Origin of the sequence: Shewanella sp. Pdp11, assembly GCF_002838165.1 — a bacterium.
Lineage (GTDB): Bacteria > Pseudomonadota > Gammaproteobacteria > Enterobacterales > Shewanellaceae > Shewanella > Shewanella hafniensis.
This window is the reverse complement of sequence record NZ_CP015194.1, coordinates 2128620-2183797: the sequence shown is the minus strand read 5'-3', so window position 1 is coordinate 2183797 and position 55178 is coordinate 2128620. Positions and strand designations below refer to the sequence as shown.

Annotated in this window: 63 protein-coding genes, 4 tRNA genes and 1 pseudogene (2 of these 68 cut by a window edge); 33 read left to right on the top strand and 35 right to left on the bottom strand. The window is 44.8% G+C overall.

Annotated features, from left to right (window positions below; genetic code table 11):
• Positions 1 to 230: the 5' end (the start) of a low-specificity L-threonine aldolase gene (gene ltaE, locus AYJ58_RS09720; protein WP_106649940.1), read on the bottom strand. The gene continues 784 nt to the left of window position 1, outside the view; the window shows 230 of its 1014 coding nt (coding positions 1–230); the start codon lies at positions 228 to 230; its stop codon lies off the left edge, out of view.
• A gap of 157 nt (positions 231 to 387) precedes the next feature.
• Positions 388 to 510, bottom strand: coding sequence for a hypothetical protein (locus AYJ58_RS22130; protein WP_269801906.1), 123 nt, complete (start codon positions 508 to 510; stop codon positions 388 to 390).
• Between the two features lie 64 nt (positions 511 to 574).
• Between AYJ58_RS22130 and AYJ58_RS09715 the strand changes: the two genes are divergently transcribed.
• From AYJ58_RS09715 to tpx, 3 genes are all read left to right on the top strand, one after another.
• Positions 575 to 1165 carry an OmpA family protein gene (locus AYJ58_RS09715; RefSeq protein ID WP_106649939.1) on the top strand — a complete coding sequence of 197 codons (591 nt, stop codon included), beginning with the start codon at positions 575 to 577 and terminating at the stop codon, positions 1163 to 1165.
• A 32-nt stretch (positions 1166 to 1197) separates the two neighbouring features.
• Complete coding sequence (locus tag AYJ58_RS09710) at positions 1198 to 2025, top strand: mechanosensitive ion channel family protein (protein WP_006082505.1); 828 nt, start codon at positions 1198 to 1200, stop codon at positions 2023 to 2025.
• A gap of 123 nt (positions 2026 to 2148) precedes the next feature.
• Positions 2149 to 2742 (top strand): thiol peroxidase, encoded by a 594-nt coding sequence (tpx, locus tag AYJ58_RS09705; RefSeq protein ID WP_106649938.1) that lies wholly within the window; start codon positions 2149 to 2151, stop codon positions 2740 to 2742.
• A gap of 72 nt (positions 2743 to 2814) precedes the next feature.
• Here the strand turns inward: tpx and AYJ58_RS09700 are convergent, their stop codons facing one another.
• Positions 2815 to 3456 (bottom strand): trimeric intracellular cation channel family protein, encoded by a 642-nt coding sequence (locus tag AYJ58_RS09700; protein ID WP_106649937.1) that lies wholly within the window; start codon positions 3454 to 3456, stop codon positions 2815 to 2817.
• A gap of 361 nt (positions 3457 to 3817) precedes the next feature.
• Positions 3818 to 4378, bottom strand: a complete 561-nt coding sequence (locus AYJ58_RS09695) for a DUF4136 domain-containing protein (RefSeq protein WP_006082509.1) — start codon at positions 4376 to 4378, stop codon at positions 3818 to 3820.
• 179 nt (positions 4379 to 4557) lie between these two features.
• On the opposite strand from AYJ58_RS09695, the gene AYJ58_RS09690 reads away from it, so the two are divergent.
• From AYJ58_RS09690 to ruvX, 4 genes are all read left to right on the top strand, one after another.
• Entirely contained in the window at positions 4558 to 4875 is a 318-nt protein-coding gene (locus AYJ58_RS09690; RefSeq protein WP_106649936.1) for a hypothetical protein, read from the top strand.
• Between the two features lie 178 nt (positions 4876 to 5053).
• Entirely contained in the window at positions 5054 to 5383 is a 330-nt protein-coding gene (gene yciH / locus AYJ58_RS09685) for a stress response translation initiation inhibitor YciH (protein ID WP_106649935.1), read from the top strand.
• 66 nt (positions 5384 to 5449) lie between these two features.
• Positions 5450 to 6013 carry a YqgE/AlgH family protein gene (locus AYJ58_RS09680; protein ID WP_106649934.1) on the top strand — a complete coding sequence of 188 codons (564 nt, stop codon included), beginning with the start codon at positions 5450 to 5452 and terminating at the stop codon, positions 6011 to 6013.
• Between the two features lie 29 nt (positions 6014 to 6042).
• Positions 6043 to 6468, top strand: a complete 426-nt coding sequence (gene ruvX / locus AYJ58_RS09675) for a Holliday junction resolvase RuvX (protein ID WP_006082513.1) — start codon at positions 6043 to 6045, stop codon at positions 6466 to 6468.
• 86 nt (positions 6469 to 6554) lie between these two features.
• Here ruvX and hemH read toward each other — a convergent pair whose 3' ends face one another.
• The 4 genes from hemH to AYJ58_RS09655 form a co-directional block, all read right to left on the bottom strand.
• The gene (gene hemH / locus AYJ58_RS09670; RefSeq protein WP_106649933.1) at positions 6555 to 7568 is read right to left on the bottom strand and encodes a ferrochelatase; all 1014 of its coding nucleotides are present in this window, start codon (positions 7566 to 7568) and stop codon (positions 6555 to 6557) included.
• Positions 7569 to 7600: 32 nt separating this feature from the next.
• Positions 7601 to 8140 carry a glutathione peroxidase gene (locus AYJ58_RS09665; RefSeq protein ID WP_106649932.1) on the bottom strand — a complete coding sequence of 180 codons (540 nt, stop codon included), beginning with the start codon at positions 8138 to 8140 and terminating at the stop codon, positions 7601 to 7603.
• Between the two features lie 187 nt (positions 8141 to 8327).
• Complete coding sequence (locus AYJ58_RS09660; protein WP_106649931.1) at positions 8328 to 9440, bottom strand: PilT/PilU family type 4a pilus ATPase; 1113 nt, start codon at positions 9438 to 9440, stop codon at positions 8328 to 8330.
• A gap of 9 nt (positions 9441 to 9449) precedes the next feature.
• On the bottom strand, positions 9450 to 10487 hold the full coding sequence (locus AYJ58_RS09655) for a type IV pilus twitching motility protein PilT (RefSeq protein ID WP_006082517.1): 1038 nt from the start codon (positions 10485 to 10487) through the stop codon (positions 9450 to 9452).
• A 35-nt stretch (positions 10488 to 10522) separates the two neighbouring features.
• Between AYJ58_RS09655 and AYJ58_RS09650 the strand changes: the two genes are divergently transcribed.
• From AYJ58_RS09650 to AYJ58_RS09615, 8 genes are all read left to right on the top strand, one after another.
• Entirely contained in the window at positions 10523 to 11221 is a 699-nt protein-coding gene (locus AYJ58_RS09650; protein WP_106651795.1) for a YggS family pyridoxal phosphate-dependent enzyme, read from the top strand.
• 214 nt (positions 11222 to 11435) lie between these two features.
• On the top strand, positions 11436 to 12254 hold the full coding sequence (gene proC / locus AYJ58_RS09645) for a pyrroline-5-carboxylate reductase (RefSeq protein WP_106649930.1): 819 nt from the start codon (positions 11436 to 11438) through the stop codon (positions 12252 to 12254).
• Between the two features lie 53 nt (positions 12255 to 12307).
• On the top strand, positions 12308 to 12856 hold the full coding sequence (locus AYJ58_RS09640; RefSeq protein WP_106649929.1) for a YggT family protein: 549 nt from the start codon (positions 12308 to 12310) through the stop codon (positions 12854 to 12856).
• Entirely contained in the window at positions 12856 to 13155 is a 300-nt protein-coding gene (gene yggU / locus AYJ58_RS09635; protein ID WP_106649928.1) for a DUF167 family protein YggU, read from the top strand. Before AYJ58_RS09640 ends, yggU begins: the two co-directional genes overlap by 1 nt.
• Before the next feature lie 125 nt (positions 13156 to 13280).
• Positions 13281 to 13715, top strand: a complete 435-nt coding sequence (locus AYJ58_RS09630) for a DUF4426 domain-containing protein (protein ID WP_106649927.1) — start codon at positions 13281 to 13283, stop codon at positions 13713 to 13715.
• Between the two features lie 139 nt (positions 13716 to 13854).
• Complete coding sequence (gene rdgB / locus AYJ58_RS09625) at positions 13855 to 14472, top strand: RdgB/HAM1 family non-canonical purine NTP pyrophosphatase (RefSeq protein ID WP_106649926.1); 618 nt, start codon at positions 13855 to 13857, stop codon at positions 14470 to 14472.
• Complete coding sequence (hemW, locus tag AYJ58_RS09620; protein WP_106649925.1) at positions 14472 to 15638, top strand: radical SAM family heme chaperone HemW; 1167 nt, start codon at positions 14472 to 14474, stop codon at positions 15636 to 15638. The genes rdgB and hemW overlap by 1 nt, the downstream gene beginning before the upstream one ends.
• A gap of 152 nt (positions 15639 to 15790) precedes the next feature.
• Positions 15791 to 17641: a DUF885 domain-containing protein gene (locus AYJ58_RS09615; RefSeq protein ID WP_106649924.1), complete on the top strand. Its 1851-nt coding sequence runs from the start codon at positions 15791 to 15793 to the stop codon at positions 17639 to 17641.
• A 673-nt stretch (positions 17642 to 18314) separates the two neighbouring features.
• On the opposite strand, the gene AYJ58_RS09610 is transcribed toward AYJ58_RS09615, so the two are convergent.
• From AYJ58_RS09610 to trmB, 5 genes are all read right to left on the bottom strand, one after another.
• Positions 18315 to 19256: a LysR family transcriptional regulator gene (locus AYJ58_RS09610; RefSeq protein WP_006082526.1), complete on the bottom strand. Its 942-nt coding sequence runs from the start codon at positions 19254 to 19256 to the stop codon at positions 18315 to 18317.
• A 452-nt stretch (positions 19257 to 19708) separates the two neighbouring features.
• Positions 19709 to 20530 carry a YggN family protein gene (locus AYJ58_RS09605; RefSeq protein ID WP_012587163.1) on the bottom strand — a complete coding sequence of 274 codons (822 nt, stop codon included), beginning with the start codon at positions 20528 to 20530 and terminating at the stop codon, positions 19709 to 19711.
• A 193-nt stretch (positions 20531 to 20723) separates the two neighbouring features.
• Positions 20724 to 21638, bottom strand: coding sequence for a glutaminase B (gene glsB / locus AYJ58_RS09600; RefSeq protein WP_006085711.1), 915 nt, complete (start codon positions 21636 to 21638; stop codon positions 20724 to 20726).
• A complete protein-coding gene (locus AYJ58_RS09595; protein WP_006082529.1) occupies positions 21638 to 21964 on the bottom strand; it encodes a YggL family protein in 327 nt (108 codons plus the stop codon). Before AYJ58_RS09595 ends, glsB begins: the two co-directional genes overlap by 1 nt.
• 53 nt (positions 21965 to 22017) lie before the next feature.
• Complete coding sequence (gene trmB / locus AYJ58_RS09590) at positions 22018 to 22734, bottom strand: tRNA (guanosine(46)-N7)-methyltransferase TrmB (RefSeq protein ID WP_012587161.1); 717 nt, start codon at positions 22732 to 22734, stop codon at positions 22018 to 22020.
• A gap of 199 nt (positions 22735 to 22933) precedes the next feature.
• On the opposite strand from trmB, the gene mutY reads away from it, so the two are divergent.
• Together mutY and AYJ58_RS09580 are read left to right on the top strand one after the other, a co-directional pair.
• A complete protein-coding gene (mutY, locus tag AYJ58_RS09585; protein WP_106649923.1) occupies positions 22934 to 24025 on the top strand; it encodes an A/G-specific adenine glycosylase in 1092 nt (363 codons plus the stop codon).
• A 2-nt stretch (positions 24026 to 24027) separates the two neighbouring features.
• Positions 24028 to 24306, top strand: a complete 279-nt coding sequence (locus AYJ58_RS09580; protein ID WP_006082532.1) for an oxidative damage protection protein — start codon at positions 24028 to 24030, stop codon at positions 24304 to 24306.
• 87 nt (positions 24307 to 24393) lie between these two features.
• Here the strand turns inward: AYJ58_RS09580 and AYJ58_RS09575 are convergent, their stop codons facing one another.
• Both AYJ58_RS09575 and AYJ58_RS09570 read right to left on the bottom strand, forming a co-directional pair.
• Positions 24394 to 24969 carry a YceI family protein gene (locus AYJ58_RS09575; RefSeq protein WP_106649922.1) on the bottom strand — a complete coding sequence of 192 codons (576 nt, stop codon included), beginning with the start codon at positions 24967 to 24969 and terminating at the stop codon, positions 24394 to 24396.
• A 4-nt stretch (positions 24970 to 24973) separates the two neighbouring features.
• Positions 24974 to 25525: a cytochrome b gene (locus AYJ58_RS09570; RefSeq protein WP_106649921.1), complete on the bottom strand. Its 552-nt coding sequence runs from the start codon at positions 25523 to 25525 to the stop codon at positions 24974 to 24976.
• Positions 25526 to 25914: 389 nt separating this feature from the next.
• Between AYJ58_RS09570 and AYJ58_RS09565 the strand changes: the two genes are divergently transcribed.
• The 4 genes from AYJ58_RS09565 (at position 25915) to AYJ58_RS09545 (ending at position 26814) form a co-directional block, all read left to right on the top strand.
• Positions 25915 to 25990 (top strand) — tRNA-Phe (locus AYJ58_RS09565).
• 21 nt (positions 25991 to 26011) lie between these two features.
• Positions 26012 to 26087 (top strand) — tRNA-Thr (locus tag AYJ58_RS09560).
• Between the two features lie 568 nt (positions 26088 to 26655).
• A tRNA-Phe gene (locus AYJ58_RS09550) sits at positions 26656 to 26731 on the top strand.
• Between the two features lie 7 nt (positions 26732 to 26738).
• Positions 26739 to 26814 (top strand) — tRNA-Thr (locus AYJ58_RS09545).
• Between the two features lie 257 nt (positions 26815 to 27071).
• Here the strand turns inward: AYJ58_RS09545 and AYJ58_RS09540 are convergent.
• A complete protein-coding gene (locus tag AYJ58_RS09540) occupies positions 27072 to 27257 on the bottom strand; it encodes a hypothetical protein (RefSeq protein ID WP_106649920.1) in 186 nt (61 codons plus the stop codon).
• 153 nt (positions 27258 to 27410) lie between these two features.
• On the opposite strand from AYJ58_RS09540, the gene AYJ58_RS09535 reads away from it, so the two are divergent.
• Positions 27411 to 27755, top strand: a complete 345-nt coding sequence (locus AYJ58_RS09535; protein ID WP_106649919.1) for a DUF3634 family protein — start codon at positions 27411 to 27413, stop codon at positions 27753 to 27755.
• Between the two features lie 96 nt (positions 27756 to 27851).
• Here AYJ58_RS09535 and AYJ58_RS09530 read toward each other — a convergent pair whose 3' ends face one another.
• The 12 genes from AYJ58_RS09530 to AYJ58_RS09475 form a co-directional block, all read right to left on the bottom strand.
• A complete protein-coding gene (locus tag AYJ58_RS09530) occupies positions 27852 to 28082 on the bottom strand; it encodes a hypothetical protein (protein WP_106649918.1) in 231 nt (76 codons plus the stop codon).
• Between the two features lie 263 nt (positions 28083 to 28345).
• Entirely contained in the window at positions 28346 to 28891 is a 546-nt protein-coding gene (locus AYJ58_RS09525; RefSeq protein WP_106649917.1) for a DUF3833 domain-containing protein, read from the bottom strand.
• Positions 28879 to 29493 (bottom strand): chalcone isomerase family protein, encoded by a 615-nt coding sequence (locus AYJ58_RS09520; RefSeq protein WP_106649916.1) that lies wholly within the window; start codon positions 29491 to 29493, stop codon positions 28879 to 28881. Before AYJ58_RS09520 ends, AYJ58_RS09525 begins: the two co-directional genes overlap by 13 nt.
• Positions 29494 to 29577: 84 nt before the next feature.
• Complete coding sequence (locus AYJ58_RS09515; RefSeq protein WP_071938295.1) at positions 29578 to 30159, bottom strand: DUF2878 domain-containing protein; 582 nt, start codon at positions 30157 to 30159, stop codon at positions 29578 to 29580.
• A gap of 81 nt (positions 30160 to 30240) precedes the next feature.
• Positions 30241 to 31527, bottom strand: a complete 1287-nt coding sequence (locus AYJ58_RS09510; protein WP_106649915.1) for an SAM-dependent methyltransferase — start codon at positions 31525 to 31527, stop codon at positions 30241 to 30243.
• Between the two features lies 1 nt (position 31528).
• Complete coding sequence (locus AYJ58_RS09505; protein WP_198555647.1) at positions 31529 to 32353, bottom strand: DUF1365 domain-containing protein; 825 nt, start codon at positions 32351 to 32353, stop codon at positions 31529 to 31531.
• Positions 32350 to 33600 (bottom strand): NAD(P)/FAD-dependent oxidoreductase, encoded by a 1251-nt coding sequence (locus AYJ58_RS09500; RefSeq protein ID WP_106649914.1) that lies wholly within the window; start codon positions 33598 to 33600, stop codon positions 32350 to 32352. The genes AYJ58_RS09505 and AYJ58_RS09500 overlap by 4 nt, the downstream gene beginning before the upstream one ends.
• Positions 33597 to 34397 carry an SDR family NAD(P)-dependent oxidoreductase gene (locus AYJ58_RS09495; RefSeq protein WP_106649913.1) on the bottom strand — a complete coding sequence of 267 codons (801 nt, stop codon included), beginning with the start codon at positions 34395 to 34397 and terminating at the stop codon, positions 33597 to 33599. The genes AYJ58_RS09500 and AYJ58_RS09495 overlap by 4 nt, the downstream gene beginning before the upstream one ends.
• The gene (locus tag AYJ58_RS09490) at positions 34397 to 34843 is read right to left on the bottom strand and encodes a nuclear transport factor 2 family protein (RefSeq protein ID WP_106649912.1); all 447 of its coding nucleotides are present in this window, start codon (positions 34841 to 34843) and stop codon (positions 34397 to 34399) included. The genes AYJ58_RS09495 and AYJ58_RS09490 overlap by 1 nt, the downstream gene beginning before the upstream one ends.
• Positions 34844 to 34866: 23 nt before the next feature.
• The gene (phrB, locus tag AYJ58_RS09485) at positions 34867 to 36369 is read right to left on the bottom strand and encodes a deoxyribodipyrimidine photo-lyase (RefSeq protein ID WP_106649911.1); all 1503 of its coding nucleotides are present in this window, start codon (positions 36367 to 36369) and stop codon (positions 34867 to 34869) included.
• Positions 36356 to 37366 carry a MerR family transcriptional regulator gene (locus tag AYJ58_RS09480; protein WP_106649910.1) on the bottom strand — a complete coding sequence of 337 codons (1011 nt, stop codon included), beginning with the start codon at positions 37364 to 37366 and terminating at the stop codon, positions 36356 to 36358. Before AYJ58_RS09480 ends, phrB begins: the two co-directional genes overlap by 14 nt.
• 59 nt (positions 37367 to 37425) lie before the next feature.
• Positions 37426 to 38379 carry a YbgA family protein gene (locus tag AYJ58_RS09475; protein ID WP_106649909.1) on the bottom strand — a complete coding sequence of 318 codons (954 nt, stop codon included), beginning with the start codon at positions 38377 to 38379 and terminating at the stop codon, positions 37426 to 37428.
• Positions 38380 to 38680: 301 nt separating this feature from the next.
• On the opposite strand from AYJ58_RS09475, the gene AYJ58_RS09470 reads away from it, so the two are divergent.
• The gene (locus AYJ58_RS09470) at positions 38681 to 39187 is read left to right on the top strand and encodes a hypothetical protein (protein ID WP_106649908.1); all 507 of its coding nucleotides are present in this window, start codon (positions 38681 to 38683) and stop codon (positions 39185 to 39187) included.
• Between the two features lie 24 nt (positions 39188 to 39211).
• Here the strand turns inward: AYJ58_RS09470 and AYJ58_RS09465 are convergent, their stop codons facing one another.
• The 3 genes from AYJ58_RS09465 to AYJ58_RS09455 are packed head-to-tail and all read right to left on the bottom strand — an operon-like array spanning position 39212 to position 40969.
• Positions 39212 to 39496 carry a heavy-metal-associated domain-containing protein gene (locus tag AYJ58_RS09465; protein WP_106649907.1) on the bottom strand — a complete coding sequence of 95 codons (285 nt, stop codon included), beginning with the start codon at positions 39494 to 39496 and terminating at the stop codon, positions 39212 to 39214.
• Positions 39493 to 39810 carry a hypothetical protein gene (locus AYJ58_RS09460; protein ID WP_310796077.1) on the bottom strand — a complete coding sequence of 106 codons (318 nt, stop codon included), beginning with the start codon at positions 39808 to 39810 and terminating at the stop codon, positions 39493 to 39495. Before AYJ58_RS09460 ends, AYJ58_RS09465 begins: the two co-directional genes overlap by 4 nt.
• 16 nt (positions 39811 to 39826) lie before the next feature.
• A complete protein-coding gene (locus AYJ58_RS09455) occupies positions 39827 to 40969 on the bottom strand; it encodes a transglutaminase-like domain-containing protein (protein WP_106649905.1) in 1143 nt (380 codons plus the stop codon).
• Positions 40970 to 41530: 561 nt separating this feature from the next.
• Here AYJ58_RS09455 and AYJ58_RS09450 point away from each other — a divergent pair.
• From AYJ58_RS09450 to AYJ58_RS09440, 3 genes are read left to right on the top strand one after another with little or no spacing between them, the layout of a single operon-like run.
• Positions 41531 to 42607 carry a porin gene (locus AYJ58_RS09450; RefSeq protein ID WP_106649904.1) on the top strand — a complete coding sequence of 359 codons (1077 nt, stop codon included), beginning with the start codon at positions 41531 to 41533 and terminating at the stop codon, positions 42605 to 42607.
• Positions 42608 to 42614: 7 nt separating this feature from the next.
• Positions 42615 to 43025 (top strand): phosphate ABC transporter substrate-binding protein, encoded by a 411-nt coding sequence (locus AYJ58_RS09445; protein ID WP_106649903.1) that lies wholly within the window; start codon positions 42615 to 42617, stop codon positions 43023 to 43025.
• A 44-nt stretch (positions 43026 to 43069) separates the two neighbouring features.
• Complete coding sequence (locus AYJ58_RS09440) at positions 43070 to 44689, top strand: methyl-accepting chemotaxis protein (protein ID WP_106649902.1); 1620 nt, start codon at positions 43070 to 43072, stop codon at positions 44687 to 44689.
• Positions 44690 to 44853: 164 nt separating this feature from the next.
• Here the strand turns inward: AYJ58_RS09440 and AYJ58_RS09435 are convergent, their stop codons facing one another.
• The gene (locus AYJ58_RS09435) at positions 44854 to 46125 is read right to left on the bottom strand and encodes an amino acid permease (protein WP_106649901.1); all 1272 of its coding nucleotides are present in this window, start codon (positions 46123 to 46125) and stop codon (positions 44854 to 44856) included.
• A gap of 256 nt (positions 46126 to 46381) precedes the next feature.
• On the opposite strand from AYJ58_RS09435, the gene AYJ58_RS09430 reads away from it, so the two are divergent.
• Genes AYJ58_RS09430 through AYJ58_RS09420 form a run of 3 tightly spaced genes read left to right on the top strand, consistent with a single transcriptional unit; the run spans position 46382 to position 48774 of the window.
• Positions 46382 to 46765, top strand: a complete 384-nt coding sequence (locus AYJ58_RS09430) for a RidA family protein (RefSeq protein WP_106649900.1) — start codon at positions 46382 to 46384, stop codon at positions 46763 to 46765.
• Between the two features lie 24 nt (positions 46766 to 46789).
• Positions 46790 to 48064 (top strand): L-cysteine desulfidase family protein, encoded by a 1275-nt coding sequence (locus tag AYJ58_RS09425; protein ID WP_106649899.1) that lies wholly within the window; start codon positions 46790 to 46792, stop codon positions 48062 to 48064.
• A 50-nt stretch (positions 48065 to 48114) separates the two neighbouring features.
• Positions 48115 to 48774: a helix-turn-helix transcriptional regulator gene (locus tag AYJ58_RS09420; RefSeq protein ID WP_106649898.1), complete on the top strand. Its 660-nt coding sequence runs from the start codon at positions 48115 to 48117 to the stop codon at positions 48772 to 48774.
• Positions 48775 to 48825: 51 nt separating this feature from the next.
• On the opposite strand, the gene AYJ58_RS09415 is transcribed toward AYJ58_RS09420, so the two are convergent.
• Entirely contained in the window at positions 48826 to 50415 is a 1590-nt protein-coding gene (locus tag AYJ58_RS09415; protein WP_106649897.1) for a hypothetical protein, read from the bottom strand.
• Between the two features lie 203 nt (positions 50416 to 50618).
• Positions 50619 to 51533, bottom strand: a complete 915-nt coding sequence (locus tag AYJ58_RS09410; protein ID WP_106649896.1) for a DUF368 domain-containing protein — start codon at positions 51531 to 51533, stop codon at positions 50619 to 50621.
• A 224-nt stretch (positions 51534 to 51757) separates the two neighbouring features.
• Here AYJ58_RS09410 and AYJ58_RS09405 point away from each other — a divergent pair.
• The 4 genes and pseudogenes from AYJ58_RS09405 to AYJ58_RS09390 all read left to right on the top strand — a co-directional run bounded on the left by AYJ58_RS09405 (position 51758) and on the right by AYJ58_RS09390 (position 54643).
• Positions 51758 to 52257, top strand: a pseudogene (locus tag AYJ58_RS09405) (hotdog fold domain-containing protein).
• Positions 52258 to 52340: 83 nt separating this feature from the next.
• Positions 52341 to 52778, top strand: coding sequence for a nucleoside deaminase (locus AYJ58_RS09400; RefSeq protein WP_071938312.1), 438 nt, complete (start codon positions 52341 to 52343; stop codon positions 52776 to 52778).
• A gap of 168 nt (positions 52779 to 52946) precedes the next feature.
• Positions 52947 to 54152 carry a DUF418 domain-containing protein gene (locus tag AYJ58_RS09395; RefSeq protein WP_198555644.1) on the top strand — a complete coding sequence of 402 codons (1206 nt, stop codon included), beginning with the start codon at positions 52947 to 52949 and terminating at the stop codon, positions 54150 to 54152.
• 29 nt (positions 54153 to 54181) lie between these two features.
• Positions 54182 to 54643, top strand: a complete 462-nt coding sequence (locus AYJ58_RS09390; protein WP_106649895.1) for a DUF1294 domain-containing protein — start codon at positions 54182 to 54184, stop codon at positions 54641 to 54643.
• Here the strand turns inward: AYJ58_RS09390 and AYJ58_RS09385 are convergent.
• Positions 54640 to 55178 carry the 3' portion of a TetR/AcrR family transcriptional regulator gene (locus tag AYJ58_RS09385; protein WP_106649894.1) on the bottom strand. The gene runs 73 nt beyond the window's last position, so the window shows 539 of its 612 coding nt (coding positions 74–612); its start codon lies beyond the right edge, outside the window — the gene reads right to left on this strand; its stop codon occupies positions 54640 to 54642. The two genes, AYJ58_RS09390 and AYJ58_RS09385, sit on opposite strands and share 4 nt — an antisense overlap.

The following is a 55178-nucleotide window of genomic DNA, read 5'->3' as shown; positions in this document are numbered from 1 at the left end:
AGATACTCATCACCGCGCTCACAGTGAGCCATCAAAGCCAATAAATTCGCCTGCGTACCCGAACAGGTAAATAATGCGCTTTCAAAGCCAAACATCTCTGCAGCCATATCCTGCAGACTATTTACCGTGGGATCATCACCGTAAACATCGTCACCGACTTCGGCTCTGGACATGGCTAATCGCATCGCGGCTGTTGGCTGGGTAACAGTATCACTGCGTAAATCTATCATCTCGTCCTCAACTTAAGGTTTGGTTGGCGCTTAATGGGCTCAAGACTCTAGCGCCAAAGGCTTATTTTGTATAGTTTATCATCATGCTTACTAAGCATTTTACTGACTCCAAACGTGAATACATGGGCGAAGTGATGATCTGAATAGTTGCTAGAACTCATAAAAACATAAACATACTCAAGATATTGCCGATATATGTCTGTCGACGAGTCGACAAGTGAGTGCGTTTCACTTGGCGAAATACGCCTAAGTCGATAGAATACCGCACTAAGATGGTCATGCTGCAATCATGCGATCACTTTAGTAATTTTGACTAGTACTTATCGTTCAATAGGTGATTTGTAGTGAAAAACTCCCAATCTCGATGGATTCAGCTGGTAATATTACTATTAAGTTTAAGCCTAACATCGCAAGTATTCGCTTGGTCTGATACTGACCAAGATGGCGTGCCTGACATCAAAGATGCCTGCCCTAACACAGCGCCAGACACGCAAGTAATGGCCAATGGCTGTGTTGAAGAGGTCGAGGTGGAAGCGACTGCATCAGCAGATTGTAGTACGAGTAATCCCAATGCTGAGTTCAGCGCAGATTGTCATAATATTTCTACCGCTGTGGTGTATTTTGAATTTGCCATTGCCGAAGTTGACTTTTCGCAATGGAAAACTTTAGCCTTAGTGAAAGCATATTTAGCAGCGAATGATGTCGCATTAACCTTAGTGGGTCACACGGATATCGTTGGCACGCCTGAGTTTAATTATCAGTTGTCACTTCAGCGCGCTCAAAATGTGAAACGTATTTTGGTTGAAGATTATGGCTTTAATCCAAATCGCTTTACCGTAATGGGTAAAGGTATATCTGAACCTATCGCGGACAACCGTTCTAGCGAAGGGCGCAGTTTAAATCGACGAGTACAATTTATCGTCAATAATAAATAGTTTTAGTTAGCGTATATTTAGGGAGTTATTCAATGGAAAACCTTGAAGGTTTATTAAAGCAAGCACCGGATCTGATTGTGACTTATGGCTTAAAAGTTTTATTTGCCATTATCATTTTCTTTGTTGGTAAATACTTTGCCGGCGTAGCGCAAAAGCTGGTTCGTAAATTACTGAACAGCCGTAAAGTTGATCCGACCGTTGTTTCATTTGTCGCAAACCTCGCTTGGGCAATTGTGTTTGTGTTCGCAGTAATTGCCACCTTAGGCCAAATTGGCGTACAAACCGCATCATTGGTCGCCGTTATCGGTGCCGCTGGTTTAGCTGTGGGTTTAGCGCTACAGGGTTCTCTGTCTAACTTCGCATCAGGCGTGTTAATGGTGTTATTCCGCCCTTGTCGTGTTGGTGACTATATTGAAGCCGCAGGCATTGCCGGTACTGTTGATGAAATCACTATATTCTCAACCAAACTTCGCACACCAGATAACAAGGTTATTGTGGCGCCTAATTCATCCATCATGAATGGCACTATCACTAACTATTCAGCAATGGACACTCGCCGTATCGATTTAGTGATTGGCGTATCTTATTCTGCCGATATCGCACTCACGAAGAAAATCTTAACTGAGATTTTAGACAACAACCAATATGTGTTAAAAGATCCATCATATACGGTTGGACTGGCTGAATTAGCGAACTCTTCAATTAATTTCGTGGTTCGCCCTTGGGTAAAAACGGCTGATTATTGGACGGCTCGTTTCCAACTGCTTGAGCAAATCAAAAATGCATTAGATGCAGCCGATATCGGTATTCCATTCCCACAAATGGATATTCATGTCAAAGAATTGCCACTCAGCAAATAACTCTAAATGAATAACAAAGGTCGGCAATTGCCGGCCTTTTTTTATGGTTCTGCATCGCATTTTAGCGTACCTTAAAGGACAGATATTAGCGAAGGCACAGATATTCATGTGCGAGGAAATCCAATGCAAAAATACGTTTCATTTTTAGCCGCCAGCTGCATTTATGGCTTAGTGCTGATGAGTCCCAATGCGCTTGCCAGTGAGAAAACCCAGGTTCTTATGGGTGAAAAAACCGTCACCTTGGAAGGCAAGTTACCTAAGCTGTCGCAAATGGCGCCAGGATTCAAAGTGGTTGATGATCATTTTGCGCCAGTCATGCTGAGTGACTTTAAGGGTAAAACCGTGCTGATAAGTGCCGTACCAAGCTTAGATACGGGCGTGTGTGCACTACAGACTAAACGTTTCAACAGCGAAGTGAGCCATTTTTCTGATGACGTGGTCATGCTAACCATCAGTGCCGATTTACCCTTCGCACAAAAACGTTTCTGCAAAGTAGAAAACGTAGATAAAATCAAAGTGCTATCCGATTCTGTCTGGCGTGATTTTGGTGAAAAATATGGCTTGTTGATTCAAGATTACGGTTTGCTGGCGAGAGCCATTTTCATCATAGATGCCGAAGGTAAACTCCAATACCAAGAGTTAGTTCCTAATATCACCGAGCATCCTAACTATGATGCTGCACTTGAAGCGTTAAAAACCCTTCAAGCCCAGCAGTAATTTACCACTAAAAACAGGGCAGCCTTTGCTGCCCTTTTGTTTTACGATTGTCTATCTACGATTTTTTACGATCTAATGTGTGTGCTGATCGCCATTGGCCTGATAATCAAAGGTCGGCATAGACCAATGATAACGCAGCGCCAACATCCGCAAGCTAAAACCAACGCTCAGACAAATAACCAGATTAATCCACTCGGTTAATTGATAGGCTTTTAAAACGATATACAAGCCTGCCGTCAGTAGTGAAATCACCGCATAGAGTTCTTTCTTAAAAATCAAAGGCACTTGGTTACACAGGATATCGCGGATAACGCCGCCAAAGACACCCGTCACCAACCCCATCACCACAGCAATTGTTGGGCTAAATCCCAGCATTAAGGTCTTCTGCGCCCCCACGATAGAGAACACGGCTAAGCCTAAGGCATCGATAGCCAAAAACAACTTGGATAAATAACGCATCACAGGGGCGATAGCGACAGTGAGCAACGAAGCAAACGCAATCGCAATGAGGTAGTGCACATGCTCAACCCAAATTAACGGATAATTACCGAGCATCATGTCCCTTAGTGTGCCGCCGCCAATCGCCGTTGCGCAGCCAATGATCACCACACCAAACAAATCCATCTGCTTGCGGCCAGCCGCCAGAGCGCCCGTCATAGCCTCGGCAATAATACCAATCAGCCAAAGTAATCCAATAATTTGCGTCTCATGCATCTTTACTACTGCCAACTAGGTAAAGAAACAGATTCTGCCTGAGAAACCCTCAGTTCTATAATGATTTTATTTTGAATTAATCATTAGAAAAATTAATTCATCATTTAATCAATAATAGATCTTTGAGCCCCAACTCCGTAAAAACCCACAGTATAAATTGCAAACAAAATAGCCAGTTATGTACGCAACTACATCCCGCGACTATTTAGATAACCAAAATTTTTGATAAGTATTAATAACGTAAATTCAATCAGATGATAAATAACTGCAGATCATCTAATCGAGAAGACAAAAAGTCTAAAAATCAGCCACAAAAAAGCGGCTCTCAGGCCGCTTAATTTTCATTCAAACAGAATTAGCACTACTTAGTATCAGGCTTAGGCGGATAATTTGCCATCACACTGCCCACCGCTTGATTGATGATCTGTACTCTTTCTTCTGGGGTATTTTTGTCGCGAATGGTATCAGCAACAGAACCACGCCAGATAAGCTTAGTAGTTTTATTATCGACTAAATCAATAATCAGAGTACCGACTTCATATTCTCTTACTGTAGTTTGGGTCTGCATATTGCCGCCCCACCCCCATCCAGGACCATAGTATGGGTTGTAGCCAAAATTACTATTGAAGGTATCGACATTGATTTTCTTATCAACTTTGGTCAAGTAATTCACCAGTACATCAGCGTCTTTCGCATCGACTAATGTCATGCCTTTACTCGCTAACTGACTATTCACCGCTTCTCTTACTCTTTGATCCATCAAGCCATCAAGATGATATCCAGCTGAATCGGCTTTCTGAGCAACCCAAGCATAGGTTTTATATTGAGTAAAATTGGCGCTAGGATCATAGTCCCAACCTGACTTCATCGAGCTACAGGCACTTAATGCCAGCACAGCTAAAGCTACAAAAATATTTTTCATCTTAATTTCCTCAGATGTTCAAACTGAACAAAGACAAGTATCAGAGATATGAATTTAGCTTACAGAGCAATCATCTGATCTACAACTCAATTGATTAAAAAGCAGCAACTCATTCAGCTTGACTTCAGCAAAGCCAAAGATGATAATGATTATCAATTAAGATTTTAAAGGGTGATGAAATGTACTGGTTTATTAGCGCGTTTTTAGTAGCAACAGCTATTTTTTTCCTTGCGCCAGAAAAAATCTCACTCGAGGCCAATAACGCCAAGATAAAGCGTCATTTGCCTGTCAGCTTACTGATTTTACCTCTCCTTGTACTTGGCTGGTTGGTCATAGATACCGTCGCGAATGGCACTAACTATGCGACAGTCGCCGCATTCGGCTTTGTGACCACCGCTTGCTTGATTGCGTTACCTAAACTGCATAAATTTATTATGCCTAGCGCCTTAGTGACCGCAGTAGCACTGGTCGTCATGGTCTTGATGCGCATGAATTAAAACGGCTGATAACGCTCCCTTTTTCAAAAATATGCTTACTTCCCTGCAAAGAGTTAGCATTTTGTTCAGACCACTTAAGGATAATCCTCAAGTGGTCTTTTTTTACCTCCCAGAACCCCTGCAAATTTGATAAACTCGACGGGTATAAGTCATCTTTAAACACCTATAAATGAAACCTATGAAAGCAGATCCTAATGTATCCTTAGTGTATAGCACCGACAAAGGCCGTATTAATGCAGAGCCCGTCACTAAAGCGATTCCTGAATCCGACGGTATAGTCAGGATCCATAGAGACAGTAAGAGCCGCAAAGGCAAAGGCGTTTCGATTATCTCAGGCCTAGGCCTCGATGAAACCGCGTTAAAAGCAATGGCTCAAACCCTTAAAAAACAATGTGGTTGTGGTGGAACGGTTAAAGATTTTACTATTGAGGTCCAAACCGATAACCGCGAGCAATTAAAGCTATTGCTTGAGAAGCAGAACTACAAAGTTAAATTAGCTGGCGGTTAATCTCGCCCGACTTAGCAATATAGCAGCATGCTAGATCAACTTAGCCACATAGAACGGAGTAGTTTAATGGAGAGTTTGCAGAACCATTTCTTAATTGCCATGCCTTCACTGCACGATACGTTTTTTGAACGCTCAGTCATCTATATTTGTGAACATGATGCCAAAGGTGCCATGGGACTGGTGATCAATAAACCGCTCGGTATCGAAGTGAATTCGCTATTAGAACAAATGAATTTGCCAGCTGAGCAAGTCTCCACCGATTTAGCGTTCAATGCCAATGTAATGATGGGCGGACCCGTTTCCCAAGATCGCGGCTTCGTACTGCATACCTCTCAGCCCTATTGGGCCAACAGCACAGATCTGGGTTGTGGTTTAATGCTGACCACCTCCCGCGATGTGTTAACCGCTATTGGAAGCAACAGATCGCCAGAGAAGTTTCTCGTCGCCTTAGGATATGCGGGATGGAGCAAAGATCAGCTCGAACAAGAGCTTGCCGATAATTCTTGGCTAACGATTCCAGCAACGAATGCACTCTTGTTTGACATTAAACACGAAGACCGTTGGCCACAGGCCAGCCGAGCTCTTGGATTTGATGCTTGGCAAGTCTCAGCTCAAGCGGGTCACGCTTAAGCCTATTTATTAATATAAGTCAGCACACTATGAATTCGAAAACCGTATTAGGCTTTGATTTTGGCACTAAAAGTATTGGTGTGGCTATAGGCCAAGAAATCACCGCCAGCGCCACGCCATTGTTGTCAATTAAAGCCGTCGATGGGATACCCAACTGGGATCAAATAGGCGACTTAATCAAAGAATGGCAACCAGACTTAGTGGTCGTAGGCCTGCCCTTAAACATGGATGGCACTGAGCAAGATATGACCCACAGGGCGCGTAAATTTGCGAACCGTATCAATGCTAAGTTCAAAGTCAAAATAGCCACTCAAGATGAGCGATTAACCACTACCGATGCTAAGGCGAGGTTGTTCGAGTTAGGCGGATTCAAGGCACTCACAAAAGGCCAAGTCGATGCAGTGTCAGCCGTCCTAATAATTGAAAGCTACTTCGAAAATAACTTCAGCAAGTAATGCCACATAAATAAAACTACAATAAAAAGAAAAGGATAAGTTGCCTTATCCTTTTAGTTTGATGGTTAACCCGATAAATTACCAGATCAAAAATGTGGCTTCACTAAGTTGGCCATCATAGTTATATGCGCATCATCATCATTTAATGCTGCAATGTAGCGGAACTTCTCACCACCCGCCTCGGCAAACAAATGACCATTCTCACCAACAATTTCTTCCAGCGTTTCTAAACAATCGGCGCTAAAAGCCGGACAAACGATAGCGATATCACGTACACCTTGTTGCGGCAACGCTTTTAAAGTCGCATCGGTATAAGGTTGTAGCCATTTAGCTTTACCAAAACGCGATTGGAATGTCATCACAAACTCATCTTTACCTAACCCAAGCTTTTCGGTAACCAGTCGAGTCGTTTTCATGCAGAAGCAGTAATACGGATCGCCTAAATGCAAATTACGCTCAGGCATACCATGGTAGGACAACACCAATTTTTGTGGTTTACCATGGGACTCAAAATCTGCCTTTATCGAATTTGCCAGAGCATTAATAAAGTCAGTATTATCATGATAAGTATTAATAAAATGCAACGATGGAATATAGCGCCACTTGGACAGCTCAGCCGCAATTGCATCAAAAGCAGAACCCGTAGTGGGCGCAGCATATTGGGGATACAGGGGTAACACCACGATTTTATCAATGCCATTTTGATGCATAGTTTGCAAGGTACTGGCAACCGATGGACTGCCATAACGCATGGCTAAATGGACAGATACATCATAGTTATCGGCGTTTAGTTTATCCGCTAACTTCACCGTTTGACGCAAACTAATGTCCATTAACGGTGATCCCGCCGCTGTCCACACCTTCTGGTATAACGCCGCCGATTTTGCTGGGCGTACCCGCAAAATGATCCCGTGTAAAATCATCATCCACACTAATTTAGGAATTTCGACTACGCGGGGATCTGCTAAGAACTCAGCAAGATAACGCCTAACAGCCGATGCAGTGGGTGCATCTGGCGTGCCTAAATTCAACAACAGCACGCCCACTTTGCCGCGCTGTCCGTGTCCAACTTCTTTGGTTAAGCCTGAAAATTTAGCCAAAACAGCCTCTTAATTAATAAATACTTATAAGATTAAAGTACAGATTCTATTGCTTGCTTAAGCTCTTCGCTATCAGGCTTCACTTTAGAATTGAACTGTTGCACAACCGCGCCATCGCCGCTAACGACATACTTATAAAAATTCCATTTAGGCGCACCGGTTTTTTCGGCTAAGTATTTAAATACGCTATTGGCGTCACTGCCACGTACTGGCGATGTCGACAGCATAGTAAAGGTGACACCGTAATTGATGTAACACACCTTAGCCGTATCTTTCTCATCATTTTCTTCTTGGAAAAAATCATCCGATGGGAAACCAATGACCACTAAGCCTTTGTCTTTATAATTTTCATGCAATGCTTCGAGCGCTTTAAACTGCGGGGTGTAGCCACAGTTACTGGCAGTGTTAACAATCAACACGGGTTTTCCCTGAGTCAATTCACACAGATTAACTGTTTCTTCAGAATGTAATTTTCGTACTTCAAGGTTCAGGTATTCGGGACAAGTGGTCGCCATAGCACCAGCACTCATCAAGCTCGCTGTCATAGCGAATATCATAGGTAATTTTTTCATTGCTTTCTCCTTTACCGGTACATTACGTAAACGTACTAGGTAAAGATCATATTGAATTAAAAAATAAAAGCTATGGTTAACCACCACATAGCGATGAAGTAAAACCGATTGAGCTGAACGAAAATCTAATAACACCAATAAAAAGCAGCTCATAAAGAGCTGCTGAATCCAGAACCTAACTCTCGCGTTAGTCCATGTCTAAGGTGACACCTTCCATAAAACCTGAGCCCGTGGATTCTTTATTCTGCAATTTAATCATCAAACGTAAATCGTTTGGTGAATCAGCATGGTGCAGCGCATCGGCGTAACTTATCTCGCCATCGACATAAAGTTTCAGCAAGGCCTGATCGAACGTCTGCATGCCCTGCTCGTTGGATTTGGCCATGGTTTCTTTGAGCAAGTGCAGCTCGTTTTTCGCAATTAAACTTGCCACCCTTGGGGTGTTAATCAAGACTTCAATCGCGGCGCGGCGCCCTGTGCCATCGACTTTTGGGATCAATTGCTGAGCCACAATACCGCGCAAATTCAATGACAAATCGAACAACAATTGTTGATGTTTACTCTCAGGCACGAGATGCATAATCCGGTCTAATGCTTGGTTGGCATTGTTGGCATGCAAGGTTGCCATACAAAGGTGACCCGTTTCCGCAAATGACAACGCGAACTCCATCGTTTCTTGGGTGCGAATTTCACCAATCAAGATCACATCGGGGGCTTGGCGAAGGGAGCTTTTTAGCGCCGCATCAAAAGACTCTGTATCTATGCCGACTTCACGTTGGGTGATAATACTTTTTCTGTGGTCGTGAACAAATTCGACGGGATCTTCGATAGTTAAAATATGACCACGGGCATGGGCATTGCGATAGCCTACCAAGGCCGCTAAGGACGTTGACTTACCCGTCCCCGTTCCGCCCACCATAATGATAAGACCCCGTTTGCTCATCACCAGATCTTTTAAAATAGGCGGCAGTTTTAAATCATCGACATCTGGGATTTTAGTTTCAATACGGCGCATCACGCAGCCAGGCGATTCGCGTTGCCAGAAGGCGCTCACCCGAAAACGACCTAAATCCTTTGCCGCAAAAGCAAAGTTACACTCACGACTCGAATGAAACTCTTGTTTCTGCGCTTCGGTCATTAAGGATTCAACAAAATCCAGTGATTGGGCTGGAGTAAAAGCACTTTCAGCCAAAGGACGCAATTCACCGTCAATCTTGGCACTCGGTGGAAAACCAGCAGTGATAAATAAGTCGGAGGCTTTGCGCTCAACGATCACTTTTAAAAACGGAAGAACATCCATCATAAATCCTTAAAATGTCGCTTGTTTATTCGAACTCTTCGCCATTGCATCTTCACGGGTAATAAGACCGCGATTGACTAAGTTCTGTAAACATTGCTCTAAGGTCTGCATTCCGTGGGCCATCCCGGTTTGAATCGCCGAATACATCTGCGCCACTTTGTCTTCACGAATAAGGTTACGAATAGCGGGCGTGCCCATCATGATTTCATGGGCGGCAACACGGCCTCCGCCGACTTTTTTAATCAGGGTTTGTGAAATAACCGCTTGCAGCGATTCCGACAACATAGTGCGCACCATGTCTTTTTCACCGGCGGGGAACACGTCGACCACACGGTCAATGGTTTTCGCGGCTGAGGTGGTATGCAAGGTACCAAACACTAAGTGGCCTGTTTCAGCGGCAGTCATAGCCAAACGAATAGTTTCAAGGTCACGCATCTCACCGACTAAAATCACATCCGGATCTTCACGTAGTGCACTTCTAAGCGCCGCATTAAAGCTGTGGGTATGGCGGTGAACTTCTCGCTGGTTAATCAAACATTGCTTATTTTGGTGTACGAATTCGATAGGATCTTCAATGGTTAAGATGTGATCATGTCGATTTTCGTTAACGTAATCCACCATAGCGGCAAGTGTGGTACTCTTACCCGAACCCGTTGGCCCAGTCACTAGCACTAATCCCCGAGGGAAACTGGCGATTTTTTTAAAAATCTCCGGTGCACCTAATTGCTCAAGTGACAAGATGTCGCTAGGAATGGTACGAAATACGGCCGCAGCACCACGGGATTGATTGAATGCGTTAACACGAAAGCGGGCAAGATTAGGGACTTCGAACGAGAAATCGATTTCTAGATGTTCTTCGTAGTCCTTGCGCTGCTTATCATTCATTATGTCGTACACTAGGCTGTGTACGCCTTGGTGATCGAGCGCGGGCAGGTTAATTTTTCTCACTTCACCGTCGACACGGATCATGGGAGATATCCCTGCAGAAAGGTGTAGATCCGAGGCTTTGTGTTTTACACTAAATGCCAATAACTCAGTGATTTCCATCGTTTGGGATATCCTTGCAACTAGATAATTACATCATGACAACAATAGCAGACAGACTCGCAATCGCCCAGCGCAGGATCGCACAAGCGGCGCAAAAATGTGCACGCCAACCTAGCAGTATTCGCTTACTTGCCGTCAGCAAGACCAAACCTATTGAAGACATTATAGCAGCCTATCAAGCGGGTCAGCGTTGCTTTGGCGAAAACTATGTCCAAGAAGGCGCAGAGAAAATTACCGCGCTTAAAGGGGATTTTCCGGACATTGAATGGCACTTTATCGGGCCACTTCAATCCAACAAAACCAGCATAGTCGCCCAGCATTTCGATTGGATGCACACTGTCTCGCGCGACAAAATAGCCCAACGTCTCAATGACCAACGTCCAGCTGAATTAGCGCCATTGAACGTCTGCATTCAAATTAATATCAGTGCTGAAGACACAAAATCTGGCATAGATGCGGCGCAAATGCTGCCACTGGCCGAGCTTATAGCTCAGTTACCTAATCTTGCACTGAGAGGCCTAATGGCGATCCCAACGGCTACCGCAGATACTGAGTTACAGCTTAAAGAATTTTCTCAGTTAAACAATCTATTTCAAGAGCTTAAATCACATTATCCCAGTGTAGACACGCTTTCCATGGGGATGAGTAATGATCTAGATACAGCCATTAGCTGCGGTTCAACTATGGTGCGTATTGGCAGTGCCATTTTTGGTGAGCGCAATTACGCGGCGTAAACTCACTCGAGGCATGAAGTTCGAGGTCAGTGTGCGAACTTGACCTTGTTTTTAAGGCTTTATGCCCAAATACTGTATTAAAGAGCGCAATATTTAAGATCAATTAGCGAGAGTCGACTAATCAGGCTCTGATATTCAAATGACTAACCGTTTTATCATCTTAATTTAAGGTGAATCTGTTACAAATAACGGTTAACACACTGAAGAGAATCAAATGGATCAACAGAAAATCTGCTTTATCGGTGCCGGCAACATGACGCGCAGCATTATCAGTGGCCTAGTTCATAGCGGCTATCCTGCTCAACTCATCCAAGCGACCAATCCTAGCCAAGGCAAACTCGATGCACTAAAAGCCGATTTAGGCATTTTGGTTTCTCAAGACAATTTAGCCGCAGCGCAAGCTGCCGATGTCATAGTACTGTCGGTAAAACCGCAATTGATGCAGCAAGTGTGTGAAGCATTACAAATGGTCGATATGTCAAAAAAGTTAGTCATCACTATCGCTGCAGGCATTAAAGCAAAGCGTTATACCGATTATCTGGCGCAGGATATTAAACTTATCCGCGCTATGCCCAATACACCGATGCAGATTAGTGTGGGCATGACAGGCCTCTATGCATCTCAGGCTATTACTGCCGAGCAGAAAGCCATTTGCGATCGTTTGATGTCTAGCGGCGGCGAAATTGTGTGGGTTAATGAAGAATCAGAATTAGATCAAGTGATTGCACTATCGGGCAGCTCACCGGCTTATTTCTTTTTGTTGATGGAGTCTATGATAGATGCTGGCAAAGAAATGGGAATGGATGAAGATAAGGCCAGAAGTTTAGTTCAGCAAGCAGCGCTCGGCGCTGCTATGATGGCAAAGCAAAATCCACAACTGACCTTAGGTAATCTAAGGGAAAATGTCACCTCAAAGGGCGGTACCACAGCACAGGCGCTGGCGACATTTGAAGCGGCGGATATGCGTGGTTTAGTAAAACAAGCCATGGAAAACTGCATTAAACGTGCAGAAGAAATGGCTAAGACATTTTAATTTTCACTAACGCGTTTTTTATTTCAGACTTTATTTAATAGGTAGAAATCTCGATGAATGCATTTACCTTTTTAATCACCACACTATTCGACTTGTATTTGATGGTGGTGATTTTGCGGATTTGGCTACAGCTGGCAAGGGCTGATTTTTATAATCCTTTCAGTCAGTTTATTGTCAAAGCGACTCACCCGCTCATCGCACCAATGCGCCGTATTCTGCCTTCCTTAGGACGGTTTGATACCGCATCATTCGTCCTCGCATTGCTGGTCGTGATGGTCAAAGTACTACTGATAAGCCTGATTGCAGGCGGCGGCATAGACATAATGCTGTTTTTAATGTTTGCCGTTGTGTCTGTGGTCAAGAAAGCGGGGGTCTTACTGTTTTGGATGCTGTTGATACGCGCAATATTAAGTTGGTTTAACCAAGGTTATAACCCAATTGTGATGATCATGGGTCAGTTAACTGAACCTGTATTAGCCCCAATCCGCCGTATCATACCGCCAATTGGAGGCTTAGATTTATCTGTGATGTTAGTGATTATAGGTATGAATTTCCTCAATATGTTACTTGCTCAATATGTTCCTTATTGGGCTGTGATCTAATGAGTGCAGTGACTTTGCAGCAAGGTGACTTGCTGCTTAATCTCTACATTCAGCCTAAGGCCAGCCGTGATCAAATTGTAGGACTGCACGGTGATGAGCTAAAAGTCGCCATCACTGCGCCGCCTATCGACGGTAAGGCCAATGCCCATTTAAGCAAGTATTTAGCAAAGACTTTTAAAGTGCCAAAGAGCGACATTCATATAATGAAAGGTGAACTTGGCAGGCATAAACAAATCCGCGTGATTGACCCAAAGATCATCCCAAGCGTCATTACTGAGCTGATGGGACAAACTAACTGAGCTAATGCTGTTGAAAGGCCGAAAACCAACAAATTTCGTTGAATGTGGTTAATTTATCGATAAACAGATAAACAATAGTCACAGCGACCTATACTCAAACATTCCCTAATATGAGGTATCCCATCATGTTCCGTAATATTCTGGCTGTATTAGCCCTCACCGCTAGCCTTTGCGGTGTTGCAAACGCAGAGCAAAAAGAAACTGTCGGCAATTTTGACATTCACTACATGGCACTTGGCAGTACATTTTTAACGCCTAGCATAGCTAAATCCTATGGCATTCAACGCAGTAGCTATACAGGCATTATCAATATTGCCGTATTAGATATTAGCGAAGCGAATAAGCCCGCAGTACCCGTTGAAATTACTGGTGTCGCCAATAACTTATTAGATGCTCGAATCAACTTAACCTTCAAAAAGATCCGCGAAGGTGATGCGATTTATTATATTGCCGAAGTTCCTTACCGCGATGATCAGGAGATCAACTTCAATATCGCGATCAAGCATGGTAATCAATTAAATACCAACTTGCAGTTCAAGCAAAAATTCTACGTCGAATAAGCCAAGCTGAGATTACCGCAAGACATAAGCCCACTTGGGACGGTACAAGTCAGTACCGTCCCGCCCTTTTCCTGTCCTTTAGCCCTCAGCTTGGGTATCATTGCCGCAGTATAAGTCGCCCCAATGATATAGGTGTTCCATGCAACAAATCGTCCTCGCCAGTGGCAACAAAGGCAAACTCGCCGAATTCGATCAAATGCTCGCCAGCTACGGTGTCACTGTACTGCCACAGAGCCAATTTAATGTCAGCGAAGTGGCCGAAACGGGCACTACTTTTGTCGAAAATGCCATTATCAAAGCCAGACACGCCGCAGAAATCACTGGACTTGCCGCCATTGCCGATGATTCGGGTTTAGAAGTGGATTTACTCCAAGGCGCTCCCGGCATTTATTCAGCGCGTTACGCGGGCGAAAATGCCAAAGATCAAGACAACGTATTGAAACTACTTGAGACATTAAAAGATCAGCCAGCACCTCGCAGTGCAAGATTCCAATGTGTGCTGGTATATATGCGCCACGCTAAAGATCCTACCCCAATTATTTGCCAAGCCGCATGGGAAGGCCAAATCGACTTTAACCAAAGTGGCGACAATGGCCATGGTTACGATCCGATTTTTATCCCTGAAAATTATCAATGTAGCGCGGCACAGCTGAGCAGCAACGAGAAAAATGCCTTAAGCCATCGTGGTAAAGCCCTAGTGCAACTCATCGCCGCCATGCAAGCCCAAGGCGTGTTAACTGGCGGGAATGCACAATAATGTCGTCAACTGCCGTGACTACTGCGATGAAGCTCGAACTGCCGCCACTCAGTCTGTATATCCATATTCCTTGGTGCGTACAAAAGTGTCCTTACTGCGACTTTAACTCCCATGGTCAAAATGGTGAGCTGCCACAGGAGGCTTATGTTGATGCGCTATTAGAAGACTTACGCCAAGATTTACATCTGGTCCAAGGGCGGCAGATCCATACCATCTTTATCGGTGGTGGCACACCATCCTTATTCGATGCTTTGCAAATCAAACGCATACTCGATGGTGCTAATGCGCTAATCCCCTTTAGTGACAATATCGAAATCACCATGGAAGCCAACCCTGGCACCTTGGAACACGATGACTTTAGTGCCTATCGTGCAGCAGGTGTTACCCGTTTATCTATCGGTGTGCAGAGTTTTTCTAAGGATAAGCTCAACTTACTTGGACGTATTCACGATCAAAACGAGGCGCAAGTCGCCGCCCAAAAAGCCAGTCAAGCGGGATACTTAAGTTTCAACCTTGATTTAATGCATGGATTACCGAACCAAAGTTTTGCTGAAGCCATGTCTGATATCGACACGGCAGCGGCGCTCAATCCGCCCCACCTGTCTTGGTATCAGTTAACAATTGAGCCCAACACCCTATTCCACTCAAAACCGCCGCAGCTGCCCGATGACGAAGCGCTCTGGCATATCTATGAGCAAGGTCAACAAAAGCTGGCCGCATTAGGGTATGAGCAATACGAAATATCTGCCTACGCAAAACCTGGTTACCAATGTAGGCACAATCTCAACTACTGGCAGTTTGGTGATTATCTAGGCATAGGCTGTGGCGCCCACGGTAAGGTGACCTTGCCGGAAGAAAACCGCATCATACGCACGGTAAAAATTAAACATCCCAAGGGATATCTAAGTGCCCACAACTACACCTTCGAATCGATTGAAGTTGCAGAGGAAGATCGCGCACTTGAATATTTAATGAATCGCCTGCGCCTGATGACACCTATTCCTAAGCAAGAATTTGAACTGCGCACAGGACAACACAGAGACACATTGTCCGAAGGAATGGAAAAAGCCAAACAGCGCGGTTTACTGACAGAATCCGCTGAACATTGGCAATTAACCAGTAAAGGTCACATGTTTGTTAATGATTTACTGACACAATTTTGCTGAGCTAGCCGTTAAAATATCTCTATAAATAATGTGTTAGCTTTAAATAGTGCAGTTTAATACTATTACTGCTAACACATTTTCTAACACTAATATCCATACATTCTTGTTCCGCTTCTTTAGAATTGATGCAACTCAATCTAGGAAGCCTGATCATGCCAATAAAAACTAAAATCAGCTTAGTCGCACTAACCCTTTCAGCCCTGCTGACCATTCCCGCATATGCAGCATCAAGCTCGCCAGCCTTACACAGTGCAAGTGAACCTATGAATGCAGTGGTGCAAACCGAATCAGACAAAGCCAATGCGTTGTTCGAAACCATCTTCATGGAAAACATCATGGCGAGCCCCATTTCGCAGACTTATATGGGGATCAAGCAAGACTATGATAAATGGGATGAACTGGGTGATACCGCCGATGATAAAGCCCTAGCGCGCACAAAAAAACAACTGGCACAGGTCAATCTTATTGATGCGGCAAAACTCGATCCACAAACAAACCTCAGCCTCACCTTACTCAAACAAAATCTGCAAAATGACATCGAAGATGACCAATGGCGCTATCATAATTACCCTGTGAATCAGATGTATGGCGGCCACTCTATGATAGCCTCCTTCTTAATTAACCAACATCAAATCACAGATGTTAGCGATGCTAAGGCCTATATCAGCCGCTTAAATGGCGTGCCAAAACGTTTAAGTCAATTACAGACAGTATTAGAAGTCCGCGCAGACAAAGGCATTATCGCGCCTAAGTTTGTATTCGCCTATGTGATTTCAGACAGCCAAAACATCATCAAAGGTGCGCCTTTTGATAAGGGCGACGACAGCGCGTTACTCGCAGATTTTCGCCGTAAAGTGAACGCATTAGCGATTCAAGAAACAGAGAAGCAAGCGTTAATAAAGCAAGCTGAGCAAGCACTAGTGACTCAAGTCGAGCCCGCCTACAACAAGCTCATCGATTATATAAAAACGTTAGCGGCCAAAGCTGACGACCGTGATGGAGCGTGGAAACTCCCTAATGGCGCAGCCTTCTACAACAATGCCTTAGCTCGTACTACTACGACAAACATGAGCGCCGATCAAATCCATGACTTAGGGCTTTCTGAAGTGGAACGTATCCACAACGAAATGCGCGCCATCATGAAGAAGGTCAATTTTAAAGGCGATTTACAGCAATTCTTTAGCTTTATGCGTGACGATCCCCAGTTCTACTACCCCAATACCGCCGAAGGTAAAGCCGCTTATTTAGCAGAGGCGACTAAGCTCATCGACAACATGAAATCGCGCTTGGATGAAGTGTTCAAAGTAAAACCTAAGGCCGCCATGATAGTCAAACAGGTTGAAGCCTTTAGGGAAAAATCTGCGGGTAAAGCCTTCTATGAACAACCAGCCCCGGATGGTTCTCGACCCGGCAGTTATTACGCGAATCTGTATGACATGAAAGCCATGCCGAAATACCAAATGGAGGCACTGGCTTACCACGAAGGTATTCCGGGTCATCATATGCAGATAGCCATTTCCCAAGAGCTGCAAAATATTCCTAAGTTCCGCAAGTTTGGTGGCTATACCGCGTATATCGAGGGCTGGGGTTTATATAGCGAATCTTTCCCGAAAGAAATGGGACTCTACGCCGATCCCTATTCTGACTTTGGTCGTCTAGCAATGGAGCTATGGCGTGCATGTCGCTTAGTCGTTGATACTGGTATCCACGCTAAAAAGTGGACCCGCGAGCAAGGCATTGCCTATTACGTGGATAATACGCCCAATGCTAAATCGGATGCGGTGAAAATGGTTGAACGCCATATCGTTATGCCATCGCAAGCGACAGCCTATAAAGTGGGCATGATTAAGCTGCTGGAACTCAGACATAAAGCAGAACAACAGCTTGGCAGTCAATTTGATATCCGCGACTTCCATACGCTAGTACTTGCTAACGGCGCATTACCGCTGGATGTGTTAGAGCAACAAGTCGATCTCTGGATAGCCAGCAAGAAGAAGGCCTAATACCCTGATGTTTTAATGCCTTAATGCCTAGCCGTGAAGCATTGTTAACCTGCTTCACGACTAAAGCGACATCGATGAAAGTCTTAAGCTACGCCCAATAAAAAAGCCACTCGAAAGTGGCTTTTTTATTGGTACCATTATCCCGTTAGATAACAGAACCCTTCTCACTGTGGGTCACTATATTTGTTGTATTAATTTATGCTTTAGCACTCGCCTTCACATCACTTAACACACAGTTGCGACTTTAGGGTACAGGGAGACAAAACGCTTGCCCAAGGCTGCACAAACCATCAATAAAAAATTACCTCAGCGATAAGGCTGAGGTAAACCAAAAACTAGGATGATGGTTTAAAGAGCCAACATTGTTTTAGTTCTCAAACTTCTGTTGGCTGTGATCCAAAACTGCATTAATGCCGACCTGTACACAAAAATTGAAAGGGGTCATTTCCAATAAACGTATAGGACTCAGGTCATTCCGAATCAACTGTTACCATTGTATTCAATTAAGAACAGAGTTCAAGGATGTTATAAAAAAGTGCTTTAGAACACCCTAAAAAATCATCAGCAAATGTACTCACCAACTCAACCTAAAGCATTGATTTTAAATGCCAATAAAAGTGCTTGATTAATTTGAAATCACATAGAATTGGTTTTGAGAACAATGTTTCCTATTTTACTGACGTTTACTGAATAATTCGACATAGGGCGCATCCCAATACGGCGGCGTTCCTATGTGATCTTTGATGAACTCGATAAAAGAACTGACCTTAGGTGCTAAGTGCTTACGACGGGGATAAACCGCCTGCAATGGCAGATGGTGGGTCAATTGCCAATCCTTCAGTAAAGGCACTAATGTTCCCTTGGCAATTTCATCTTCCATCAGATAACTTGCAAGATACACAACCCCAAGACCACTGATTGCAGCAGATTTTAATGCTGGCGCGTTATCTACCCTGAAATTGCCCGATACGCCAATTTCACAGTAATCATCACCCTTCTTAAATTGCCACATGCTATGCTCGTGCCACTCGCCTTGATAGACCAAACAATTGTGGTCAACTAACTGCTCAGGTCGAGTTGGTTCGCCATGTTGAGCAATATAGCCTGGAGAAGCAACTAACAGGAATTGGCACTTCATCAGAGGTCTAGCAACCATGCCAAGCGGTAATTGCTCCGACATAGTTAACAATAAATCTAAGCCTTCACTCACTACATCTACTTTATGGTCCAGTAAGCTCACTTGTAGCTCAAGCTCAGGATGTTTTGCCATAAAGGATGGCAGCGCAGGAATGATATGCATCACCCCAAAGGATTGGGAAATCCCCACCTTGAGCACACCGCGGGTCGCATCATTTAAGTTATGCACGCTGGCTATCGCTTGTTCAGCGTCACGCAGCAGTTCTTCACCTTGCAGATACAGCAAATGCCCTGCTTCAGTCAGGCTTAAGCTACGGGTGGTACGTTGGATTAATTGAACACCAAGTCTATGCTCAAGATCGGCGACTTGTGTACTGACCTTAGACTTAGAGATCCCAAGCCTTCTTGCGGCGGCACTAAAACTACCAGCTCTGGCCACATGAGTAAAAATCGCAATAGGTTCTAACAGTTCTAACATGGAAGTCGCCTTAAGCTGTTTACGACAATGATATTAACTTTCGGTGAGTAGCAGTGGTTAGCGTAATCATCGCTTTAAAATAACCATAGCATTGATATCTCGCATTAAAGTGATATAACGCAGAGATTTAGACCGAAAAAGTCCACTAAAGTAGGGTGTTATATCTGACTGATATGCCAGCTTTTAATTATATTTTAAGAGTATACCAAATATTCGTCTTTAGACTGTAACATTCCGAACTAAATCGCTGCAAGCCAAGCCTACAAGCCACATCGACTTAGCCATAAGAGTTTTCGCCTCAATTAAACATTAGCCAACAAAAAAGCCCCTAGGCGATAAATTGACTAGGGGCGTAGCATTCAAATTTGACTCATGCACAAGGAGATAGAAGTTATTGCAGTTAAAACTCAGGGCTATTCACAAAAACTATCAGCAAGGACGATTAACAAGAACTATTCACGCAGTTCCTTGGTTGAGTTTTGTGTCAACGCATAAGGCGCGAGTTCTGGTACCTCTTGGCGTAATTGATTTTCAAGCACTAACAGATTTTCAAATCGGTCGCACAAACGGTCAGCTTTAGCTTCCAGTCCCTTAGATTGACTCTCAATTTGTTGCTCAATATCTTGGCCTAAGTTGTCCATTTTTTTGGAGAAGGCATCCATCTTGGCTTCAAAACTATCACCGTCACCCGACATGATTTGGCCACCTATGGTCATCATAATGGTGCCCACTGAGTTCTGAACAATTTGCTCCATTTCCTGCTCGAATTCGTCGTTAAAGGTGTTCTGAATTGAGTCTTCCGTCGCACCGAGATAGAAGCTATCGCCATGACGGTAGGCCACTGAATCAACGCGCTTTTGGACACCTGCCATCATTTCATCGAATTTAGCACCGGCCGCATCGCCCATTAAAGGGGTTAACGCCATGCTCACCGCTTGGGACGCTAATGCGACGGCCTCGTTCACGACTTCAATCACTTCAGGCACTTGCGTCGACACTTCATCGGCGTATTGAGTCACTAACTTTCTTTGCTTATCGGTTAAGTTTACTTGTTTGCCTTCAACAAATAACTTATCGACTTCGATGCGATACTTTTCGGTGCCCTTCTCGCTCATGACTAATTTTTTAGGCTCAACCATAACGTCATAATTTAAAGAGACTTCACAGCGATCATCGACGTTAGGCTCGGTTTGCGCTTGCGCCAACTGTAGGCCAGATGTCCCTAGAATCACCCCGGATAATGCGAATCCAGTTAATAGCTTATTTAATTTCATGTTGTTCGTCCTTTAATCTGAATAATTCGATAAACCTAAACTACTGAATAGCTTATAGTAGGAGATTAGCAGGAGACGTGCCAACTTTATAACAATATGATTATGTTGAATTTAGGAAAGTTAGCACTAAAAGGTCATTAGCGAAATTCGCTAACTTTTAGTCTGATAGTGCTAATAAAAACGAGAGGTAAAGCTAGAAAATAGATCGGCCAAGACGCTGACTTAAGTGCTCAAGCATGGCAGTGCCAGCAAGCGAATTGCCATTGCCATCGAGTTCTGGCGACCAAACACAAATCGACAGTTCCCCAGGAATAACAGCAATGATGCCGCCACCAACGCCACTTTTACCTGGCATACCAACACGATAGGCAAACTCACCCGCTCCATCGTATAGGCCCGAGGTCGCCAACAGGGCATTAAGCTGCCGAGTTTGCACCTGAGAGATAAGCTCAGTCCCCGTTATGCTTTTGCCGCGATTAGCCAAGTACAACATGGCCTTAGACAAGTCAGCACAATTCATCTTTAAGGCGCAGTAATGAAAATAGGTGCGCAGCACAGTATCAACATCGCCTTGAAAATTACCAAAGGACTTCATCAAATAAGCAATCGCCGCATTGCGCGCACTGTGCTGATATTCTGAGTCGGCCACTTGTTTGTCGAAACTAACCTTATCGTTTTGGCTTAGTTGCCTGACTAACTCGAGCATTCTGTGTTTAGGCGCACCTAAACGACTCTGCAATAAGTCAGCAATCACTAACGCGCCAGCATTGATAAATGGGTTGCGCGGCTTGCCACGTTCTAACTCGACTTGTACTAAAGAGTTGAATGAATGGCCCGAAGGTTCTTTGCCAACTCGGCTCCAAATTTCGGCTTCTTCATATAAAGTTAACGCTAAGGTTAAGCTGAAAACTTTGGAGATACTTTGAATCGAAAACGGCTCAAGGTAATCGCCCGCACCTAAGGTTTCACCATCAACGGTTGTGACGGCAATGCCTAATTTGCCAGCATCAACGCTGGCCAGTGCGGGGATGTAATCTGCAACCTTTCCTTGGCCGAGCAAGGGTCGAACTTTCTCGACCACTTCCTCAAGTAATGCCAACTCGGGCATTAACCCCACCAAATGTCGTACAGTTCGCTAACTTCAACCTGAGAAACTTTTTGGTTCGCCCAGAATGCCTTAACTGCAGCAATATCTTCTTCGGTACATTTGCCGATCGTTTGGGTTGCGATGATGCCTTCCCATTCGATGTGACCGCCGCCATGGAAACCTAACTTACGGGTTTCAATCACTTCATCGATGAATTTATCTACAGTTGCATCGATATCGGCTTCAGATACTGATGCATCAAAAGTCCAAGCCATATCAAAACCTAACTCTTGGAATTCATCAACGCGCATTTTCTTACGTAAACGACGGCTACGATTAGTTGCCATAGTGACTTTCCCCGTTGTGTTAAAAAACTAATTAATCAATTGAAATATCTAGATTAAGCGATACGCTCAAACATCAGATCCCATACACCGTGACCCAATCTATGGCCGCGGGCTTCAAACTTTGTCAGTGGGCGATGATCAGGACGTGGCACCACAGTGCCGTCACTCGACTGGTTTTTATAACCAGGAGCCGCCTGCATCACTTCCAACATATGCTCGCTGTATTCTTCCCAATCGGTTGCCATATGGAACACGCCGCCAATTTTTAGCTTGCGGCGGATCAGTTCAGCAAATTCAGCTTGTACGATACGACGCTTATGATGACGTTTCTTATGCCAAGGATCGGGGAAAAACAATTGCACTCGGGCTAATGAACCGTCGGCAATCGCATGTTCTAATACTTCCATGGCATCATGATGATACACACGTAAATTAGTCACACCCGCGATGGCGGCATCGCTTAAGCAAGAACCGACACCCGGTTTATGCACTTCAATACCAATAAAATTTTGCTCTGGTGCGTCTTTAGCCATTTGCACTAAAGAGGCGCCCATGCCAAAGCCAATTTCCAGCACAGTATCGGCTTCACGGCCAAAAACGTCGCTCAGAACCAATGGCGTTGGGCTGTAATCTAACCCCATTGTTGGCCACTGGCTTTCAATAGCTTGGGCTTGGCCTTTAGTTAAGCGACCTTCTCTTAGGACAAAGCTTCTGATCTTACGCAGATACTTGCCTTCTTCATTAAATTCAGCGGTAGTGACTTCGCTCATTTTTGCCTCGTCTAGTGGACAGCACCATCATAAAAGAAGGGCATTATCCAAAGTTCAACATACAGTGCAAGCACTAATGGGGCGAAAGTATACCAAGATTATTTGAGAGTGCGAATTTAGCTGTGATTTTCGGCTTTTTAGCCCTTATCCACTTGTCTTTGAGCTTGTCTAAGAAGATAACTGCCGCTACACTGCGCCGATGAAATCTACAGCCTCCTTCGCTACACGTATCGTCTCTTGGTACGACAATCACGGTCGTAAAACCCTCCCTTGGCAGCAAGATAAAACCCCATATAGCGTATGGGTTTCTGAAATCATGCTGCAACAAACTCAGGTTGCGACTGTAATTCCCTATTACCTTAAATTTATGGCGCGTTTCCCCAATGTGTTAGCACTTGCTAACGCGCCAGATGATGAGGTGTTGCATCATTGGACTGGCCTTGGGTATTACGCTAGAGCGCGTAATCTGCATAAAGCAGCCAAGATGATCCGCGACAATTATCAGGGATTATTTCCAACGGATTTTGAGCAAGTACTTGCACTGCCTGGCATTGGTCGCTCAACAGCAGGCGCGGTATTGTCACTGTCACTTGGGCAACATCACCCGATCCTCGACGGTAACGTCAAACGCGTGTTAGCAAGACACGGCGCCATAGCAGGTTGGCCGGGGCAAAAAACGGTCGAAGCGCAGCTTTGGCAGCTAACTGACACGTATACGCCGCAGCAAGATATTCAGAAATATAATCAAGCCATGATGGATATCGGCGCCAGTATTTGCACTCGTAGTAAACCTAACTGCGCCGCTTGCCCAGTGGCGATTGATTGCAAAGCTCAGTTGATTGGCAGACAAACCGATTTCCCCGGCAAAAAGCCTAAAAAAACCATACCAACCAAAGCGGCGTGGATGTTAGTGCTAATGCAAGACAATCAAGTGTTTTTAGCTAAACGTCCGCCAGCGGGAATTTGGGGCGGACTTTGGTGTTTCCCTGAGTTTGCCACCCAAGCCGCACTTGAAACCCACCTCGAAGAGCAAGGGTTTGCTGCGCAGCCACTCGAATGGCTAACTGGCTTTAGGCACACGTTTAGCCACTTCCATTTAGATATTCAGCCCATGATGCTTAATTTAGATAACACCCACGGCAATAAAGAGAGCGTGGGCGCTGTCATGGAACAAAACCAGTCTCTCTGGTATAACATAAGTCATCCTTCCAAAGTGGGACTCGCCGCCGCCACCGAGCGCGTGCTAGCCAATTTGGGATCACTCGTTCAATCCGCAGTCAGTAAGGAATAATCATGGCGCGTACAGTCAATTGCGTATATTTAAATAAAGAAGCCGACGGCCTAGACTTTCAACTGTATCCAGGTGATTTAGGTAAGCGCATTTTTGATAACATCAGCAAAGAAGCTTGGGGCCTATGGCAAAAAAAGCAAACCATGCTGATTAACGAAAAGAAACTCAACATGATGAATGTTGATGATCGTAAGTTTCTTGAAGAACAAATGACCTCTTTCCTCTTTGAAGGTAAAGAAGTAGAAATTGAAGGTTTTGTGCCTGAAAAAGACCAAGATTAATTCTTGTCGTTAACTTAACGACAAAGCTTACAAAAAAGCGCCTTTCGGCGCTTTTTGTTTATTCATCTCGTGAAGAATAACTGAGCGTTACTTACGCACGCCTTCAACCACAAGATCTAACTCAACATGGCTTGATGCTGGGCCTAAATCCATTTTGATACCGAAATCTTTCATCGCAAAGGTGGTTGTGCCCGTAAAACCTGCACGATAGCCACCCCAAGGATCTTGACCTTCACCCACGGCATGGGCATTGATCGCTAATGGCTTAGTGACACCATTTAAGGTTAAGTTGCCGTTAATCACTAAGTCGCCATTACCTTTATCTTCAACTGTGGTTGAGGTAAACGTCGCTTGCGCAAACTTACTCGTGTTTAGGAAATCGGCGCTACGAATATGCTTGTCACGCTCGGCGTGGTTTGAATCCACACTAAGCGTATTTACTTTCACATTCACTTTAGCCGCAGTGGGTTTAGCCGCGTCATAGCTAAAGTCACCGCTAAAATCATTAAAGCGACCAACGACATAGCTATAACCTAAGTGACTCACTTTGAAAGTAATAGAGGCATGTGCTCCTTCACGGTCAATGACATAGTCCGCCGCTGAAGCCGCCATCGGAGCCAATAGATATGCACCAATCAGTGCGCTTAACAGTTGCTTTTTCATTGTATTATCCTCGATTAAATTTAATCATTTTGAGTAAAGTTGCGTCTTTATCGATAAAGTGATGCTTTAACGCACCTGCAGCGTGGATTACCACGAGTGCGATTAAGCTATAAGCTGCGTATTGGTGGATATCGCCTGCTATATCAGCTTGGTTTTCAAAAAAAGGTCCAAATCCTGGTAGTTCAAACCAGTCAAACACCATAATTCCACGGCCTTCTGCCGTTGAAATAAGAATGCCGGCACACATGATCACCAGCAGCAATACATAAATAGCTAAATGCGCAATATGAGCAGCCAGCCTCTCCCAAGGCTTATGATTCGCCTCTGGTACGGGCTTAGGATTCACTAAGCGCCACAACAAGCGGAATAACGTCACTGCCAAGAGTAAAATCCCGACGCTCTTATGTAGATGTGGCGCTGTCTTGTACCACGCGCTGTAGTAGGTTAACTCCACCATCCACACACCTACCGCAAACAACCCAATGACGACGATCGCACTCAGCCAATGAGTCACAATTGCGGTTATCCCATAGGCAAACTTACTATTTCGAAACATACTGTAACTCCGTACTCGCGCTTTCTTCATGCCATCCATGAAATAATATTCATTATCATAAGTCTAATTTTAAAAACTAAAATCAGTAAAAATCGCTCATATCTTTCTAAATTTTAGAAAGTAAGCAGGAAACTAGGATTTATGAGCATAAATCTATAGTAAACATCAGTATCCTTCTGACTTGAAAACTACAGTCAACGAATGAAATTGACCTGAATCCGCTGAATAAGAGATAAAAAACAAGCAAGATGCACATTAAACCGCCGAACGAGTTATTTATTGGGAAAAAGCACTTGCAGAGGTGAAACTCCCTAGCTAATATAGCCGCACTTCGAACGAGACGGCTCAGCCAACGAGTTCAAAGTAGTTAACTAACGCTTAGTTTAGTTGCCCGAATAGCTCAGTCGGTAGAGCAGAGGATTGAAAATCCTCGTGTCCCTGGTTCGATTCCGGGTTCGGGCACCATTATTTTGCAGTAATAATTTAGCCGGCATAGCTCAGTTGGTAGAGCAACTGACTTGTAATCAGTAGGTCCCGAGTTCGACTCTTGGTGCCGGCACCATATAAACAACGAAGCCACTCAAACGAGTGGCTTTTTTGTATCTGTTTTTTGTATTTGAAATTTGTATCTGAAATTTGAAGTGTTTAGTACAAAGCGCAACTGACTTACTCTCGATAATACCGGTTGGTTTTGAGACTGACTTTTGGCCCTTCAACTCATGCCAGTTCAACATCATAATTACAGACAAACTTATCTACCAAAATCTGCTGTCGATAAAAGTACCGTGACACTCACTAAACTTCATCATCAGACGATATTGCCCTCCCCTTCGCATACATTGCATGCCTTAAGCGTTAATGTTCTTTCTTAAAACACAGATTAAACGAGTACTGAAATTAACCTTATCAATCCAAAGGAAGCACTAACGTCACTAAAATGCTGAAACTTTCAGCGACTCAATATGAGAAAAGTGGAAGAATCAAATAAATGTTCGATTTTTGTTTAATAGTTAATCAGTCATTTAAAAAGGGCTTGCACAGCCAAAGCGAGCACTATATTATACGCGCACTTCGAACGAACAAGGTCTTTACGACTTAGTTTGAAGTAGTTAACTAACGCTTAGTTAGTTGCCCGAATAGCTCAGTCGGTAGAGCAGAGGATTGAAAATCCTCGTGTCCCTGGTTCGATTCCGGGTTCGGGCACCACAATTTAGCCGGCATAGCTCAGTTGGTAGAGCAACTGACTTGTAATCAGTAGGTCCCGAGTTCGACTCTTGGTGCCGGCACCATATAAACAACGAAACCACTCAAACGAGTGGTTTTTTTGTATCTGAAATTCGAAGTGTTCAGTGCAAAGCACCACTGACTCACGTCAACACCAGCAGCTTGCGTTTTGCTTGGCCTAAAAGTACTCACTAGCGACCCGCACCTTACTCAAGTACTCGATAAATTGCATAAACAGAACATCAATACTCACACAATAAAAAAGCCACTCATTGAGTGACTTTAGGCTCTTATACAAACTATCAGATCAAGCTGCTCGCACTTATTTGATTAGCTCGAGTGGCATAGGCCTATCACCGGCTTGAACTTGATGTTGAACATGGCGCCACCCTTGAGTGAGTTCACTAAGATGTGCTTTTCTCTCGGGAAATTGTGTAGAAAGTTTTTCAATTACATCAATTTGCTTCTTACACAATAATGACCAACGATCTGCATTTGATAAGTACATGGCGTTTTCCTTAACTGAGGGATTACTTTTCCTTCGCCAGTTAAGTCTAGGCTGGATTGATTTTATTGCCAATTCAAAATTGCGTGTTAGCGCACTGTTAAAACAAGTCGCTCAGGAGTATCTTTGTCCTATAAACATAAGATAGGGGGCGTTATGACAGCCAATATTTTCAAACTCATTTTTGTCGCTATTGGTATTTTTCTCGTTTACAAACTCATATTTGGTGGCAAGAAAGGTCTAACTATTTTTGAAATGCATTTTAAAGATGGCCGCATGACTCAGCATAAAGGCAAAATCCCAGAGCGCTTCGAGCGGGAATGCCGCCACATTGCTAAAGCTGAAAAACTGACCTGTACTGTTAGGGCTGAAAAATCAGGAGATGTACGCTTACATATTTCTGCCAACGTGAGTGACAATGTGAAGCAAAGGATCCGTAATGTATTTCCGTTTGAATATTATGACAAAAAATCGATAGATAACAGTCGTCAAGCAGGTTAGCTCTTCGCCCTTTTCCCTAGCAACCTCAATACTTAACCCACAATGCTTGTTGAAGGCTAAGTATTGAGGTTGCAGGACGTCCCTAAAGCACTCTTCTTATTTAAACTTAACCGGGTACCTAGGTTTTAAAAAATCGGATTCTAAACGACCATCTGCCCTCGCATCTCGAATACGGCGTTCATTATCTTGCACCATAGGATCGCTGGCAGGTTGATGAGGGTCAGCTTTTGTTTCAGCTTGTTCCTCAAACACAACGTCAAAGGATGAACAAGCAGTTAACGACAAACTCAACAAGGCACACCATAGAACTAAGTGTTTTTTAATCATTTATCTACACCAACTTAAACTTGGAATAATTAAAATAATAAACAATGAGTTACATATAAGTAACTATCATATTTATCACTTTATGCCGCTAGCAAAAGTGCCTAGCTGACACTTTGGTTTAAGTTAGATACTTTAGTGCAGACAAAAAGTGATTATTAGCCAAGCTATACTGTTTAAGCCAACTTAAGCCTTAATCAACAGAGTGAATCCATGACAAGCAAGCACAAACATAGTTAAGCTAACTTAACTAAAAATTGCTGAGACTATTTTTGAATAACTAAAGTGACTTTAGCCACTGTGATGCCAAACTTAATAATATCACTCTGATTTATAATGGTATTATCATTCACTAAGAACATCCAATCGTCGAAATGCACTTGGTATTCCTCACCATCGACGAGCAATAGCATATCGTATTTCCAACGTAATGCACTACCACTGGATTGACCATCAGCGATGCCAATAATGTCGCCTGCAGTTCCCGAGTATCGCCCTTCGCCGAGTGCTTTAATGCGCCATACTCGGGTTTGACTTTCGCCATCATCATAAACAAACCATTCATGAATGACGCCCTCGTTTCCCTGCCAACTGGCTTCCATAGTGACATTGAATTTGCGGATCACTTTGCCACTAAAATCATGTACTATCCCAGACGCTTTTAATGGCCCATTAAAGAATGATTCCAACACCAGTGTCGGATGAGAATCTTTATAGTCTGTCACTTCCACCGATGAACAACTCGATAAAAGCCCTATCATTATTAGGCCTAACAATAACTTTTGACCGATAAGTCGTGTTAACAATCGCATGGTTTTTCTCCGAGTAATTGCGCCCGTAAACTCGGACGGCTAGTGTCTTCCGATAACCAAATCGCTAAAAATGCCTCAGCAAAATTAGCATCGTGGATAATATCGAGTGGTTGATGATTAAAGAAAAACTGGCTCGTTTGCCCATCCATAACCTTAAAACTTAAATGGTCGCCCTGCTTCACATCAGGCCAAGTGGCGGTTAATAAACTCAACCAACGCTGGATATCATTTTCAGCAAACGCTAGATGCTGCCATTGATCCTTTGTCGCTTCTAACAGATCTTCAGACTCTATATCTCGATAATATTCAATATCTAGCAGCAGAGGATATTGCCCCTGTTGATAACGGCCATTTACCGTCATCAGTCTCGCCTTATACAAACTAAACCACAGCCAATCCATTTCTCCGCGCCCTACTTCCTGAAAAGTCTGCGTCACATCGGCGGCATCATTCAGCTCGATAGTAATGTTTTCAAAATCTGGCGTTTTCGCCTCTAATGCTTTTAGAGGTGCGGTCAATAAACTGAGCGCCAATAAACTTAAGCAGCTTGAATTCAAAAATGAAAAACCAAGATTTGAGCTGCGATTACTAACTGACGACATAGGATCCCCTTTGACTGCATGATGTCTTACAACACCTATTGACTAAAAATGACTTAACCGGACTCAATTCCTAGATTTCAATAATTAACGTCCAAACACAGTAAAAGAGCGAGCCTTAGTGCTTCGATTAAATCCATAGGGATTAGCAAGTTGGATTAAAAATGGCAGCAAGACTAGCCAAACAAAAAATAACACCACAGCAGAAATGACATTGCCGTAGGGCAAAGTCACCGCATTAAACTGCGCGCCCGCGACATAGCTTAACGTGCCAAATATTCCTCCGAGTAACGCCTGCAATATCAGCGGTAAGGGTCGCATAAACGCTAAGCTATGATTTAAACTCAAGCCAAAGTGCAGCCATAAACAGCCAAGCCACCAAGGGAAGGCAGCAAACTCGAACAGGCCTAAAACCGACAGCACAGTGTCAATGCCGATCCCTAGGGCGGCAACCTTGAGAATTAATCGTAAATCCACTTGGCGATATTGGCCCTTACCCGACGAGGACAACAGGATAAAGTGAAGCAATAATAAAGGTATAGTTAGCAGCAGTGACAAGTTAAGCCAAAGCACACTTGACCACCACACAGCCTGAAAACTCAGGGCGTTATAGAGAATAAAACCCTGATGTTTAGGCAGATGCCGAGAGTTAGCTAACATTGACTTCATCTTTGCCTCACTTTTATCTTGCTACAACTACAGCGAAAATTTCATTTAAACGGATGCACCTAAACGAACTACTCTCAACGGCTAATCTAGCCGGATTGCCGCAGGAACAGCCTGGCTAGGCTGACTATTGCCTAGAACACGATAGTCCGGACGTACGGCAACTAAATGTACTGTGCTTGTGGTGCGTTCTAAAAATCCACCTTCACAATAACTTAGGTAGAATTTCCACATGCGGATAAAGTCTTCGCCATAACCTAAGGTTTGGATTTCACCCACGGCATGATCGAAATTCTCATGCCAATGCCTCAGCGTTTTAGCGTAATCGAGCCCCATATCATTGAGCGACCAGACCACCATATCCGTCTGTTTGGCAATATGACCGACCATTTGACTGACAGAAGGTAAACAGCCACCGGGGAAAATATAGCGCTGAATAAAATCCACACTTTTGCGATAGCTGTCGTAACGTTGATCGGCAATCGTTATCGCCTGTAGCAGCATGCGCCCATGGGGTTTTAACAGTGATTCCAGCTTTTTAAAGAAACCCGGTAAATATTCATGCCCTACTGCTTCAATCATCTCGATAGAAACAACCCTGTCGTATTCACCCGTCAGATTGCGATAATCCTCGGTCAGCAGTGTCACTTTATCGCTCAGGCCTTCGCTTTCAACGCGCGCTTTGGCATAGGCGTATTGCGCATCTGAAATCGTCGTCGTTGTCACGTGCACGCCATAGTGCTTGGCCGCATAAATAGCCAGTGCGCCCCAGCCAGTACCAATCTCAAGCAAGGTTTGACCTGGCTGTAAATCGAGGCGCTCGCAGATAGTCATCAGCTTAAACAGCTGGGCTTCCTGCAAACTGGCTTCCTCATGGGGATAAAGCGCACTCGAGTACAACATTTCACGGTCGAGGAATTGCTCGTACATGGCATTACCCAAATCGTAGTGGGCCAGAATGTTGCGCTTCGAGCCCTCCTGCGAGTTACGATTCAACACATGCTTCACGCGGTTTATCGTGCCGGTTAACCAAGAAAACTTAGCTTCAATCCTATCAAGCAAGGCTAAATTGCGGGCAAACAGTTGCACGACTTTGGTGAGATCTGGGCTCGTCCAATGGCCTTGAATATAACCTTCTCCCGCACCAATAGAGCCTGAAAGCATTATTTGACGATAAAAACTGGGGTGTTTAACCACAAGCGTGGCATGTAAATCGGTATGACTCTCACCAAAACGATAACTCTTATCGCCCTCAACTAAGGTCAAGCAACCGTGGGGCAGACTTTCCAGCGCCTTGAGCAAGACTTTACGCGCAATACTGTCGGGCAGTTTCCCTGTGGCGACTGAGGTTTGCGAAGCAGTATTTTCCATGTTATTTCTCCATCTGAGCTGGATGCGGCACAAAGGGCACACGTTTGAAAAAGAGTTTCAGCGCTTGCCAATAAATCCCGAAGAAGATCTTGAGAGTCATAAAAGGAAAGCGAAATAAAAGCGTCCGTAAATTGGCCGCCGTGATCGGTTGGCGTTTCATCATTAGATTGGCATTAAACAGTTTTTTACCATTCTCTTGCATCGACTTGTTTTCAATACCAATATTTAAGTCTTCACTCGGCGCAGCCACATGCCATAGATAACGCATATCAAGGGTCATAAAGGGGGAAACGTGAAACACTTTGTCAGAAGGTTTGGGCGCGGCTACATCTACTAAATAGCAATGGCGTTGATCCCAAGGCGTGTTACTCACCTCGGCCAACATGTATAAAGGCGTTTTATCTTGATAACAAAAATAGAAATTTACTGGGCTGAAATACACGCCAAAATGACGGATCTGACCCACAAACAGAACTCGGTTACACTGCTTATCAGCACCTAACTCGGCCACTTGCGCCAGCACTCGACTCTTAAGTGCCGCGGCGCTCGGATCGGCAACTGCCACTTCACCGCTGTTATTGGATTTAGTCGTAAAAGACGTTAAATAGTCTTTCGGATTAAATCTCAGTAAAGCGCGGCGCTGACTGGCAAAAATTCGCCCCATGGCACTGATCCTATCGACTTCATCTAAGTCTATCGCCAGCAGCGCCATGGCATAACTAAAGCTGTGTTTAATCGGCGTAAAACGGCTGTGAGATACAGTGCCGTAATAAATGCCGCTATTGAGTTCTGCCATATTTAAGCTTGTCACATTTACATCGGTCATAGGCTGACACCAAAATGGGCGCATACATCCAGTGCACTGCGAACACCATCTTCATGGAAACCATTGTGCCAATAAGCTCCAGCAAAATGGGTATGATTTTGCCCGGATATTTCCTCACGGCGGCCCTGCGCCTTAAGGCTAGCTTCGTTAAACACTGGGTGGGCATAATTGAAGCGGCGTATTACTTTCGCCTCATCAATCAACTCAGACTGATTTAAAGTGACACAAAATGTCGGCGCGGAGGCTGGCAACTGCTGCAGTATGTTCATGTTGTAAGTTACTGACGCTGGACGTTTTAGATTGCCGTCAAGCCGATAATTCCAACTCGCCCAAGCCACTTTTCGCTTTGGTAAGATGCTGGTATCCGTGTGCAGCACCACATCGTTATTCTGGTAGCTAAGGTCGCCTAAAATGGCGCGTTCTGTTGGCGTGGGGTCGTTTAACATCCGCAGTGCTTGATCGCTATGGCAGGCTAAAATCACCTCATCAAATTCCAACCATTCACCGTGGACTTGTAACTTCACCCCATTACCATGGCGTTCAATACCTGTCACGGGGGAGTTTAGGCGAATATTGTCTTTAAAGGGCGCAATAAGATCTGGAATATAGCTGCGCGAGCCGCCTTTTAGCACATACCACTGGGGCCTATCACTGACATTTAATAAACCATGGTGCTGGAAGAAACGAATAAAAAACTTCAACGAAAACGCGCGCATATCTTCTATGCTCGAAGACCAAATCGCCGCACCCATGGGCAAAATGTAATGTTCAGCGAAAAATGGTGAGAAGTGTTCATTGTCTAAATAATCACCTAAGTTACCTTCGGGATAAATATCCTGTTGATAGAGTGCCTTACAGCCTTTATTGAAGCGCAAAATTTCTTTTAAAAAGGCCCAAAAGCGTGGATTCAGGAGGTTACGCTTTTGGGCAAACAAACTCGCTAAATTGTGGCCGTTGTATTCAAGCCCAGTCAGCGCATTGTGCACGCTAAAACTCATCTCAGTCGGTAATATGGTGACATTAAGGCGAGCTAATAAACGTTCAAATCGTGGATAGGTTCTGTCATTAAACACGATAAAACCTGTGTCTATGGCGTAGGTTTGGCCTTGGTGCTCCACATCGACTGTCGCCGTGTGGCCGCCGATATAGTCATTGGCCTCAAACACTGTAACCCTGTGCGACTCACTTAATAGATGGCCACAGGTTAATCCAGAAATGCCGGTGCCGACGATGGCGATATTTTTCATAAACTCTTGTCCTTAAGCGGCTTGGCTTGAGTATCGTTTGCAATCATTTTTTGCCAGACAAAGGCAGGTAAAAACGACATCAATTTCAATAGATAAGTAAAGCGTCGCGGAAAATGGATCTCACGCTTGCCACCTTTAAGCCCATTGCGGATTGCCTTAGAAGCGGTTTGCACACTCACTTGCATTGGCATAGAAAAATCATTTTTTGCGGTCAGTGGCGTCGCCACAAAGCCAGGGCAAATCAAGCTCACACCTATGTCGTTCTTGGCAAGGTCGAGCGCGAGACTCGAAGCGAGATACTGCACGCCAGCTTTAGAGGCGCCGTAGGCTTGCGCACGAGGGAAAGGTAAATAAATAGCGCTGGAACTCATTAAACCAATACGTGAACCCCTTGGCATTAAAGGTAAAAATGCGCCGAGGCAATATCCCATCGCAATTAAATTGGTATGGACGACGCGCTCGAATAACACATCATCAAAAGCCTTTGCATCGTCTATGTACTCACAGCTGCCCGCGTTCAAAATCACTAAATCGAGCTGACAATCGGTTTTCGCCAACAGCTCAGCTAAATCGTTGCCAGCTTGTTGAACTTGGTCGCGCTTAGCTATATCGAAAATAAACAAGGTGGCGCCAACGAGTTCATTTAAGGCTAACGCCTCTAATCTTTCTTGCGATCGACCACAGGCAATGACGTGCCAACCTAAGGCTAAATAATCCTGAGCCAGTTGCAGCCCAATGCCTGAGCTTGCCCCCGTAATCAGCACGGTATTTATTTTCATCGGCTTAACAGCGCTCATTATTTTGCCGCCCTGTCTTTAAGCAAACGGATAAGCCCGCCCATGCAAGGCAAATGCTCGTACAACATTTGCCCTAAGTCGAAGTAATCCCTGTGAAAATAAATCTTGTCGTTGAACTTAAGTTGGCTCATGCCGTCAACACGGATAAGTTCGCCTTTATTCAACTTAGGGTGGCAATACTCCATCTGCCAAAACAGCGCGGCTTGATTTGCATCCTGCTGCACTTCTTTGATCTCAAACTGAATATGCTTAACATTCTTGTATAACTTCGCGAAGTACTGAGTTAACGACGCAAGCCCTGTGATTTGGTGCATAGGATCGGTAAAGCTAATACTGTCGTCGTAAACTTGCCCCAACAAATGCAAGTTATCTTTATTCAAGGCTTGATAAAGCTGAATAAAATCATCAACAAGCGTATTAGTCTCAGTCGTCGCTTGGTTTGTCATCTGGTTATTGCTCCTGATCCTATTTATTGGGCCGCGGCCTTTTTCAATACGCCTAATACGGTTAATGCCCTTGCTCTTGCTGCACTATGCTCGACAATCGCACTTGGATAAGCCGTTTGAGTGTTGAATAACGGCTGTTCAAACAAGGACGGTGTCTGCGCTGTACTGGGTTGATGTAATTGCTTAATTCCCCGAGATGCGAGCTCTGGTAAGTATTTACGGATGAAGCTGCCATCTGGATCAAACTTTTCACTCTGGCTTATAGGATTAAAAATTCGGAAATAAGGCTGAGCATCGCAGCCACAACCGGCGGACCATTGCCAGCCGCCATTATTCGCGGCTAAATCACCATCGATGAGCTTTTGGCGGAAATAACGCTCGCCCCAACGCCAATCAATCAGTAGATGTTTAGTCAGGAAACTCGCCACCACCATACGCAAACGGTTGTGCATCCAACCCGTTTGATTGAGTTGGCGCATAGCCGCATCCACAATCGGATAGCCAGTACGGCCTTCACACCAAGCGGCAAACTCCTGCGGATTGTTGCGCCACTGCACATAGTCGGCTTGACGATTGAAATTATGATTCTTAGATAAGTCGGGAAATGCCACCAGCAAATGTCGATAGAACTCACGCCAGGTAAGCTCATTTAACCAAGTGCGAGCAGGGCTAGTATCGTCGACAATCACCTCGGGGAAGTGATGCAGCAACGCGGCAACGCATTGTCTTGGGCTAACGACGCCAATGGCTAAATAGGGTGAAATTGTGCTAGTACCATCGATGGCAGGGAAATCCCTATCTTGCTTATAATCCTGCACTTTTTGTTGGATAAATGCAGAAAGCAAACGCTTTGCCTGCCCTTCTCCCGCAGCCCAAAGTTCACTCGATACTTTAGTGACATGGTTAAACAAATGCGGCTTTGGCTCGGTCAACACAGGTCCAAGCGGCGCCGGAACTGGAAGCGGCAAAATGGCATGGCGAGCGGCAATTTCTCGCCACTTACGGCTAAAAGGAGTGAAAACCTTGTACATGTCGCCAGATAAATTCAGCACTGTGCCCGGCTTTAGCAAACAATGCTCATCGGTTAGCACCAGAGGAATCCCCGCCTGAATACAGGCTTGGTCGCGCTGTTGCTCGTTAATCTCAGGCTCACTGCCGGCAAACACGCGGTCAATCCCCTGTTGCTGGCAGTAATCACTGATAAACGCTGGCACATCGGCAAAGGTATCTAACTGAATTAATTCGAATGCAATCCCCAAACTCGCCAGCCCTTGGGCAAGTAAATTAATGTGACGTTCGATAAAATCTAACTGAATGGGCGCCACATCATGGCGTTGCCACTGGGTTGGCGTAGCGATATAAATCGCCTTAAGTGCCACGCCATTCGCCCGCGCCCAATCGCAAGCGGCGGTTAATGCCTGATTATCGGCAAGGCGTAAATCTTGGCGAAACCACATCAGTGCATTATTGCCCTGCACTTCTATTCGCATTGAATCTACTGGCATTGAATCGTTAACTGATGTCATTGTTTTCTCCACTATTGCCCTGCTCGCTTTTCCCTTTGCCTTTGTGACTTCTGTTAGTCTTCCCCACTGATCGAGACGCCATTTGTCCAATCAAGTCTGTCATCAAAGGCGCCCAGAAAGCCGATAAGAAAGTCAAGGTCGGCGCAAAGGGGCCAACAAATCGACAGGGGAAATTCATTTGTGCCAATACTGAGAGCATTTCAGCCTGCTCAGAACCCGAATGATTTGGATCAGGCATAAGCAAAAGCGCATCGACGTTAAGCCTGCCCTGCAGTAGCGGTAAACTGCCTATGGCCTGCTCACCTAGGTCGATTACCGATACTCGAAGCGACGCTAACTCGAGCGATAGCAGCAAAGAAAACAAGCTTTTAGTACGGGCAGAATTAGGCGGCGTGGCCGCGCCGCGTGATAACTGCACCACAGCCATTCGCGCCGCAATGGCTTGCCCACCAAAGACATAGCGCCCGCCCACGCGGCTGAGTAATTCGCTTTTTAACCAAGCGACAATCAATTCGGCATCGAGCCGCTCATCAACTAAGTCATCGAGTTGATTGAGCCAAGGTTGCAGTAACTTTTCTTTTACTAATTGAAAAGGATATAAGCCGAATGCATCGTCTAATATCTGCTGCAACTTATGCTGATTGAAGTCGAATACTGCCGTATTCAAGGCTGTTATTTGCTCGTCGCACAGATCGACAACTTGGGATTCAATCATTTCACTTGATAATTTGGCGGCACTCATCAACAAAGGTTTAACCTTGCTGATCGCAACGCCTTTAGCTAACCATGCATTAATTTCATGGATTTCTTGGATATTTTCACTCGTATATAATCTGTGTCCCTTAGGCGTACGCGCAGGGATCACTAAACCAAAACGGCGCTGCCATGCCCTTAAGGTCACGGCATTTACGCCCGTGAGTAGCGAGACTTCACCTATGGGGAGTAACACGCCATCATCGGGTTCATCGTTAGTCATAGACTGGGTATCTTGTTTCATATTTCAGCAATAACTCACTCAATTCAAAGCTAAAACTTCGCAGTACGACAAAGCCAATGCTAATAGGCATAGCGCAGCTTCAACGCCTCTGGATGAGGATTTAGATACACTTGCTCTTCAATGTAAGGCGTTGGGAATTCCCGCAGATAATGGTTGATAAGCGTGATAGGCACTAACAGAGGCAATAGACCTTGGCGATATTTCATAATTGCTTCAGACAGTTCTGTCTTTTGCTCTTTGCTCAAATGCTTTTTAAAGTAGCCCTGAATATGCTGCAGCGTACTGGTATGATTTTTACGGGTCGCATTGATTTTCAGCGCCGTCATAAAGCCTTCAAAGTAACGGGTTGCGCTTTGTTCAAGATCCTCAATATTGGCCACTATCGGCCCAAGCTCGCGATACCATGTAGGGCTATGCGCCATTAACAGGTATTTATAGCGGGAATGAAACTTGACTAACTTATGCTTAGTCAGCCCTTCATACTTCATCAGGTGCCAATCGTGGTAAGCATAAACGCGGGTGAAAAAGTTCTCCCGCAGCACCATGTCATGCAAGCGGCCTTCTTCTTCCACGGGCAATAATGGATATCTCTCCATCAACTTGCGGGCGAACACACCAATCCCCGACTTAGAGCCATTGTTAGTGCCAATTTTGTATTCTGTTACCCGCTCCATGCCGCAGGTTGGCGACTTAGCGCAAAGCAAATATCCGCCAAGGAAATCAAGCTCTTCAACCTTGTTTTCGCTGTATTCATTGAGCTTATCGGTCACATCTAAGCTACCGTCACCGCTCTGAACTAAGATGGTTTCACCATCACGAACTAGACGAATACTTTTACGGGGCGCACCTAGGCCAATCGCCATTTCCGGACAGATAGGCACATAATCAAAAAATTGCTTAATTTCTTGATTACAATAGGTAGAATTTTTATGTCCGCCATCAAAACGAACCTTCTCCCCTAATAAGCAAGCACTGATCCCAATCTGAATTCGCTGCGGGTTAAACTTGTACATAAGTCGACTCCTTGTATCACTATGCTTTTAATTACGGACCATAGTTGTACAAGGATCAAGTTTTTGTATAAATATTTTTTAAAAGCCTCACTCGAGCATGACTTCAGGTAAATCAATCACAGAATAACCCAACATAAGCGCCAAATTAGCCTGAGTTGGCCCCTAACTTGCTTATAAAATACAGCGTCATCATTAAATTAGTTGAAACGACCATTAGCACCATTTAATCGTGCCGTATTAAGGCCAAAGGTGGCTAAAGGACTTAATCACAACTACTGGGCCATACCAAAAGGAATCGGACATGAGCACAATCAACCCCAACAGCTATACCAATCCCTATGCAAATTTGGCACTCACGCAACTCAAATCAAGCCAGAGTAATCAAGCTAATGATGCCACTTCGATTGCATTAACGGGTCCCGCTGTTAGCCAAGATACTGTCACCCTCTCCTCATCTGCGCCTGTCGCGACAGCCGATACCTATAGCCATCTCGCAGCTAACGCCAAACAAGGCTATACGGGGAATGTGCAAGCCATTGCTGGCAAACCTGAGTCAGATAAAAGCACCGACAAATTGGCTGAAGCCATGCAGGCGATCCTTGATAAGCGTACAGGTATCGATAGGGAAAAACTGAAACAGTTAGAGGCTGAAATGGAAAAAATTGCCAACGATGAAAGCCTGTCTGAAGAAGAAAAAACCAAGCAACTAGAGTTACTACAAGCGCAAAAGATGGACCTGATTAAGGAGTCTTCAGAGAAAAATGAAGAGAGGCAGCGCAGAGTCGATCCCGAGGTGTATTACAGCTAATAAAGCCATGTTAGGCCAAGACGCTTAAGCTTGTTTCTCTATCTTGTTAATACTGCCCTTGTAACCCGTTTCATCAACGGCCTTAAGCAAATTATCAAGATTAAAATCCTCTGGCACAGTCACTATTGCCTGTTCGGTTTTCAACGAAGCCTTGGCCTTAATCACCCCATCGGTTTTACGCAGGGCTTTATTCACGACAGTGACACACAGCGGACATGTCATGCCCTTTACATCTAAGGTAACCAGCACGTTTGCCGCCCAAGTGGGCGCAGAGCACAAACTCAAGGCAAGAAATAACACTAATTTCATTCAAGCACCTCTAATAACCAAGGTAATACAAAAGGATATAACTGGAATGCCAACACAATAGGCACTGTTAACCAGTACAGCCACAGCATCTGAGTACGACTCAACGTCGCAGTACACAGTGGTTTTTTAGCAAAATAGAGCCGCCAAAATCCCATCAGGATAAGCCCAGTCGACAGAATCAACATGGGCACTTGCAGCCAGCTCAGCTGCTCAATCCCCGACAGGCTCGCGGCCGACACTCCGAACACCAGATAAATAAGCGGGGCGATACAGCATAGGCTTGAGGCAACCGCAGCAACCACTGCGGCGACCATAGTCGCTAAGAGTCCCTTAGCGTTGTTCGGTTGACTGGTAGTCATAGGCAAATACTTTTGGTTCATAATAATTCACGGGATCGCCATCGACTTCGGCATAAGGGTAGCCAAAGTTATTCAGTGGTGTCTGCTCGGCTTCAGGGAATAAATCAAAGTCGCGGCCATAGTTAAAGCCAACCCAGTTCATTTCCCAGTTACCAAAGAGGTAATCATTCACCGCCTGAACCTCAGGATCGCTGTGTTCTTTTTTCTCCGTTAAACGCATTTTAGTCACATCGGCAGGATCGGCGGGCAACCAACCATAACCCACTAAATAGAACATAGCGCGGCAATGTTGACCACCACTGACATCGGCAAGCCCTTTTTCATCGGCGCTACCAAAGGCCTTTTTAGAATAATGACCCATCTTGATAGCCTGACCTAAGCGAATGCCAAACATTTCACGGGCAGGGATACCCACAGCGCGCATTAGCGCCACAAATACCGAGTTAATGTCGGTACACTTGCCGCCTAACTTACCACTTTCTAATATGCTGGCCACATCGCCTGTACCACAGCCAATCACACTATTGTCGCGGAACATATTGGCGCTAACCCAAAGGTAAATCAGTCGCGCTTGTTTCAGTGGCTCAGTTTCGCTACCGACGATTTTATCCGCCGTTTGCTTCACAATACCGTTAATCGGCATATGTTTAGTCGGCAGTAAATAACGTTCTACATCCGCAGGATAGTGGATGTGTGTTGGCGTGCGATAGTGAGTCAAAGCGCCGCTCTTAAGCGGTTCCCAATCTAAGGTTTCAATATCTAACTCAACTGTAATAGCCATGCTGGCTTTGGCATCTGGCCAAGTCGCAAACAGAGTTTTAGCGCCATAACTGTTGTTTGAGCTGATATAGGCATCTTTAAAACTGCCGGTGAAATTCAGCTTACTGACCCGTTGGAATTGTGTGTCTTCAGGCAAAGGGATCCACAAGTTAACCACGCCCTCAGAGCCTTCAGGAGCAACAAGATGGTAAGTGTTTGTTAAGATAAAACGGCGGCGTCCATTGCTTGAGCTAGGTTCAACGACACTCGATTTAGAGGAAGATGCCAGTACTGGCGCGATAAAACCCGCAGTCGACAAAATAGCCGCACTTTTTAAAAAATTGCGTCTTTGCATTATGGCATTCCTTTTATTGGATCATATTAGAAAGAAGAGAACTCAACATCACAGAGCAAGATTATAGGTTCTATAGCCCTATGCAGCAATCAAGCCCTATTTAGGCTGCTCACCATACAGTACAAAGACAGTAAATCGGAGAAAAAGACGCAGTAAAATATGCCGCGGCGCTTACGTACTCGTGAAAATGGGATAAATGTCGACTTTTCTTGGAAGAGCAATTTTAGAAGACTAAAACAAGTATCACTCGTATTACATCTATAATCTCACCGCAAAAATATCAACATTAGTCGAATGTTAATATTTATGAGGGAGATAATTCCCAGTTATTTATAATGCCAACGTACAAATTTCTCATTTAAAAAATGAGTCATTCGCATGGCCGAACTGTATTTACAAAATATGCTCTACACCATTTTATCTGCAAAAAATGAAACAGAATTCAAATTACGAAACGTGACTTAGACCACTATGTTGCAGAAATGTTCCACGAAAGTTTGCGTAAATTCACACCTGTTCTAGGCTTAAAAACGAATATACCTCACTTTAAAGGGCTTTTTTATGAAACATAAGTTTTCATTAGGTCTTTGCTCACTCTTACTCAGCTCCACCGCTTACGCAGAAGTGAACATTTCAGGCTTTGCCTCAGTAGTCGCTGGTCAAGTTCTCGAAGGTTCTGGCGTTGCTGAGTTTGATTTAGGTCCCACCTTTCTCGCCGACTATCCACTCGTTGGTGCCTACGATGAAGATATTAGCTTTAAACCGGATACCTTATTTGGTATCCAATTTTCTGCGGATTTACTCGAAGGTTTATCAGCCACTGCACAGGTCGTTTCACGCGGTGCCGATGATTTTTCAGCAAGTTTTGAATGGGCTTATTTATCCTATGTGATTAATGACCACTGGACAGTACAAGGCGGTAAAAAACGCCTTCCGCTCTACTATTACAGTGATTTCTTTGATGTTGGATATGCCTATCCTTGGATACGTCCACCCGCAGATAACTACACATGGCAAATATTTAACTACACAGGTGTTAGCGCGCTATATAACTATTTAATTGGCGACTGGACCATGTCAGGGCAAGTCTATTACGGTAGCGAAGATAGTGAACCCAATAAACTGTTATCTGACTTTTTCTTCCTCGAAAATACCCGAGAAGTGTGGAAGGACATAGGCGGTATTGTTGTTCAATTCAACAAAGATTGGTTAGATATTCGCCTAACACATATGCAATACACGAATGAACGTTATATTGGTGGAATTCAGCAGGAATGGAATGGCAGCACCCAACGTTCAGGCAAGTTTTATGGCCTGTCAGTTAACGTAGATTATGAGAATTTCCTTTTTTTATCTGAGCTGAACCGTTTAGATCTCGATGGGAGTAATCTAGATACTTACTTGCTCACTTTCGGCTACCGTATCAATTCAGTAATGCCATACATTTCCTATTCGGACTTCAATGAAGGTAAAAATCTCGAAGTGCACCATACGAGTTCAGTAGGAATACGTTGGGATTTCCATCCCTCGGCAGCCTTTAAAATTCAATATGATGATGTTAAAGATGACGGTGGCCCAGGCTTGAAAATTGCGGGGGATTCTAAATCCATCAGTCTTGGTATTGATTTAGTATTTTAGGAGAGATATGAAAAAATTACTTTGCTCAATCCTACTCAGTTTAGTCTCAATGCCATTATTTGCTGGCGTAGTCGTCATAGTGAATCCCAGTAATGCGGATGCAATAGATCAAAAATCAATCGAGAATATTTATTTAGGAAAAACAAAGACCTTCCCCGGAGGAGCCCAAGCAGTACCAGTCAATCTTGACAGCGCTATGCCCTTAAGGGAGACATTTGACACTAAAGTACTGGGCAAGTCATCCAGCCAACTTAAGTCATATTGGTCACAGAAAGTGTTTACGGGCAAAGGAACGCCACCCAAGGAAGTCAGTAGTGGGGCGGAGATGATAAAATTAGTTGCATCTAACCCTAATATTATTGGCTATATTGATAGTAGTGAGGCCAATGATTCGGTAAAAGTTATTGCCGAGTTTTAGATTGGAGTGCCGGGCTTTAGCTCGGCACAACTTGGGGGCAAGGGATGAATTTATTTAATAACATTTCTATTTTTAAAAAAGTTATCGCGATATTTATTTTAGCAGTCATCATTTTCGCTTTAAACTTAAGCATTAGTGTTATCTCCATAAATAAAAATCGCACCACTCTTAACTATATGGAGCAGCAAGTTTACCAAAGGGTTGAACTCGCCAATCAAAACGTGTTTTTTATCCAACGACTCGATGAGCTTTATACTCAATCCGTTTCTTTTGCCGACGAAGACCTGTTAACCAACGCAGGTACTATGTACGAATCTTTACGCAAAAACCTCCAACAGTTAGACAAGGTCGATCCCTCACAAGCCAATCAACTCAACAATCTATCGGCGAAATTAACCCGTTATAACGACATGACGATTAAGCTAGCTAAAGGCATGCTGGCAGGTACGATTGATATGGCAAATATTGGCCAAATCAGCCAAGAAAAATCCCAAGCCTATGAAGCCGTACTCAATGAAATACAAAACTACAAACAAGACAAAGTACTCGAATTCAAACAATCAATAAAAGAAGCGGGTGACAGATCGGAGCAAAGTTTATGGCTCACCCTCTCCATAGGTATCGCTTTGCTGATCGTGATGTTTATTGTCACTATCGCCATTGCACGCGCCATTAGCTCTTCTGCCCGTAATGTTGCCCAGTCATTGAGTGAGCTCGCCGATGGTAAGGGTGATCTTAGCCATAAACTTAACGTATCAGGTAGCGATGAACTCGGCCAAGTATCGAGTAACTTCAATCGATTCCTTGGGTTACTCGGTGATTCGATTCGTAGAGTAGTGAATGTTACCGATCCCTTGCTTGCAAGCTCGCACTCACTCAAACAGCGAATGGAAGATGCAACGCATGCAACCCAGAGACAAAGCCATGATGCCAGTGCTGTGCAAGTTTCAATGGAAGACATGCGCCACTCCGTCATCGAAATTTCGCAAAATGCGCGCCAAGCCGCCAGTGCTGCCCAGATCGCCGAAAAAGAAGCCATGCAAGGTATGACAGTCGTCCAACGGACTATCGATATTTCACAGGAATTAAATACGGGGATTCAGGCCGCTTCTAACTCGATTAATGAACTTGCCAGAGACACTGAAAATGTCACCTCTATCTTAAATGTGATTACCTCGATTGCTGAGCAAACTAACCTGTTGGCACTGAACGCCGCTATCGAAGCTGCCCGCGCGGGTGAGCAAGGACGGGGCTTTGCCGTGGTAGCGGATGAAGTCCGTGCCCTCGCCTCTAAAACCGCAGATGCAACCACAGAAATTCGTCATGTGTTGCAAAACCTTAAAACGGCGGCTATTTCTTCGGTTAGTACCATGAATGTGGCCATGTCTAAATCATCAGAAAATGAAACCAATGCCCAAAATACGGGCAGTGCATTGAAATCGATTCAGCAGCAGATTGTCAGTATCAATAGTATGAATACCCACATTGCCTCGGCAACGGAAGAGCAAGCCTCGGTTGCTTCTCAAGTGGTCGATAACGTCGTCAATATGAACGCTTCATTCGAACAGACATTGCAAATTCTGTCGCAGGTTCGCAATGTTTCTGAGGGATTAGTCGATTTTGCCGATGAACTGAAAAACGCCACCTCACAATTTAAACTTTGAGGACGACTTATGATGATTGCTTGGGATCATGGCTTGTCATGATTGCTTGAAATGATGGCTTGATATAATTGTCTAAGGTCGTTTTCCCCGCAAAAAACCGGTATTGAGTAACTCAATACCGGTTTTTATGCATCAAAGCTTAACTTCCCCCCATTTTAACCTTGCTAACTAAACGCCAAGAAAGGTGATACACACAGTAATAAACCCGTGATGATAATGATATACAGCGACATGCCCTTGTACTTATGCAGTGCGGGGACTTGATACACTAAATAAGCGGGAATTAAACAACCCACTAAACCAAAGATTGGACTGCAAATGGACGTAAAACTTAGCACTGGCGCATTCAATACAATCGCGCCCCACGACAGTAGAATCGTGAAAATCATGATGCCGTAACCGACAAGCTTTTTGTTGATGCGATCTTCAGGCATAAACCGACGCAGCATATTCATGGTTAGCCCTTGGCAAGCTTCTCTGAAACCAAGATACACGCCAAAGTAAGCCGTCATGACGGCAAAAATGTTCAGTGTCAGACTCAGTAATTTCAGCGTTTGCCCCTGCATACCTTGGGCGACCATGGCCAAGGCCGAGATATTTTCTTCCGATGCGCGCACCGCTTGTTCGTGACCCATAGCGAGCGTGAATGATACGGCATAAAAGAACACCACGACAAACAAGACGCCAAAGGCAATATTCATCGCGCGCATCGCTTTAAAGCGCGCCACGGCTAAAGATTTTTCCCGTGAACGGTATGAAATCACCATAGGGCTTAAGCTTTGAATAAACAGAATCGATGTCAGCGTAAAAGGCAGCATAACGACCGCATCTTTTAACCAATCACCCGTTGCTGGGATAGCGCCAATATTATTGATATCCCACTTATCCACCATCAATAACCCTAACACAGCCACAACACCCAGCTTAGTCAGCACCATAAAAGTGGAGATCTTAAACAGTAGATTTTCACCGCGGGAGGCTAAGGCAACTAAGCCGCAGATTAAGGCTAAACCATAAAAAGGATTTTCTGACAATAACGCTTTGGTGACCCCAAAACTTTGCAAAAATGAAGCACTGTCGTTTGTAATGGCCGTTGAATAAACGAACACCCAAATGACCAGCATGATGAAGTACAAGCCGCCCAACAGCATGCCCCAGTTTTTACCTAAGTAACCCGAAATCACACTCGGGTAATCCTTACACTCAGGCGATTCGGCTAAGGTATTGATAAACAACCGTTGAAACATATACATGGCAGGATAGCCAATAATGCCAGACAGTAAAAACACCCATAACCCCATTAAACCGACCTGCACAGGCAAAAACACGATCCCCGCGCCAATCGCCATTCCAATACTCATGATAATCCAGCCCCAATCCGTACTATCGAAGCGGGTATCTGCTTTCCACTGTGCAGCAGTAATTGTTGCATCCATTATTTCACCTTTACCTTGTTGCTATCATTTTCTGCAAATATATTTGAACAAAACAAACTCAGCAATCAAAACACTCAACTTTTGTTGAACGAAGAGTTAACGCTCACAACTTGACTGAAAACGAGATAAATAGCGCACAAACCGCAGTGACAAATGAAATTCATTAAAAAATAATTGCAATAAAACATAAAAATACAAATAATGTTGCACATACGCCGACCTAGGCATTCAATTTTATTTGCAAGTTGGAGAGACAATGAAAACTATTATTCATGCAGAACGTGCTCCCGCGGCCATTGGCCCTTATTCACACGGTACGAGCTACGGCAATCTCATCTTCACCTCTGGCCAACTGCCCGTTTGTAAAGAGAAAGGCGGCGTGGTTGAAGGTGGGATCACCGCGCAATCGATTCAGTCGCTAGATAATCTCAAATACGTGCTTGAAGCGGGCGGTGGTAGCTTAGACACGGTTCTCAAAACCACTTGTTATCTTGCTGAGATCAGTGACTTTGCCGCCTTTAACGAAGTGTATAAAACCTATTTTAAAACCGACTGCCCTGCACGTAGCTGTTTTGCGGTGAAGGATCTTCCACTAGGCGTTAAAGTGGAAGTTGAAGCCATAGCACACGTTAACATTTAAGCATTAACATAAGGTTGTAAGCTGATGAAACCCCAATGGCAGCAGTATATTCGCATCATCAAACAAGTCGTTAAGCCAGCATTAGGCTGCACTGAGCCCATCGCCGCTGCTTACGCCGCCGCCGTCGCCCGCGCCTTACTGGGTGTTGAACCCGATTCAATTGCCGTACAAGTGTCTGACAATCTTTATAAAAACTCTATGGGCGTGTTTGTACCTGGCACAGGCAAAATCGGTCTGGCAATTGCCGCTGCAGCAGGCGCCATTGCTGGCAATCCTGATGCAGGCTTAGAAGTATTGGCCGTAATCACGCCGGAGCAAGTCACCAAAGCACAGGCATTGATTGATGCGGGTAAAGTCACAGTTGAGCGCACTGAAACGGCAGAGTTTATCTATTGCTGTGTCATCGCGAAAAAAGGCGACCGCGAAGCCCTAGTGAAAATCTGCGGCGGCCATACACTGATCGCCGAAAAGCGCCTCAACGGCGAATCCGTCTTCAGTGTCGATAGCACGCAAGCTAAAGCCACGGGGTCTATCTGTGAAGGCGTGGACATCACTATCGAATCCATTTATCGCTTCGCCCAAGAAGTCCCCTTCGAAGAGATCAAATTCATCCTCGAAGCCTCTGAGCTAAACGGCAAATTATCCGATGAAGGCATGGCGAATCCCTATGGACTCGAAGTCGGTCGCACCATGAAAAGTGGCATAGCCGCTGGCATTATTGGTGAAGATTTACTCAATAAAATCGTGATGTTAACGGCTGCCGCCTCCGATGCGCGCATGGGCGGTGCGAACTTGCCCGCCATGAGTAATCTTGGCAGTGGCAACCAAGGCATAGCCGCGACTATTCCCGTGGTATTAACGGCGCAATGCTATAAGGTTTCGGAAGAACAGCTCGCCCGCGCCTTGATCATGAGCCATCTAGGGGCGATTTACATCAAGTCCCATTACCCACCGCTGTCGGCATTTTGTGGCAATACAGTCACCAGCGCAGCCGCTTCTATGGCTATGGTGTATTTGGCGGGAGGTTCGTTCGAACAATCCTGTTTCGCGATTCAAAACGTGATCAGCGACAGCTCGGGCATGGTGTGTGACGGTGCTAAAGCTTCCTGCGCCATGAAGGTCAGCACGTCATCCAGTGCGGCCGTGCGCTCATTTTTGATGGCGCTCAGTAGTCACAATGTCTCCGGCCAAGGTATTATTGCAACCGATGTTGAAAAAACCATTAAAAACATTGGCAAAATGATCCTCAATGGCATGTCATCCACAGATGTCACTATTATCGATATTATGTCGGCATAATGATTTTAACCCGCTGAATAACGGCGGGTTAATAACCAAAGGTTGAAATTGTGAAACTGCAAGATTTAACGCAAAGTGATCTGGATATTCTGAAATCGGTCGAAAATATCGTCGATGGCATCGCTGCCATGTATGGTCAGCACACAGAAGTGGTATTGCACAGCCTAGATGCGAAACATCCGTCTGTGGTCAAAATTGCCAATGGCCATGTTACAGGCCGTGAAGTGGGTGCGCCGATAACCAACCTTGCCTTGCTTAAACTCAAGACAGGTCAGGATATTTCTAACTCTTACCTAACGAAATGCGCCAATGGTAAGACGCTAAGATCGATCACGACTGTGATCCGTAACAGTAAAAATCAGCCCATAGGTTTGCTGTGTATTAACAGCGACATGGATGCACCACTGCAATCTGTGCTGCGCACTATGATGCCAGAGCAACTCCTTGGCAGCGAACTGACCAGCTCGCCCGAGGTGTTTGCCCGCAATATCGATGAAGCGCTGCATAGCACGATTGACAGTATCAACCATGAAGTGCGCTCAAACTCTGGGATTTCTCCTTCACAGAAGAACCGCGAAATCGTCAATCAATTGCATGAGTTAGGGATTTTCGAACTCAAGGACAGCGCGCAAGTCGCTGCCACTCGATTGGGGATTTCGGTACATTCCATTTATCGCTATCTGCGGGAAATCAAAGCCAATCAAGCTTAATTGCGTACATGATTGAATCAACGGGCTGAAATGAAATATTCCAGCCTCGTTTTAATATGACATATCAGCATCAGCTTCACCGCCACTCCCTAACAGATCCCACGTCAAAACTTTACCATCAGAAGTGAGCGCTATCATGTTTGATATGTTGCCACGCACCTCAATGACATCGGTTAGATCAATATCTTGTTTTTTAGCATGCCAACTCAGTCCGCCAAATTGCCAAACAGAAAGGCTCCCATCACGTCGCTTAGCGGTAAATCCCATAACACTTGGGATAAGCTCGATAACCTCAGAGACCCCTAGCTTAGGTCCCACGCTATCCTCTACTACAGTGCCATCCGCTTTCAACGCAGCATAACTCTGATTTAACGTAACCACTTGAACTACATCTGTAATCTCTTGCATCATAGGTTCACCACTTAAATCCTCTGCTCCTTGCCAACCTATTAATGTGCCATCCTCTCGCAGCGCAACAAACCCCGTATCTATCGCATATAGTGCGCGTACATGTTGCAACTTGTTTTGCACGGCCGAAGCATTACCGCCATGGCGTTTATGACCCCAAACTACAACATCGCCATTCGCTTTTAACGCAGCATAAGCGCCATCATTAGCTACAATATCAATGACTTTTTCTTGGCTATTAGCAGGCGAGTTCGCTAAGGCTAACGGAAAAAGTACACGACTCTCTGGCAAAAAACCTTCACCCCACGCATAGACTCTTCCATCGGCCATTAATGCAGTAAAACCAAATACTGAATGAACAACTTTGGTAACTGCCGTAAACTCACTGAGTCTAGCTAGTTGTCTTTGGCTTTCTTGACCATCATTGACGCTCCCCCAAGACATTAGCTCCCCGTTTTGAGTCACGGCAGTAAAGGCACTTGGCGCCGCATAAACAGCTTTAATATTCTTAAGTTTTGCGGCAAGGTGTTGACTATTACCACCGTGATAGGCCGAACCCCAGGTCACCACAGTGCCATCCTGTAGTAACGCAGCAAATGCTGCATCATTGATACTCACACTCTGCACATTCTTCAACGCTGGCGCTGAATAAATTCCGTGATTTAATTCATCCAAAGACCCGTCCACGATAGACCAACTGATGACGCTGCCATCTCGTTTTATGGCGGCAAACAGATCATCACGCATTACAAAATCTGCCACTTGCGTGAATTTATCTTTAAGTAATGCTGGTGCATCCCCCATATCCCAAATCACCAGTCGATGGTCTTGGGTTAATGCTGCAAAACCACACCCAGAATCCGAAGCAAATATAGTTTTGACATTAACCAATTCAGCCGCCACTGCGCTATGGTCGCCGCCGCACTGACGATCGCCCCATGTCACCACGCTGCCATCCTGCCGAAGTGCCGCAAAAGCGCTCTTATTACTGTAAATATGGCGGACGTTCTCGAGGGAGTTGTCAGTAGTGAGATTGGTATCATCGGCTTGAGCATATTGGCCATATTGAGATGCCTTGCTCTGTGGCCCAAATTTTTGCAGAGTATTCTCGATCTGCGTGCGTTGCTCAGGGGAGAGCCCGACATCTTGCTTATTGATACTATTGGTAATCACATGGGTTAACGCGAAGAAAGCGAGCGCGGCGCCCGCCCATGAAACGGTATTCTTATTCACAAAACATCCTTATCGTAACGACAAACTCATACTGAATTTATACAGGTGCCTTCAACCAAAGGCACACCTCTGCAAAGGCTAAGTATTGTACAAAAAAACCATGAAAATTAAATATCTGATGCCTTTTGGGCAAAAACAACAAAGCAGCGAAGGCTCGCTGCTTTGATAGGGAAAACCTTATACCAAGGGTATTGAATAAAGGATTAATCTCTTTTACCCACTTTCTCTAACCCCCATACCAGTGCAATCGCCGCTAACATACACACAATGGCTAACATCAGTTGTGAAGGCTGACCCGTTACTTGCTCAAAATTAAGTGGGGAAATATTTTGCTCCAGCAAAGGTACTTGTTCGCCGTGGGAGTTGGTCCGCCAAGTTAAAGTTTCTTTCCACGGCCAAATTTTACCTAAGGTACCTAACATTAATCCGGTTAGAAACACGATAGTGGCATCGTGGTGTTTACGCAGCAGTGCCGACAATAGATGGCTGAATGTCAGTAATCCCATCACAGCGCCAACGGCGAAACAGGCCAAAATATCCAGCTGAATATTTTTAGCCGCAGCTAAAACCACGGGATATAAGCCTAACAATAATAAGATAAAACTGCCTGAAATCCCCGGTAACACCATAGCACAAATCGCAATCGCGCCGCCGAAGAAGATATTCATATAACTGGCTTCTACCGCGACCGGATTTAACACAGTAATCGCCCATGCTGCCAGCACACCTAAGGCAAATAAACCTAAACGTGCCACAGTGAAACCACTCACTTGCTTAAGCATATGCACGACAGAGATAAGAATAAGCCCAAAAAAGAACGACCAAATCGGGATCGGGTGCGTCACCAGTAACCAAGAGATTAACTTAGCAAAGGTAAAAATACTGGTTAGGATCCCCGCCAGCAGACTCACTAAAAAGCCACCATTAATATGGGCAAATGCCCCTTTTATGCCCTGCGACTTGATTACGCCCCAAAGGGAAGGATTAATGCGTTTTACACTATCGAGCAAGGTATCAAGAATACCGGTAATAAACGCTATGGTGCCGCCCGAAACGCCTGGCACCACATCGGCAGCGCCCATGGCCATTCCCTTAAAATACGTCAGCAAATATTTCACTGTGAGTCCTTGTAGTTAAATCAATATGCCATTGCCGTTAAACGACAAATTGGCCGCAATTATACGGTGTTACACTAAAAACCGCGAAATGAAGTTTGCTTAATTATGCCGACTGGTATTTGTTGTTATCCTAATGTTACACTCATCCGACCAGAGCGATCCAAACCTAACTTGGAACAGGCTCAAGATAACAATCCCCCTTTGCATCATTATTAAGGATGACCATGAGCCAGACTGATTCTTCTAGCACTGCAGAACAAAAACCAAATAAAGTGCTCGCGCTCTACCACAAGACTCGCCGTTATCCCTTCGGCCAAAAACTGTTTTCAATCATGGTGTCACGCATGGCACCCTATTTCGGCACCATCAAACCACTGATCACTGAATTACGCCTTAATCATTGCGCCTGTTTAATTAAAAAACGCCATGCTGTTCATAATCATATAAAAACTGTGCATGTGATTGCGATTTGTAACGGCCTAGAAATGGCCTGGGCGTGATGGCCGAAGCCTCAATTCCAAAGCATTTACGTTGGATCCCTAAGGGCATGAGTTTGGATTATACGGCTAAAGCCGGCAGCGATATTTTATGTATCGCCGAAGTGACGCCAGAGCAATGGACTCCGGGCGATATGTTGGTTCCCGTTACCGCCTACGACACCCAAGGTGTAGTTGTGGTTAAGGGCCATATCAAGCTGTGGATTTCAGAAAAACCGCAACAGTAGTCGCTAGCGATACAGACTAAAGTCACTTGCTAAACAATCACTTGCTGTTATGCTAAAAAATCACACAACTAAGGGATATCAAGATGGATGAATTTTTAGCGGCAGCCATTGAAGAGGCCAAACAAGGACTCGCCGAGGGCGGTATCCCCATTGGTTCAGTATTAGTGATAGATGGCAAAATCGTCGGGCGCGGCCACAATAAACGGGTACAAAAAGGCAGTTCAGTACTGCATGCCGAAATGGATTGCCTCGAAAATGCCGGCCGATTTAGCGCCGCCGAGTACCAAAGAGCAACCTTGTATTCCACCCTATCGCCCTGTGACATGTGCAGCGGCGCGGTATTACTTTATGGCATACCTAAAGTCATCGTCGGTGAAAACACCACCTTCCAAGGACCAGAAGCCTATGTTAAATCCCGCGGTGTGGATGTCACTGTGGTCGATAACGCCGAGTGCAAACAACTGATGCACGACTTTATCGCTAGCCATCCCACACTCTGGAACGAAGATATCGGCGAGTAGTGGATCTTCACTCTTCTCAGTCACTTTCTATATTTCACTTGCTATCTTTTTTGTATTTCACTTTTTGTATTGGCTGTATTTCATTGGGGGCTAGTGCCTGCTAGGCTAGCCCTCCCAAATCCCAGTGAAAAGTCGAACATGCCTACTAGCGAAAGGAACTCAGCTAACGTGCCAGCCAATTTACCTAAAGACCCTTGGTCAAGAACAAACGCCACGCAGCCAGTCGTCATGGCGATACCCGCACAACGTAATGCCAATCTCGATGCTATTCGCGGCTTAGCCGTGTTGGGGATATTTTTTATGAATATCTATTTTATGGGCATTACTTTTTTTGGCTATGCCCCCCACGAAACGCCGCCGCTGTCGGATCACATAATCAAAGTGTTCAGCAGCTTTTTCATCGAGGCGCGCTTTATCAGTCTGTTTTCCATCTTATTTGGCGTCGGGCTTTTTATTCAATATCAGAGATTTAGTGCCAAAGGCCTAGAAGCATATCCACTACTGCGTTCACGTTTGAAATGGCTAATGGTATTTGGCCTACTCCACGGCATCATTATCTGGCCAGGTGATATTTTATTAACCTATGGGATCAGCGGATTTTTAGCTTTGTGTTACAAAGATTTAAGTATTGAAGCCCTTAAGCGCAAAGCGAATATTTTTATTTTAAGCGCCTTAGTGATCATCACGCTGATTAGCTTTACGGGCAGCGATGAACCTTTCACTCGAGAATCGAGTCTATTTGCAGAGCAATACGGAGCATGGACCTCAAGCTATGCCGACCAATTGTTCCTGCATTTGATACAAGTGGGTTATATGGCGTTGGTGATCCCTTTTACCATAATATGGTTTACGGCGGGCTTAATGTTGCTCGGCATGGCCTTGTATCAACAGGGAACTTTTGAGCGGGGGTTTAGCAAGCCACAACTGCTGAAATTAGTGCTCGCCAGTGTGACGGTATCGCTACTCGATATCGGTTTAGACTTTAGCAATAATCCTATTCTAGTGACGTTTTCGGATGTGTTAATCATGCTAAGTGCTATTCCTATGGCGCTGATTTACATCCACATTATAGTTAAGGTTTGCCAGAATAATCCTAATATACTGACTCCGCTGCAAAATATTGGCAAACTCGCGTTTAGTCTCTATATTCTGCAATCCATCGTTGGCGTGTTAGTGTTTAGACACTTAGCTCCCGAATTGCTATTGAGCTTAGATAGATGGGGATACATGGCCATGGCGCTGGTTTATTCAGTAGTGCAATTACTGTTAGCCAGCCTGTACTTACGTTATTTCAAGCAAGGGCCATTGGAAAAACTTTGGCGCCACCTCGCGTTTAAAAAATACGCTGCATCACAAGAACGCCAGCAAGCTTAAAAACACTGACACGAGATTGATACCAGATAATGACGAATTCAAAACCAGCCAAAACGGGCAACAGAGCTTCACCTCAAACTAATCGTGCCCAAAATAGTCGCACTCAAAAGTCCAATACAGCCGCATCAGGTTCAAGCCTTATGCCGCTGTTATTAGTGCTGATTTTTCTTGCTGGCTTAATCGGCGCGGCCCAGCAACATATGCTTCCCTACGGCATTGCGGGCATGTACCTCACACTGAGCCTGCTGACCTTTATCGCCTATGCCATCGATAAATCAGCCGCAAAACGCGGTAAATGGCGCACTAAAGAAAGCACTTTGCATCTGCTGGCGCTCATGGGCGGTTGGCCCGGCGCCCTGTTTGCCCAAAACGTGTTAAGGCACAAGTCAGTTAAAGCCTCATTTAGAAACGTCTTCTGGCTCACCGTTGTCGCTAACTTAGCCGTGCTGGGTTATGGCATAAAAACCGGCGCCGTAGATATGTTTATCTAAGCATGAGTCGCGGCATCGATTAGCTGCTCAACCACAGATAATGCCAACAGTGCTGACTGAGTGTCGCCCTTTAGTTGGGCCGACACAATCGCGCCCTCTTTGAGTAAACCTATCGCAGCAGCTAGGTATTGGGTCTTAGCTTCAGGCAAACCCAATGCTGAGACTTGCTGCTCAATTAAACTGGCCACTCGCTGTTTATGCAGGACACAGAGTTGATGTACAGGATGGCTCGGCTCAGTAAATTCAGCGCTGACGTTGATAAAAAAACAGCCGCGAAACTCACACAGCTGCGGCACCTTTTGATTAAACCAATCATCGAGCGCCCTAAATAACCCACAAATGCCCTCTCGTCCCGCTGGTAATGCGTTCACTCGCTCGCTAAGCCATTGATAAAAAATCTCGTCGCGATAGCGCACTACAGCTTCGACTAACTCATCTTTACTGGCAAAGTGGTGGTACAGGGTTTTCTTGGCAATCGCCGATTCCTGCAGGATCTGGTTGATCCCCACTCCATGAACACTTTGAAAATAAAACA

What these genes read in the sequence shown, in the direction of transcription:
- AYJ58_RS09460 (WP_310796077.1), bottom strand. Translation starts at nt 39,810, where the DNA reads ATGGTCGCCGCAGTGGTTGCTGCGGTTGCCTCAAGCCTATGCTGTATC.
- AYJ58_RS09480 (WP_106649910.1), bottom strand. Translation starts at nt 37,366, where the DNA reads ATGAAACAAGATACCCAGTCTATGACTAACGATGAACCCGATGATGGC.
- AYJ58_RS09525 (WP_106649917.1), bottom strand. Translation starts at nt 28,891, where the DNA reads ATGCGATTGTTAACACGACTTATCGGTCAAAAGTTATTGTTAGGCCTA.
- AYJ58_RS09690 (WP_106649936.1), top strand. Translation starts at nt 4,558, where the DNA reads ATGTACTGGTTTATTAGCGCGTTTTTAGTAGCAACAGCTATTTTTTTC.
- AYJ58_RS09425 (WP_106649899.1), top strand. Translation starts at nt 46,790, where the DNA reads ATGAAACCCCAATGGCAGCAGTATATTCGCATCATCAAACAAGTCGTT.
- AYJ58_RS09515 (WP_071938295.1), bottom strand. Translation starts at nt 30,159, where the DNA reads ATGAAGTCAATGTTAGCTAACTCTCGGCATCTGCCTAAACATCAGGGT.
- AYJ58_RS09530 (WP_106649918.1), bottom strand. Translation starts at nt 28,082, where the DNA reads ATGATTAAAAAACACTTAGTTCTATGGTGTGCCTTGTTGAGTTTGTCG.
- AYJ58_RS09455 (WP_106649905.1), bottom strand. Translation starts at nt 40,969, where the DNA reads ATGCAAAGACGCAATTTTTTAAAAAGTGCGGCTATTTTGTCGACTGCG.
- AYJ58_RS09580 (WP_006082532.1), top strand. Translation starts at nt 24,028, where the DNA reads ATGGCGCGTACAGTCAATTGCGTATATTTAAATAAAGAAGCCGACGGC.
- AYJ58_RS09465 (WP_106649907.1), bottom strand. Translation starts at nt 39,496, where the DNA reads ATGAAATTAGTGTTATTTCTTGCCTTGAGTTTGTGCTCTGCGCCCACT.
- AYJ58_RS09510 (WP_106649915.1), bottom strand. Translation starts at nt 31,527, where the DNA reads ATGGAAAATACTGCTTCGCAAACCTCAGTCGCCACAGGGAAACTGCCC.
- AYJ58_RS09640 (WP_106649929.1), top strand. Translation starts at nt 12,308, where the DNA reads ATGAATGCATTTACCTTTTTAATCACCACACTATTCGACTTGTATTTG.
- phrB (WP_106649911.1), bottom strand. Translation starts at nt 36,369, where the DNA reads ATGACATCAGTTAACGATTCAATGCCAGTAGATTCAATGCGAATAGAA.
- ruvX (WP_006082513.1), top strand. Translation starts at nt 6,043, where the DNA reads ATGAATTCGAAAACCGTATTAGGCTTTGATTTTGGCACTAAAAGTATT.
- AYJ58_RS22130 (WP_269801906.1), bottom strand. Translation starts at nt 510, where the DNA reads ATGACCATCTTAGTGCGGTATTCTATCGACTTAGGCGTATTTCGCCAA.
- AYJ58_RS09575 (WP_106649922.1), bottom strand. Translation starts at nt 24,969, where the DNA reads ATGAAAAAGCAACTGTTAAGCGCACTGATTGGTGCATATCTATTGGCT.
- AYJ58_RS09710 (WP_006082505.1), top strand. Translation starts at nt 1,198, where the DNA reads ATGGAAAACCTTGAAGGTTTATTAAAGCAAGCACCGGATCTGATTGTG.
- AYJ58_RS09610 (WP_006082526.1), bottom strand. Translation starts at nt 19,256, where the DNA reads ATGTTAGAACTGTTAGAACCTATTGCGATTTTTACTCATGTGGCCAGA.
- AYJ58_RS09665 (WP_106649932.1), bottom strand. Translation starts at nt 8,140, where the DNA reads ATGAAAAAATTACCTATGATATTCGCTATGACAGCGAGCTTGATGAGT.
- AYJ58_RS09605 (WP_012587163.1), bottom strand. Translation starts at nt 20,530, where the DNA reads ATGAAATTAAATAAGCTATTAACTGGATTCGCATTATCCGGGGTGATT.
- AYJ58_RS09595 (WP_006082529.1), bottom strand. Translation starts at nt 21,964, where the DNA reads ATGGCAACTAATCGTAGCCGTCGTTTACGTAAGAAAATGCGCGTTGAT.
- AYJ58_RS09535 (WP_106649919.1), top strand. Translation starts at nt 27,411, where the DNA reads ATGACAGCCAATATTTTCAAACTCATTTTTGTCGCTATTGGTATTTTT.
- AYJ58_RS09440 (WP_106649902.1), top strand. Translation starts at nt 43,070, where the DNA reads ATGAATTTATTTAATAACATTTCTATTTTTAAAAAAGTTATCGCGATA.
- yggU (WP_106649928.1), top strand. Translation starts at nt 12,856, where the DNA reads ATGAGTGCAGTGACTTTGCAGCAAGGTGACTTGCTGCTTAATCTCTAC.
- AYJ58_RS09445 (WP_106649903.1), top strand. Translation starts at nt 42,615, where the DNA reads ATGAAAAAATTACTTTGCTCAATCCTACTCAGTTTAGTCTCAATGCCA.
- AYJ58_RS09650 (WP_106651795.1), top strand. Translation starts at nt 10,523, where the DNA reads ATGACAACAATAGCAGACAGACTCGCAATCGCCCAGCGCAGGATCGCA.
- glsB (WP_006085711.1), bottom strand. Translation starts at nt 21,638, where the DNA reads ATGCCCGAGTTGGCATTACTTGAGGAAGTGGTCGAGAAAGTTCGACCC.
- mutY (WP_106649923.1), top strand. Translation starts at nt 22,934, where the DNA reads ATGAAATCTACAGCCTCCTTCGCTACACGTATCGTCTCTTGGTACGAC.
- AYJ58_RS09655 (WP_006082517.1), bottom strand. Translation starts at nt 10,487, where the DNA reads ATGGAAATCACTGAGTTATTGGCATTTAGTGTAAAACACAAAGCCTCG.
- AYJ58_RS09630 (WP_106649927.1), top strand. Translation starts at nt 13,281, where the DNA reads ATGTTCCGTAATATTCTGGCTGTATTAGCCCTCACCGCTAGCCTTTGC.
- AYJ58_RS09615 (WP_106649924.1), top strand. Translation starts at nt 15,791, where the DNA reads ATGCCAATAAAAACTAAAATCAGCTTAGTCGCACTAACCCTTTCAGCC.
- AYJ58_RS09450 (WP_106649904.1), top strand. Translation starts at nt 41,531, where the DNA reads ATGAAACATAAGTTTTCATTAGGTCTTTGCTCACTCTTACTCAGCTCC.
- AYJ58_RS09660 (WP_106649931.1), bottom strand. Translation starts at nt 9,440, where the DNA reads ATGGATGTTCTTCCGTTTTTAAAAGTGATCGTTGAGCGCAAAGCCTCC.
- hemW (WP_106649925.1), top strand. Translation starts at nt 14,472, where the DNA reads ATGTCGTCAACTGCCGTGACTACTGCGATGAAGCTCGAACTGCCGCCA.
- trmB (WP_012587161.1), bottom strand. Translation starts at nt 22,734, where the DNA reads ATGAGCGAAGTCACTACCGCTGAATTTAATGAAGAAGGCAAGTATCTG.
- rdgB (WP_106649926.1), top strand. Translation starts at nt 13,855, where the DNA reads ATGCAACAAATCGTCCTCGCCAGTGGCAACAAAGGCAAACTCGCCGAA.
- yciH (WP_106649935.1), top strand. Translation starts at nt 5,054, where the DNA reads ATGAAAGCAGATCCTAATGTATCCTTAGTGTATAGCACCGACAAAGGC.
- AYJ58_RS09400 (WP_071938312.1), top strand. Translation starts at nt 52,341, where the DNA reads ATGGATGAATTTTTAGCGGCAGCCATTGAAGAGGCCAAACAAGGACTC.
- AYJ58_RS09540 (WP_106649920.1), bottom strand. Translation starts at nt 27,257, where the DNA reads ATGTACTTATCAAATGCAGATCGTTGGTCATTATTGTGTAAGAAGCAA.
- AYJ58_RS09520 (WP_106649916.1), bottom strand. Translation starts at nt 29,493, where the DNA reads ATGTCGTCAGTTAGTAATCGCAGCTCAAATCTTGGTTTTTCATTTTTG.
- AYJ58_RS09470 (WP_106649908.1), top strand. Translation starts at nt 38,681, where the DNA reads ATGAGCACAATCAACCCCAACAGCTATACCAATCCCTATGCAAATTTG.
- AYJ58_RS09680 (WP_106649934.1), top strand. Translation starts at nt 5,450, where the DNA reads ATGGAGAGTTTGCAGAACCATTTCTTAATTGCCATGCCTTCACTGCAC.
- AYJ58_RS09435 (WP_106649901.1), bottom strand. Translation starts at nt 46,125, where the DNA reads ATGGATGCAACAATTACTGCTGCACAGTGGAAAGCAGATACCCGCTTC.
- AYJ58_RS09495 (WP_106649913.1), bottom strand. Translation starts at nt 34,397, where the DNA reads ATGAGCGCTGTTAAGCCGATGAAAATAAATACCGTGCTGATTACGGGG.
- tpx (WP_106649938.1), top strand. Translation starts at nt 2,149, where the DNA reads ATGCAAAAATACGTTTCATTTTTAGCCGCCAGCTGCATTTATGGCTTA.
- AYJ58_RS09430 (WP_106649900.1), top strand. Translation starts at nt 46,382, where the DNA reads ATGAAAACTATTATTCATGCAGAACGTGCTCCCGCGGCCATTGGCCCT.
- AYJ58_RS09570 (WP_106649921.1), bottom strand. Translation starts at nt 25,525, where the DNA reads ATGTTTCGAAATAGTAAGTTTGCCTATGGGATAACCGCAATTGTGACT.
- AYJ58_RS09500 (WP_106649914.1), bottom strand. Translation starts at nt 33,600, where the DNA reads ATGAAAAATATCGCCATCGTCGGCACCGGCATTTCTGGATTAACCTGT.
- proC (WP_106649930.1), top strand. Translation starts at nt 11,436, where the DNA reads ATGGATCAACAGAAAATCTGCTTTATCGGTGCCGGCAACATGACGCGC.
- AYJ58_RS09700 (WP_106649937.1), bottom strand. Translation starts at nt 3,456, where the DNA reads ATGCATGAGACGCAAATTATTGGATTACTTTGGCTGATTGGTATTATT.
- AYJ58_RS09390 (WP_106649895.1), top strand. Translation starts at nt 54,182, where the DNA reads ATGACGAATTCAAAACCAGCCAAAACGGGCAACAGAGCTTCACCTCAA.
- AYJ58_RS09505 (WP_198555647.1), bottom strand. Translation starts at nt 32,353, where the DNA reads ATGACCGATGTAAATGTGACAAGCTTAAATATGGCAGAACTCAATAGC.
- AYJ58_RS09475 (WP_106649909.1), bottom strand. Translation starts at nt 38,379, where the DNA reads ATGTACAAGTTTAACCCGCAGCGAATTCAGATTGGGATCAGTGCTTGC.
- AYJ58_RS09490 (WP_106649912.1), bottom strand. Translation starts at nt 34,843, where the DNA reads ATGACAAACCAAGCGACGACTGAGACTAATACGCTTGTTGATGATTTT.
- AYJ58_RS09695 (WP_006082509.1), bottom strand. Translation starts at nt 4,378, where the DNA reads ATGAAAAATATTTTTGTAGCTTTAGCTGTGCTGGCATTAAGTGCCTGT.